Below are 57,671 nucleotides of genomic sequence, written 5' to 3'. Positions count from 1 at the left end.
CGTCATTTTGAAACACTCTATTATTTGTAAAAAACTTATTTTATTTTTATATTATTGATTAATCGAGTCAGGTTCTTTCAATATTATTGAAAGGTTGTATTCCTTTATTTTTTCTGTATGCACATGAATATTAATCAAGAACAACTCATGATTTTTAAAACAGTCATGGAAACAGGATCATTTTCCGCTGCAGCTCGGCAACTCGGCAAAGTACCTTCGGCGGTCAGCATGTCCATTGCGAATTTCGAAATTGATCTCAACCTTAAACTGTTTGAGCGGGTTGGTCGTGAACCTATGCCCACAGCTCAAGCGCTAAACCTGTATGAAAAAACTGAACAATTATTGATAGAAATCAATCAGTGGAAACAGCATGCAATTGCACTGAGTCATGGTTTAGAGTCTTCACTGAATATCGTGGTGGTATCAGAGCTACTACATACGCAGTGGACCGACTATATCTCTTTGCTAGAAACTCATTTTCCATCTTTGCAAATCAATATTTTTTCTGCGCCTCAAGAAGATGCTCAAAAGATGTTATTACAGGGTCAAGCGCAGCTTGCTCTAATGTTTGAACGTGAACAGCTTGAGAGTTATGAACAATTTGTCGAATTGAAGCGTGAAGCATTGGTTCCTGTTGCTGCGACAAAACATGCCCTGTCGAAATTTAAGCAAGTCAGTTTTGAGCAAATTTTGCAAAATCGGCAAATCGTGGTCGCAAGTCGTGATAAAAGCATTAAACCAGAATTGTTATTTTCCAAACACAGTTGGCGTACAGATAACCACCACTCTGCTTGTTCGATGATTATTCAAGGTTTGGGCTGGGGTGTGCTTCCATTAGAGATGTTTAATGAAAATCCGACGCTCAAAGATCAACTCAAAATCTTAAGCTTTCAAGATTTCACACCTAAATTTGAATATTTCGTCGACTTGGTCTGGAACCGTGAAAAACCACTGGGCTCGGCTGCTCATTTTTTGATTAATCACATCCGAAATTCACGAAAAACTACGATTTAGACTGCCTAATTGGGCGTTTTTTGGTTGGGTTCTAAACAGATTGTGTTATAAAAGTATGTACACCAAGAACATTAAGAACTAGATTTCAAATGACTCAAAATGCGTTAAACCAATTAAAAAGCCTAACAACGATTGTTGCTGACAGCAGTGATTTAGCTGCGATTAATACATTCCGTCCATTGGATGCGACCACAAATCCATCTTTAATTACAGCAGCGGCAAATCAACCTGAAAATAAAGAACTGATTGAAAGTGCTTTTGAACAAGCGCGTAAAGAAGGTTATCAAAACGATGAGCTGGTTGAGCGCACCATCGATATTCTTACGGTCAAATTTGGTGTAGAAATCTTAAAATTGATCGAAGGACGTGTATCTACAGAAGTCGATGCAGCCTTGTCTTATGATACTGATGCCACCATTGCAAAAGCTAAAGAGTTACTGGCTTTATATGCACAGTATGGTATCGATCAAAATCGTATCTTAATTAAAATTGCCTCAACATGGGAAGGCATTCAAGCCGCTAAAGCCCTTGAAGCCGAAGGCATTCATTGTAATCTGACTTTATTGTTTGGCTTACATCAAGCTCAAGCCTGTGCAGATGCTCAAGTCACGCTGATTTCGCCATTTGTCGGCCGTATTTTAGATTGGTACAAAAAAGCTGAAAATGTGGATAGCTACCCGATTGAGAAAGATCCAGGCGTTTTATCAGTTAAGCAGATTTACCACTACTACAAACAACATGACATCAAAACTGAAATTATGGGTGCTAGCTTCCGTAGTATCGATCAAGTGCTTGGCTTAGCAGGTTGTGATTTATTGACGGTTTCACCGAATTTATTGGCAGAACTGGAAAAAGATCAGCGTACCGTTGAAGTGCAACTATCTAATCATCATGCGCATGCACACTGTCAACACGACGTACAAGTGCTCGACAAGCAAACTTTCAAAGCTGAAGTTGAAAAAGACTTAATGTCTTTCCAACTATTACAAGGCGGTATTGATGGTTTTATTAAAGCCCGTGAGCAATTAAGTAGCTTACTGCGTCAAACTTTTGGCTTAGATGCTGAAATAAAAGCATAAATTAGAAATTTTCAGTTTCATCTAGAACCGAAGTTGTATACTACAGCTTCGGTTTTTATTAGAGTGTCTTCAGTGTTTGGAATCACAGACTTAACGACCTTTATTATTGGTACGATATTAATTGTGATTTTACCCGGGCCAAATTCACTTTATGTCATGTCTGTTGCTTCTCGCTATGGCATTAAGGTCGGCTATTTAAGCGCTTTTGGCGTTTATACTGGCGATTTGATCTTAATCTTACTCACTGCTCTCGGTGCTGCATCCTTACTTCACGCCTTCCCTTGGTTATTCTTATTATTAAAAATTGTCGGTGCGCTGTATTTAAGTTATTTAGGTATCAAACTTTTCAAGGCTGCCTACCAAACATGGAATGCCGTTCAAACGCCAGAACAACTCGACACTAAACAACTGAGTTTGAATGAATTGAAACCGTTTAAGACTGCATTAACCATCAGTATTTTAAACCCGAAAGCCATTCTTTTTTACTTATCGTTCTTTGTACAATTCGTCGATCCTGCATATCCATATCCAGCGATTACATTCACCGCACTCGCGATCGTGCTGCAAATTATCAGTATGAGCTATTTAACGATTTTGATCTTTTCGGGTGCAAAACTGGCCACCTATTTTAGCCATCGTTATAAATTTACGGCATGCTGTGTGGCTGCAGTTGGTCTTCTATTTTGTGGATTTGGGCTAAAGCTTGCGACTTCTACCATGTAAACGACATGGGCAAAGTATTTCTGTTTTTTTACTTAAAAATCTATATGCCTTTAAACTTTTGAATGGATGAAACATCCACAATGTTTGTTGTCGATTCGTTCTATTAAAGTGCCGTTTGTTAATAACTGATGTTACGCACGTAAAAGTAATTTCGCATTTTTAAAATGCTTTTTAAGTCTATTCGACGGAGTCTTACATCTAGGATTTAAATAAAGGGATTCGCCTTCGGCTGGAGGTACTTTTGTTTCGGCAAAAGTACCCAAAACCATTGCCATCCGCAAAACTCCTTCACTAGCGTCTAATTATTCAAAAGTATCGCAAAAACATTTTTGAATAGAAGTAGTCCTGTCTCAAACACTTGCGGATGACGTTGCCGCGTATCTTTCTTTTATTTGAATCAAATGGCTCTTCTGATGTTACTGCGTAACATCAGTGAATAAATAAAGAATTTCCATAATATCTCGATGAGCACTTTTACTGTACAGGACTTGAGCGTATCATCCTGAAAAATGTCATCTTAAATCTGCGCCAACAATACTCATAGCTCGATCATTATGCAAAAACTACTCCAAGACTTTTCCATTCCAGCTGCTTTTGCAGGTTTTATTACGTTCTTAGTCGGGATCAGTGTCTCGGCTGTTTTGGTGATCCAATCTGCACAACTGCTCGGTGCCAACACTGCAGAAATAACCTCTTGGTTTTGGGCTCTAGGTTTGGGTATCGGCTTAAGCGGGCTGATTCTGTCTTGGAAATTTAAATATCCCGTTGCGACTTCATGGTCCACTGCAGGACTGGCACTGATTTTAGCGACTGCAAATGGTTACAGCATGAATGCCGCCCTAGGTGCTTTCTTGGTCTGTGGCTTATTGACAGCAATACTTGGATTTTTAGGCATTTTTGAAAAAATATTGCGCTATATCCCGCAATGTCTAACTAGTGCAATGTTGGCGGGTGTACTCCTTAAATTTGGTATTGAGCTATTTGTCAGTTTACAAAATGAATGGGCATTCGTTCTTGGTTTACTCGCGGCTTACGTCCTCAGTAAACGACTGTTACCACGTTATAGCATTGTCATTACGGTGATCATTGGCATCATGCTTTGTCCATTATTACTTGGCTTTCAATTACCGGCGCTTAATTTAGAACTCGCACAGCCGGTTTGGGTCACACCTGAATTTTCGATCTCAGCAATACTGGGTTTGGCGTTACCACTCTTTGTAATCAATATGGCCTCTCAGTATTTACCGGGTTTAGCCATGATTAAAAGTTATGGTTATCAACCCCACGTCAATCAACTGATTGGTTGGACTGGTACAGTCCAAACGCTACTCGCGCCATTTGGATGTTTTAGTGTCAATATTGCTGCGATTAGTGCAGCCATCAGTCTAGATGACCAAGCCCACCCCGATGAGAAAAAGCGCTATATCGCAGGTATGACTTGTGGCTTCTTTTATATTTTGATGGGCCTGTTTGCAGCCACTTTGGTGAGTTTCTTAACTGCTTTTCCATTGGTATTTATTACCGCTTTAGCAGGAATTGCCCTACTAGGCACCATTGGACACAACATCGTCATTGCTTTCCAAGAAGCGAGTGAACGTGACGCTGCTCTACTCACCTTCTTATTTAGTGCATCGGGCGTACAATTTTTTGGTATTGGTTCCGCGTTTTGGGGGTTGGTCTTTGGTTTAGTCGTACATGCTATTTTCAAATATAAGAGAAATTAAGCCCTCAGTTAAATAATTTGCTTCAAATAAAAGAATGATACGCGGTAACGTCATCCGCAAGTGTTTGAGATAGGACTATTTCTAATCAAAAATGTTTTTGCGATACTTTGAATAATTAGACACTAGTGAACAAGTTTTGCGGTGAGGAGCAATGCTCCGCAAGATGGCTTCCTTACGAAGCACGCTTCTCATTTTGCCAAATGAGAAACAACATTTCAAGAGTACCTCCAGCCGAAGGTTAATCCCTTTATTCAATCCCTAGATGTAAGCCTCTGTCGAATAGACTTAAAAATCATTTTAAAAATGCGTAATTACTTTTACGTATGTAAAATCAGTTATTTAATCTATTTCGCTCGATACGTTCTAGCGATCAGTTCTTGTTTTAATAATTGGGTTTCGATTTCGTCTTCCACTTCTGTAAAAGCGGTGAGCCAAATACCATCGGCTGCATAACGAACAATTTTGAGTTCTATATCTGAATCGGTCTGATGATGTCGCTCTAAACGTGAGTTCATCCATTCAATCCAATATTCATTAAAAGTTTTATCGGTCAGCATGGTCATCGAAATCGCGGACCATGACTGTTGCAAACCCATGATTTGTTTTTCTAAGGTAATTTCAATATAGGCTCGGGTAAAACGACCGTATGGCTCAGGGTCTTCGTCAATCAATCGGTCAACAACCTCGTCTAATTGAGCTAAAAGCATGACGATCATGGACTCTAAGAGCTTTTGCTTATTTGAGAAATGATGAAATACACCACCTTTTGTGACCCCAACTAAATCCGCAACGGCTTGAATCGACACCCCGTTGACACCTTTATCTGCAGCAAGACGGATTGCATGCTGCAAAATACTTTGGCGTATCAGTTGAGGTTCTTTCTTGCGCTGATGCGGATTATCCATACTAGTGTCCAGCAGAAGTTGAAAACAGGTTGATCACGACCACACCTGAAACAATCAGGCCTATCCCTAACATGGCTGGGAGGTCTAAACTTTGACGAAAGATAAAGTAGCCAATTAGTGCAGTTAAAACAATACCAACACCCGCCCAAATGGCATAAGCAATACCAAGTGGTATGACTTTAATCACCTGAGACAATAAATAAAATGCTAAACAGAATAAAACTGCGACAGCCAATGAAGGCGCAAGTTTGGTAAACCCTTCTGACTTCACCAAAAATGTCGAACCAATTACTTCTGAGATAATCGCCAATGACAGTAAGCCATAGGCCAATGTTACCGAATTCATTAATCATTCCAAAACAAACATACCAACTGGTAGGTATGCTATTAAGTTAAAGATTATTCTGCAAGCCATTTAAGTCTGTTTTTAATTTTTGACGGTCTGTGTGTGTTGTTGCAAAAATTCTAAAGTCCGATCAAAGGTCTGCTGACTGGCCTTTTTACTCATCATAAATTGATATTCATGTACCAAAAATTCTTTCGAATCTGGATAAAATACCGCTGTCACAGGTACATTATTTGCCTTCAATTTTTCTACATAAGGCTCAGATTGCGTTTTGGTTAAAAAATCTTTATTACCACCACTGATAAATACAGGCGGATAATTTGAATTAATATTTGAGGCCGTTGAAATACGCGTTAAAAACTCGGCATCATCTTTTTTGTCTCCGGTATACGCCTGAACCAAGTTATAGACGCCCCACTCGATCAATCCAATCTCGTCGGGTGCTGTATTTACAAAGCTGTTTAAATCATAAATACCACAATGTAAAATCAGCCCTTTAAGCTGTGAAGGCTTTAATACTGGCTGAATCTTTGACGCTTTCGCAAAATCTGGATTCGTAACCAAGGCGGCATAATGACTGGCCATATTTGCACCTGCAGAATCCCCTGTCAAATACATATTTTGCGAATCAATGCCATATTGTGCTGCATGTAGATTCAAAAACGTCAGTGCTGCATCTATTTGGTTGAGCTGTGTGGGATAAATGGCGTCAGGTGCAAACTGATATTGAACAGAAACCACATTATAGCCTTGGGCTGCGAGCCGTTTAAAATATCCCCCTGCATGTTCTTTTGAGCCAGAGACCCAACCGCCCCCGTGGATCCAAACAATTGTTGGTCTGGGTGCAATAACTGTAATTGTTTCAGGTTGATAGATATCCAAGCTTAAATTTGGATTTTGTAGATATTGAATATTTGACTGCACAATAACATTGTCAGGTGCATGTAGGTTGATAAAGGTCTTTTGGACTTGTGTCGATAAGTTAAATGCACCTGCAATCACTTTGGTACTGCTTTGCGTGTTTTGACAACCAGACAAATGCAACACTGAACACATGCTGAGTACAACCAACCCTACTTTATATGACATATCTAACTATCCAATCGCATCAATTCTGTTATAAATCTTAGATTTAAAACTGTATATAGTTTAGGCTTATTTTTATAAAGTTCAAATTGATCTTTTAGGCTAAAAACCCGAGAAAATTAGTCGATTTTATTTTAATATTTTTGAGCAAAGTCCGAGTTTTCCACTCAGATTTATTTGACGACTTATCGACATTAATTTATGTAATTTTATGAATTTACAATATTTTTTAGATTAATAAATTGAACCATGCACGACAATGTGTTATCAATAATCTATAGGGTTTAAAAGCAAAATTACAGGAGATTGTTCCATGTCATATCAAAACATTTTAGTACCTGTCGATGGTTCAGAAATCTCGTTTTCTGCAGTTAAAAAAGCTGCAATTATTGCCAAGGCGTTTAACAGCCAACTCACTTTAATCAGCCTTGTTGCTGAAGACCCATTTACCGATGCAGACTTCTATTATTCTTCATCAATCATGAAAGAATATTTCGTACAAGCTTATGCAAATGCTGAATCTGCTTTGAAAGAAGCTGTGCAAATTACAACTGAAGTGGGTGTAGAAGCACAAAGTAAAATCATTAAAGGCCAAGTTTCTGCTGAAGGTGTGGTAGAAGCAGCCAATGAAGTCAAAGCCGATTTGATTGTGATGGGTTCACATGGTCGCAAAGGCTTTAAGAAAATGCTGCTCGGCAGCTTCGCACAAGATGTACTCAGTAATACTGAATTACCCGTGTTGGTTGTAAAAGCTTAAGATGACCAAGCCCACATGATGTGGGCTTTTTTGTATTCAGCACACCCTTCACCAAAAAGCTTACCCTTTTGTCTAATTCATACAATATCGTGAATAGAGCAAGATTAGATTGATAACATTTAAAATATTAAGGAAGCAGATATGAGTCAATATCAACAAATTTTAGTCCCTGTGGATGAATCTCCAATTTCATATTCTGCTGTTGAACATGCGCTCAGCTTGGCTAAAAGTCAAAATGCACAAGTGACCATTGTCAGTGTTGTTGCTGTTGATCCATTTGTTGGTGTCGATTTCTATGCTGTTGCACCTGCAATCACTGAATATTTTATGCAAGCTGAAAAAAGTGCTCAGCTGCGTTTAGAAGATATTAAACAAACCTTTGTACGCGATGGTATCGAGGTTAAAACCCGTTTGATTCATGGTGTATCGCCAACTGAAGGGATTTTACAAGTGGCTGATGAAATCTCTGCGGATTTAATCATCATGGGTTCACATGGACGCACAGGTTTGAAAAAAGCCATGCTAGGCAGCGTGGCACAAAATATTTTAACGCAGTGCCCAATTCCTGTTTTGATCATCAAGCAATAAACTAAGATTCAAAAAAAAGCCCTTCATTGAGGGCTTTTCTTCTTTTAGATCAATTAAACACGTTATTTAAATACACAATTCGTTCTGTAGTTTTCTGATTAAAACATTTGGTATATTGCAACTCTTGATTTTGCGTATTCATCGCATCATCCCAGTATTGCGAATGCTTTTGATAAGTCTCTTTTTCACTTTCATTTAATGAATAAACACTTTTTTGTGCAAGCACTTTACAGTCGATATCACGCTTTTCAAACCAGTCTGCTTGATCTTGCTGTAACTGCGCCTTTTGTTCATCACTAAAATGATCCCAAGTCTGATTGAGACGATCCACCACTTTGGCATTATCCTGATCTAGCTCTTTCTTACGAATATCCATCGCCTTTTGTGCAAGGCTCATTTGTTGAGATTGGCTCTCCATCCCTTGCTGATAGGATTCTTCATCTCGCTTATTTTGAGCACTATATGCCGCATATAACACCGCATGACGTGTCACTGTTACAACGCTATCAATTACGTCATTTTGACTCGGGACACTTAAACTTAAACCATCTTTGTCGGTTTTAGTGATGCTATAGCTAAAGTTCCCTTTAAGCTGATCATTGTCCATGCTTAAGCCTGACTCCCCATCTTCGAGTGAATCATTCAAAGTATAATTACCACGTTCTTCACAGCCTTCATCACATGGTCGTTCAGCAAAGGCGTTTTCAGCACGCTTTTGTAATCCTTTCGGGAAAACCACCAACAATTGACTGCTACATTCCAATGTTTTGGCTTTATTAGGGTCTTCAGTTAAAGTCGTGACATTTTGAATGTTAAATTTTAGATTTTTTACAATCAGATCCATGAGTTGCTGATCGGCTTCATAATCTGACTGACGTATTTCTTTGTTTAATTCTTTGAGATATTCTTTTTTTAAATGATCTTGCAATTGGTCAATATTGGCTTGTGCAGTACAACTCCAATCTTCCAAAGCAGGCGCTTCCGTTTTGGCTTCTGTATCTTTTTTATTTTTAAAATTATCACAGCCGGATATTAATGCCGCAGACAACATGAGGCTCGTGATGACTATTTTTTTCATTGTATAAGTACCATTATGATTTTATTCTTCGGGCGTATTTTACTCAAAATTACAGCGCTTTGACGAGAAAAATCCCCGCATGTGCAGGGATTTTTTATATATCATCTCATTTAGTACGGTTTTAATTGGCCTTTTCAGTCACGCCTTCATTGGTAACATCTCGTACTTTGCCATTCTCGGTATTTAAAACTTCAAACTCAATACGTCGGTTTTTGAATTGACCTTCTTTGGTGCTGTTTTCTGCTACCGGTTTTTCTTGACCATAACCCACCGCTTGAAGCTGTGCAGGATCAACGCCTTTCGACACCAAATAATCCACCACAGCTTGTGCACGCTCTTGCGATAAAGCTTTATTCGCTTCCGCATTACCCACAGCGTCGGTATGACCTTGTACAGTCAGATGTACCTGTGTTGCGCGCTGCATTAACGCTGCCGCTTGATCCAAAATCGATTTATTCACGTCAGGAATATCAGATGAACCTGTCGCAAAATTAATAATTTGTAAGTTCAGCGCAGTCGCAACATCTAGAGCACGAACTTGTTCAGGGTTAATACTCGCTAATGCTTTTTGTGCATCAGTAATACTGTTATCTACTGCAGTTTGTTCGCTCACGCCTTCTTGAACCAATACCGTCATATTTTTTGCTAAAGGCTTAATTTGATTGGCAAGGCTTTGAGCATCCGCAGGATTTTGCGACAAAATCGATAACTGATTTTCTGTCCAGGTTAAAGTGGTATTTGGCACACCTTTAAGTTTTTGCAGAACCGTTGGAATGGTATCTTGATCAATAAATTGAGTATGGTAACTGGCATCAGATGAAGCACCACAACCCGTATTAAAGTTAAAGATCTGTTTGACTTGTTGCTGCAAAATTTCAAGATAATTTGAATCACCAGTTTGAATTTGACAGTTGGTTAACTGCCCATCTGTACCGGTGCTAAATTGCAAATGTGCTGGCTGAGATGCAGCAGGCTGTGCAACCGTTGTTGCAGAGGTGGTTGGTTCTTCTTTATTAGTACAAGACTTAAACCAAAATGCGATCAGACCCAATAATATAAGCAGCGCAATAATTGGTAATAACCAATTCGAGCGTTTTTCTTCAACGATAACAGGTGTTGGTTCAACAACAGGCGCTTGGTGTAATGTACGGCCAGCTGCAGTGTTTACCCCTAAACCTGCGAGTAAAGGCACTGCCCATTGTGGTAGTGCCGCCAAAATGCTATCTACATGATTATCAAGTAAATGCGTGATTGCGACAGGATCAGATGAACCCGCTTCATTTTCAAGCACCCCTATGGTTGGGGCGATCGAATGATTCAAGGTCTGCTCTATTTCTGACGCTGGAGCAGCACCGCCACCAAGATGTTGCAGAAATTGATCTTTTAATGTGGGATTCGCCGAGAAAATATCACTAATTCGTGGATTTAACTGTTTTTGAAAGGCATCAATAAATTCAGGTTTGGATCGAAAAATATTTAACAGGAATGGAATAAACTGGCTAATGGCTGAATTTTTTTCAGTTAAATATTGTGTATCACCGTCCAGCACAATCGAGGAGACGTGCTGCTTAATCAGCGCTAATAAATCTATACTCATATTTGTACTCCATGCAGTTGTCATTATTTTCATATGTACTTCAGTTTATATGCTTATTTTTTGATCAAATGTAATAATTTGTTCGGACTTGTCAACGCTTTAATTTCTTCTTTTATTTTCAATCTTCACTAAAAAAGCCAGCCGAAGCTGACTTTTTAATGTCTAATCAAAATTCTGAGAATCAACAAATTTCCATGTTGAGCGTGCGCTTAAACGGCATAAAAAGCGTGAACTACTTTACCTTTTACCGTTTGCTGAATTAATGGTGTGTTCTTACCATTTGAGACAATCGTGTCTTTATTAATAGTCCACTCAAGTTCTGGATCGACAAGCACCCAACCCGCTTCATCTGTCCAACGTTGTTGCATATTGGCTACTTTAGCAGGTGCGAGTGTGACTTTCTCAACCCATTCCAGTGGGCTTAATAGACCTTCTTGAATCAGTTGAATACCAAAAGGTACAAAGGTATCAAATGCGGTAAAACCGGGCTGTGTTTCAGCAAAAGGCGCCATTTTCGCAGAGCTGCTCAGTGGCTCATGATGCGTACAAATCGCGTCAATTACACCGTCTTTCACTGCTTGGCGGAGCAAGTCTTTATCTTGTTCTGAACGCAGTGGCGGACGCACATGCGCAAGTGAATTAAAGCCATCAATCAACTGATCCGTTAAATGCAATTGGTGCATGGCTACATCGCAAGTCACCGGCAAGCCTTTCGCTTTGGCATGTTTAATCAATTCAACAGATGCACCTGATGACAACAGACCAAAGTGCGCACGCACTTTAGTGGCTTCAATCATCAGTAAATATTTTGCAATGGCTACGGTTTCCGCTAATGCAGGGATCATCGGTAAACCTTGACGAGATGCGACAAAACCTTCATGCACACAGCCATCTTTGGCAATCTGCGGCTCTTCGGCATAGAACACAACGGTCATGTTCAGACCCGCAGCATATTCCAAGGTGCGAATCACTACATCATCGTCCATAAATGGCGCATTGGCATTCGATACCGCAGTACAGCCACCTTTTTTCAAACCTGCCATATTCGCCGGCTGCTTGCCTAACAAACCTTGAGTTTGCGCACCAATCACCTGCAGATAAATGCCGCCGTCCAGCATGGCTTTTTCCACCAGGCCATGAATCAATGCGCCATTGTCCTGCACAATCGGTTTAGAGTCTGGCGGGGTAAACACATGCAAAATACCATTCGCACGCGCAGCCTTACCTTCTGACTTTAAAGTGCCATGCTGCTGCTGACCCGGCTCACGCAAACGCGCGCAAAGGTCAACCATACTTGGCATTAGCCATTTGCCTTGTCCATCAATGGTTTCAGCGGCATTGCTTTCGGCAACCAATCGGCCATTTTCAATATAAACCGTCTGTACGCTGTCAGTTTGATTGATTGGATCTAAGACACGTACATTTTCAACTTTAACAATACTCATGACTATCCCTTAAACCGCAATCGCTTCAATTAAACCTTTTTCTTGCAACTGACCTTGCATTGCCAAAGCCAGTACCGCCATACGCACCGCAATACCATTGGTCACCTGATGTAAAATCACTGACTGAGTGCCATCGGCAATACTCGAGTCAATTTCAACACCACGGTTCATTGGTCCCGGATGCATCACAATGCAGTCAGGTTTTGCCAAAGCCAAGCGCTCTTTATTCAAACCGTACATTTTGTAGAATTCAGCTTGAGATGACAGCGCAGGAGAATCAATACGTTCATTTTGAATACGCAAAGTAATAATCACGTCGCAGTCTTGAATGCCGGCTTCCATGTTGTTGAACAGACGAATGCCTTCGCCATAATCATCAAAACCGTACGGCAGCAAAGTATTTGGCGCAATGACACGAATATCTTTACAGCCCAATGTTTGCAATGCAGCGACATCTGAACGTGCAACACGTGAATGCTTAATATCGCCAATGATGGCAATGGAAATGTCTTCAAAATTCTTTTTGGTTTCACGGCGAATCGTCAGCATATCCAGCATGGCTTGCGTTGGATGCGCATGACGGCCATCGCCTGCATTGATGATTGCCACATGCGGACAAACATCTTTGGCAATAAAGTGCGGCGCGCCTGACGATGAATGACGAACCACAAAAATGTCGGTCGCCATCGCTTCTAAATTCCACAAGGTATCACGCAGTGTCTCGCCTTTTGATGTACTTGAACGTGCAATATCAATGTTCAATACGTTTGCAGACAGACGTTTTGCTGCCGCTTCAAAAGTGGTTCGGGTACGTGTTGAATTTTCAAAAAACAGGTTCATCACCGTACGACCTTCTAAAAGGTTATTGGTAATCAGCTGATTTTGGTCATTAAAAAAGGACTGTGCAGTGTCCAATATTTTTGTGAGAGTTTCTTTAGAAAGGCCTTCGATGGTGAGGAAATGTTTTAAGTTACCATCTTGGTTGAGTTGAATCTGGCTCGGTGTATGCAATGCCGCCAAGTGCATGAGAGATTCCTTATCGTTAAGTTAACGCATTATACAGAGAATCTTGGCAAATGGCAGTTGAAGTTTTCAACGTTCAATGCAAACTCATGATGTTATTCAAAATGAATTTTCAAATTCCTATCTATCATTTCAATTAGATAAATTAAACGTTTTAATTTAAACTTCACCTTTCCCCTTTCAAAAAGCCTTCAAACAGGACTTCTATCTGTCCTTATTTTTGATTGAATTGAATACTTTCAAACAGATAAAGTTCAGCTATGAACAACCGCCTTCTGCACAGTTCAACAGCTCTTGAAACATGGAAAGATGGTTGATACTTCAGGCGGTGTGCAGCAGGAAATTTATGCTGCTGCTCACAGCGGGATTGAATTAACGCAATGCGCCAATATAACGATGTGCAACCTGTGCTTTACAGATGTCTTCCGCAGTCGGTTCGCTCATTAATATTTCTGCCGTTTCAGGCTGTACTGAACTGTCCGTCAGTTCCTCTGCTTCAGAAACGGCAGCTTCATGCAAATTCAACTCGCTGTAAAGCCGCGCAACCAAACGAGATAATTCAGGATCGGCCGTTTCCAAAGCCAAGTTAGAAACAAAGCGTGCGTATTCGACATTCTCAACCACATATAATGCGTCAATAACCCGACCTGACACACGACGTAAGCGCGCATAGATTAAAGTTGCAATTGAAAATGCGTTTGATTGACTATTGATTGCCAGCCCTGTCATAAATACCCCTAATGATATCAATATTATAAAGATCGAATTTTGATCAGGGTTATAGCAATTTTTGTACCATTAAGTGATATTTCTCACAATGTACACAGAATAAATTTGATAAAGTCATTCAAATCTACCGATATTTCTCCCGTTTCAGCGCAATATCGTCCGCCCAAATCCACGAAAATACGTTAAAATATGCGATTGCTCTTTTGCCTTTGGAAATTTACATGAATTCGAAACCGCGTCTTTCTACATATTGGGTTACCTGTGCAGATGGACTGGAAACCTTACTCCGCGAGGAAATTGAAGGTTTAGGTGTTCAAAATATTGAACAGTTCCCGGGTCGTCTTGTATTCAAAGGCACACTTGAAGATGCATATCGTATTTGCATGTGGTCACGTTTGGCTTCTCGTGTACTCACCCCGATTCATACACATGAATTAGAGTTCACGCATGATGCACGTGATGTAGCGGAAGAGCTCTATGAAGGTGCAATAAACTTTGATTGGTCACTTATTTTTGCACCACAAAGTACATTTGCCGTGCGTTTACACATCGAACGTGACATTAAAGTCAATTCTCAGTTCGCAACTTTACGTGTTAAAGATGGTGTGGTCGATTCCTTTATGGAAGCTGTGGGCAAACGTCCTAGCATTGACATTAAGCAACCTGAAATTACGTTGTATGTATTAGCTGGCAAAACTGAACATACTTATTGCTTAGATTTATCAGGTGATTCTCTGCATAAACGCGGCTACCGTCGCTACATGACAGATGCGCCGATTAAAGAAAATCTAGCGGCTGCTATCTTACAGAAAGCAAAACTTAAACAACATCAACCCAATATTATCTTGGACCCAATGTGTGGTTCAGGGACCTTTATCATTGAATCTTTAATGATTTTGACTGACCGCGCACCAGGCCTTGTTCGTCGTTTTGGTTTTAATGGTTGGAATGGTCATGACCATGAACTTTGGATGTCAATCAAAGGCGAAGCGGCTGAGCGTCATAAAGCTGCACTTGAAAATCCTCTCCCACAATTCTATGCATTTGATGCAGACTGGGAAGCGGTAAAAGCGACCAAACAAAATATTATTGCTGCAGGTTTCGAATCTGTACTTGATCAAATTAAGATTGAAGAACGTACACTTGCAGACTGGCCAGATTTCCAAGCAACAGGTAAGAAAAGCTTTGTTGTCACTAACCCGCCATACGGCGAGCGTTTAGGTGATAAAGCCTCTAACCGCGCACTGTATTTAGGTTTATCGGCACTATTACAAAAGAACTTCCCGAATCAGCCTGCTGCGATTATTGCAGCACAAGTTGAACAGGCCGATGTTCTTGCCTTCAATGATCCGCAAATTTTACGTTTGATGAATGGTAAGCTGCCGATTTACGTCCGTTTTGGTACTGTCAAACCTGCGGCAGTTCAAAAGCCTTTCCTCGAGCATTGGGAACCGCAACAATTTGAAAAAATTGAAGGTGCAGAAGACTTTACTAACCGTCTGCAAAAAAACATGCAGAATCTTAAAAAATGGGCAGTCAAAGAAAATATTTTCTGCCTACGTTTATATGATGCCGATTTGCCTGACTTTAATGTCGCGGTAGATTTGTATGGTGATCGTTTACACGTACAAGAATATGCACCACCGAAAAAAATTGACCCTGAAAAAGCCAAAAAACGCTTTAACTTAGCACTTCAAGCGATTCGTGCAGTGACAGGCTTAGGTCGTGATGCGATTTTCATTAAAACACGTGCCCGCCAAGAAGGTAAAAATCAGTACACCAAACAAAGTACCGCGTCTAAACGTTTTATCGTTCAAGAAGGCAAAGCAAAGATTTTGGTGAACCTAACAGACTACCTCGATACAGGTTTGTTCCTTGACCATCGTCAAATGCGTCTACGTATTGCCAAAGAAGCCAAAGGTAAACACTTCCTGAACTTATATAGCTATACCTCTACAGCGAGCTTACATGCAGCGCTTGGCGGTGCAGCAAGTACGACCAGTGTCGATTTGTCAAATACCTACCTAAACTGGTCTAAAGAGAACTTTGTACTGAATGGTTTGACAGTAGATCATGCAGATGAACAACATCAGTTCTTCTCTAGCGACTGTTTTGAATGGTTGAAAGAAGGTCACGAGCAATATGACCTGATCTTTATTGACCCACCAACATTCTCTAACTCTAAAAAGTTCTATGGTACGTTTGATGTCCAACGCGACCATATGTCTTTGCTTAAACGTGCCATGAACCGTTTAACCACTGACGGAACGCTTTACTTCTCAAACAACTACCGTGGTTTTGAGATGGACGATGTGATCATGGCAATGTTTGACGTTGAAGAAATCAGCAATGAAACCATTGGCCTAGACTTTAAACGTAATACCAAAATTCACCGTGCATGGAAAATCACTCATCCACAAATCTAAGGTTTGACTTTAGAAATTCCTGATCTATGAAATGAAGCACGTCAGTGCTTCATTTCAACCACGACTCCATCTGGATACGTTACTCGAATATTTTCATGTCGCTCTTGCAGCACAATACGGTTAATCGGTGCAACTTCAGGAGATTGTATTAACCCGACCTGATCCGCTGCCCTTTTCTTTTGAAGCAAATAATCACTCATGGTTGAGCCTTCAAGCTGGGTCTCCTGAATGATCTTATTATTACGATTAGATTTATGATTTGAATTGTTCTGCTGCTCTTCTTTGGGTTTAGCTGCTTCACTCTCAATAATATCTAAGGTTTCTTCACTAAATTGTTTTTTACCTTGCGTTTCATTCGACAAACGTTGATCTGAAATTGAAGTACCCGCAAAAACTGTAGACTGAACAGCGATCAGAAAAATGCTACTAATAAGACTGTGTTTTACCCAAGAACATTTAGGCATGGATGAATGAACAAGTTTCCGTCTAAAAAAATAATCGTGTGACATGGTGTCTTTCCTATTGTTGTTTTCATTGGCTAGTTGCCCATTGACGCTAGCAACTTTTCAACTGTTCAACAATGGCTAGGCCGCTGTGTTCCGATAAACTGAAAATCATAATTCTGTAGCCAAAAATACAAAACCGCCAATCTATGACGGTTTTATATTTTTTAAACTTAACTACTCACTATTGGTTGCTTATTTCTTTTGTATGGCTTGACCAAAAAGCTTTTGACCGAACTTATATTGCATACTCATGACCATGTTATTGCCATCGCGCTTGCCTTGCCCTGATGTTTCAAAACCTGCAAACATGGCTTCAGCTTCCTGTCCAGACAAACTTTTGCCCTGTAATTGTAAAAAGTTATTCATGATTGCAGTCATCATATTTTTATCAAAACTTAAGTCTGCTTGAAAATCCAGTAAGCTCGGTACCATTTTAATAAAAGACTCCATTGAAGCATGGTGTCCCGGCATAACTTTCCCCACGACATTTGCAGAGGCTTTACCTCCACCAATACTGATCGAGTTATCTTTAGACTCAAAATCAAAACCTTGACTTGCGATTGCTAAGAAAGCTTGAGTCATTTCTTCACTTGATTCACTCACTGCATCGCATGAATTTTCCACCTGATGCAAAAGTTCACTAAATGCACGGACTTTATCCAGATTGACTTTATGCAATGCCAAATTTAGTGCGAAATCTTTGGTGACCGGTGAACCTGGGAAATCCATCTCATCAGCTTTTAAGTAGCCTTCAAAGTCCACATCATGTTTATTTAGTTCGGTCTCCCAACGCAGTTGCATACCACGCATGCCGCCTGAGAACTTTTGATCTAAACGTTTGATAGAACCCGCTTGAATTTCAACAAAACCATTTTCAAGATTTTTCTGATTTAGACCTTGATTGGTCTTCATCGAAAAATTTTGCACCATGGTTTGCATTGGACCTTCACTCAACCGAACCACAGGTAAATGGATTGAAAGCTCAGATACCTTAGTGACTTGCCCCGGTAAACTACTGATCCGAATTTGCAATTGGCTGGCATCAGCTTGTACCGTTGCACCCTGTGCAGTCGTTTTAAATGCAGGAATCTGTAAATCTGTTTTACTTTGACCAATCCAATTGACCAAAGTTTTTGCCGTTAAGTCCGTGCCAAAAAGCTTGGCATATTCGGACGTACTTTGTTGTTGAACAATCTTAAAATTCGAGTTGATATTATAGCCTTTCAACCCACGTTGAATCTGATCGGTACCCTTCAACACGATCACTTCTTTGGGTTTACACGGGTCTGTTTTCAGGGTTAATACCCAATCGACCGTTCCACCCATCAAACCCATTTGATAATTGCTGTACTTCACATCAACATCTTGTACAGCTGCTGACCAATTATTCTGTGTATAAAATTGGGCAAGAGATTTATCTGCATATAAATTTCCTCCCACCACAGCTGCTGAAAGCACCGCTAAACTGCCAATTCCCCACATCAATTTTGACATGTCTTTCTCATTCTGATTATTCTTTGCGCAGTATACTGAAGAACTCAGTTACATAAGTACACAATTAGAATGATTTTAAATGATTGATTTGGTAGTTTTAATTGATTTTTTGATGACTATCACTTCAACTATATACGCCCAGCTTCAAAATGACTTATACGTTTACGATCAAAAGCTGCATATGGATTGCCTTTAAAACTATGAAAATAGTGCTTGGCTTTTAACACGTGAGAGGTGGTATTTTTCATCCATCCTATACGCGGGTCCTTCTCTGCCAAAGTGATGCAATAGGTTTCTTTGCCACGTCGCTTGGTCTGTTGCTTGGCATGAAAAACCAAACTTGCAAATACATCCAGATGTTCAGGATGACATAGTGGACTATGCAGCATTAAATAATCGAAAGTTCCCTGAATTTTTGGCAGTGATAATACACCACGCACACTGGCATAGGCATTATAAAAAGGCTTCATCAACTTTAATGACCTTGAATAATCGATCACTCGAGTTTGTTTAAAACTTTTTTGATTCCATAAGCCATAAAGTCCAACCAACTGATTGTGCTGATCGTAAATCAAATAGAAGTCATCTAGATTTAAGCATGCCCAAAATGGATTTTGACCATCAACCAACGCATTAAAATCATAGCTAGGTAAAAAATTATAATGGTCTTTCATTTTTAAAATGAAATCATTTGCTTCATCTACACGTTCAGCAGTCAGGGTTTTAAATTGATATTGATTGAAAGTTTTTGGTTTCACTGCCTGTGAAACGGTAAAGGTTCGAATTTCATCATAAAAATATGGCAGCGGAAATCCAGATCTTTCATGATGTAAAATACTGGCAGCGACAATATTGTCGTTTAAAACCACACTTTCAAAAATCGTATCTTGGGGGATTTCATCATGGAGATAGTCCATCAATAAGCGCATGACTTTAGCACCACGATACGCTGGATTCATTCTTAAATCGGCGACATAACGCATTAGGTCAGGCTGACCATTGATATAACAATAACGCCATCCCAAATTCATCATCGCAATCACAATAGATGGATCTTCCACAGGGACAACCACTTTTAAATCTGGACGATTATACTGTGCGTGGCTGGCATCAAAATAACTGGGGTGACGCGCATAAGATAATGTGATGCCATTGCTTGGCATAGTCTCTGCACTAATTTTCATTAGTTGCTCATCATCTTCGACAGTCGCATTTCGAACCGCAAACTTAGTCTCATTCTTTGAATGATATAACGCCGTTTCGTCGAACGGTGCATCTAACACATCGATATCCATCTCAATACTCAATTATTTTTGTTTTCATTTTCTTAAGCGGCTCAGGCTTAATATTCCCTTCAATCATGCCATTGTTCATGGCTAGTGTTTTGTAGTAGTCCCAAGCATCTTGTACATGTACCACTTCAGGTTCATCCAACTGCCCTAGATCGCGTGCCAATTCATAATGAAAATTATGTTTAAGCAAACGGTCTAGTGCTTGAGCGGATGGTTGTTTATCTACATTGCCTTCACTGAGTAAAATATAGTGTGGTTTTTTAACCGAACATTGTTCAATACCCAAGATACTAATCGGCAAATAATCCGCTTGTTTAAACTCTGCAAGGACTTTAACTGCTGCATTGTGGTCGAGCTTTTCTCCGACCAAATCAACCGTCATTTTTCGACCTAAAAATTCGAAACATGGCACTTGCTGATAAAAGTCGGTGACTTCTAATTCATCATCAATCACATAACGAATTAATCCTGAACCTGTAGTAATCACAGGACTAACGATATCGCCTATTTTCAGTTGCCAAGATGGCACCACTTTTTGGCTGTCTTGCAAAATAAATTCATAAAAATGTGACTGATAACTTAAGGTAAAACGGTTTGCAAATGGAATCGTCACTACGCCTTCAGTTGCCCATAAACCTTTACCCTCAAATGCCACCCCTGCAATTCGTTGCTGTAGCTGTACTGCCCATTGCTCTGCGCTCGCTGTATCCCAACTCGAAACCAGACTGAGTTTAGGCCACAGTTTTTTCCACGCCGTTGCTTGGGTTAAATCCAAGTCTTGTAAGCGATAGCATTGTTGACAAGATTTCGGAACTTGCAGAAAACTCAAACCATCACGTTGCCATTGTCCAGTTTTTAAGACCTGTACAATTTCAGCTTGATGTTCTTGAATAATATCCAGCAATTGCAATGCAAATGTAGGACTCCATACCGAAATCATGCCTAAATGCTTATCTGCAACGAGATACACCGCGGTTGCAAACATGGCATCTTCGGCTGAATTTGCCATCGCAATTTCAGTCGGTACCGATTGAGTAATTTTACTCAACACTCGCTTCGACAGATTAAGCAGCGCACTGTCATCATTTAAATTACTATTTTCTAAAAGCTTTCGCTGGCTTTCAGGCAACCATGAAACCGACCAATAATGCGTTGAATTTTTAAGTTGTGGGTGTGCCCGATATAAATTAGTCAGCCATAAACCAATAGCCTCATCCAGTTCATCTAAAAAAGCCTGAGTATAGGGAATGAATTTAATTGCTTCACTCGACCCACTGGTCGGTTGAAACCGTACAATTTTTTCAGGCCCCAAACTATTTTTGCCACTTTGTCTGGATTGTTCAATTTGGCTTTTCCAATTGCTATAACGAGAAAGCGGATACTTTTTGGCAAATTGCTCATAGCTTAAATTTTGCGAAATGTGCTGCTTTAAAAAATGGCTTAATTTTTTACGTTGCACATTTTCTAGCTGATTTGCCTGCTGTGTATAGCGTTGAAACGCTTTGCGGCAGGCAATATTCAAAACTTGATGTGCAGTGGTGAGAAGCAATCCCATTAGGCCACCTTCGAGTCAGAACCTGTCGCAATATGTAATGTACGTGACTTATAACGTAACTTGCTATCATGTTTGCTCACACTGGTGGTCTTGGTTAAGAATCGATTCACATAACGGTATAAATCGCTCCAGCGTAATTCACCAATGCACGGAAGTTCTGTTCCATCGACCCAAGTTGGGTTCTTATCTTCAAAGAAAGCTATCTTGGTATTATTTTCGCGCATTTCATGGGTGATGGGCGCAACATCTGCTTTGAGTGGCTGGTAGTCTTCGCCAAAATTTAGCAAACCTGTTTCATGGTTATAGTATTCTGAGAAATATTCTTTACAGTACGATTCGACAAAGTCTTTGAGATGAGCATTTTTCTCACCATAGTGTGGATAGTAGCTGTAGTAGTTATTGGCTAAAAGCAGATAAGTTTTAAAGCCTTTAGAGATTAGAATCCAATATACAGGTGTTCTTGGATGACGGAATTTAAAACTAATAATATAACGGAACATTGCTCGGGTTAATGCACGATTCCCCCAGTACTCTTTCTCAATAATCGTATCACCACTGAAAAAAGCATGTCGGGCTTTACCATCAACAACAAAGTCACGCTCCATAACCGTCGAGAATCCGACAATTTGATTATTTTTCGGTTCAATAATAAAAAAAACACCGGTTTTTTCTAAGAAGTCGCGTTCAAAAATTTCATAACGGGTATTGGCATAATACTTTTGGTAAATACCATACATGCGTTTGAGTTCTTGAACAGTGATGTCACCAGTACGTTTATATAAACTATAAGGTTCTTTTTTGATCTGCCTAAGCAGTTTAAATTCCATCATAATCATAATTCCCTGTTGCCATTCATTCATGATGAACGAGCGATATTGTTTTTGTTTTACAGAACACAGTCATCTCGTTGGATGTGTGCGGACGTCATATTAGTGGGTGAAAATGATGAAATACAATCAACTTTACGTATTTAAACGAAAATTACGACAAGCGTAAAATAAAAAAAACCCGGCCTAAACCGGGTTTCTGTTTTTACAACTGGATGTAGCAGATTTGTGCTTTTTAGTTAAGTTTCATCTTGTCAAAACTTAGGTGATCTCCTTCCGCTTGAACGACAATCGTATCGCCCGGTTGGAATGCACCTGACAAGATTTTCTGTGCTAGTGTATTTTCAACTTGTTGTTGGATAGCACGTTTCAGAGGACGTGCACCATACACAGGGTCAAAACCAGCATCAATAAGCAATTCAAAGGCACTATCTTCAACTGCCAAGCTCATGTCTTTGTCTGCCAAACGTGAACGTAAGCGATCCAACTGAATATCTGCAATGCCGCGAATTTGCGCTTTTTGTAAAGAGTGGAAAACCACCAACTCATCAATTCGGTTCACAAATTCTGGACGGAAATGTTCCGAGACAGCAGCCATGACCACAGCACGAACTTCGTCTTTCGACGGGTTTTCACCTAATTCACGAACATCGGTTGAACCTAAGTTCGAGGTCATCACAATCACGGTGTTTTTGAAATCAATCACACGACCTTGTGAGTCTGTTAGTCGACCATCATCCAACACTTGAAGCAAGATGTTAAAGACGTCTGGATGTGCTTTTTCAACCTCATCAAACAACACCACACTATAAGGTTTACGACGTACAGCCTCGGTTAATACACCGCCTTCTTCATAACCCACATAGCCCGGAGGCGCACCTACCAAACGGCTCACCGAATGCTTTTCCATAAACTCTGACATGTCGATACGAATAATCGCATCATCACTGTCAAATAAGAAATTACCTAGCGCTTTGGTTAACTCAGTTTTACCTACACCTGTAGGCCCAAGGAATAAGAATGAACCACTTGGGCGGTTTGGATCGGATAATCCTGCACGAGAACGACGCACCGCATTCGACACTGCTACGACAGCTTCATCTTGACCCACTACACGGTTATGTAAGAACTCTTCCATATGTAAGAGTTTTTCACGTTCACCTTGCAACATTTTCGCAACAGGAATACCTGTAGCCGCACTTACCACTTCAGCGATTTCATTTTCAGTGACTTTGGTACGAATCAGTTTCGGCTCTTCATTCACCTCCGCAATTTCTTCTTCATTCAAGCGTTTTTGCAACTCAGGAATGACTCCATATTGCAAACGGCTCGCTTCTGCTAAATCACCTTCACGTTGTGCTTTTTCAAAGGCAGTACGTGCTTTATCTAACTCAATTTGAGCTTGATTCGTTCCGTCAACCAGACGTTTTTCCGCAATCCACACTTCTTCCAAATCGCTATATTCTTTTTGAACTTCAGCAATTTGTTTCTCCAAATGCTCAACTTCAGCCTTCGACACTGAATCCGCATCTTTTTTTACGGCTTCAAGTTGCATTTTTAACTGAATTAAACGGCGATCTAAACGGTCAAGTGGCTCAGGTTTTGAGTCAATTTCCATTTTGATTCGTGATGCTGCTTCATCAATCAAATCGATGGCTTTGTCCGGCAATTGACGGTCTGTGATGTAACGATGCGACATTTTTGCCGCAGCAATAATCGCAGAGTCTAAAATTTGCACGCCATGGTGAGTAGCATATTTGTCTTTTAGACCACGTAAAATCGCAATGGTATCTTCCACACTCGGTTCATCAACGATCACTTTTTGGAAACGACGCTCTAATGCTGCATCTTTCTCGATATATTGACGATATTCATCCAGAGTAGTTGCACCTACACAGCGTAGCTCACCACGCGCTAATGCAGGTTTAAGCATATTCCCTGCATCCATTGCACCATCACCTTTACCTGCGCCAACAAGCGTATGTAATTCGTCAATGAAAAGAATAATCTCGCCATCATATTTGGCTAAATCTTTTAGAACGGCTTTAAGTCGCTCTTCGAATTCACCACGGTATTTTGCACCTGCAAGCAATGAACCTAGGTCGAGTGAAAGTACACGTTTACCTTTCAGACTTTCAGGGACTTCACCATTGACAATACGCTGTGCCAAACCTTCTACAATCGCAGTTTTACCCACACCCGGCTCACCAATCAGTACGGGGTTGTTTTTGCTACGGCGTGATAAAACCTGAATGGTACGGCGAATCTCTTCGTCACGACCAATGACCGGATCTAGCTTACCTTCTAATGCACGTGCATTGAGGTCTAAAGTATATTTGTTGAGTGAATCACGTTGATCTTCGTGGTTATTACTCATGACTTGTTCACCGCCTCGTATTTGTTCAATCGCTTTGCGTAATTTATCTGTCGTTACGCCTACACTATTTAATAAGGTTTTGGTTTTACCCGTTTCGGCCAATCCGAGAATCACCCAATCTGTAGAAAGAAACTCATCACCAGCTTTTTGAGCAAAACTGTCGGCTAAATTTAGCGCTTTGACTGCTTCAGGGTTTAGATTGATGTCCCCTGTAGGCGTCGCAATGGTGGCAGTATCCTGTAGGGCTTGCTGAAGCTTGGTTTTTAACTCAGGAAGATTAGCACCTGCCTGTTGTATCAAGCTTTGGTTCGAAGGCTCTTCAAGCAATGTCGAAAGAATATGGATTCCTTCAATGGCTGTATGGTCTTTCCCCATTGCTAAAGATTGGGCATCGGATAATGCTTGCTGCAAACGGTTTGTGAATTTTTCGAATCGCATTCTTGTTATTCCTCACAACAAATTCTGTACTTGAAGCATATATGGGAGTCATATTTAAAATTTCAAATACATTTTTTAAATATTTTTCAATGAGTTAATTTTAAGATATAGATAAATCTCAATTATAATATTGGTATAAATAGAATACTTTTCAAGTCATTTATTGAAGAATTTAGTACTTTATTATGTTATTTAAATACACATGTATTTATAGGCAATTTTCTTGTCAACTCAACTGACTTTCTGACAATAAAATTCAATGATTTTCCACTAGCTTATATCACGTAAATGTCAAAAAAGCCCACATTTACATGCAGGCTTTTGCTTAATCCACTAAAAAGTTCAGCTTAAGGTGCAGGATTTGGCTGTTGGCGATGAATAGCTTCAATCCCTTTTAAAATGTCTTCTGATAAATTCACCTCAAAAGCATCAATATTTTCTTTCAACTGATCTAGATTCGTCGCACCAATAATTGTACTGGTGACAAAAAATTGCTGCTTAATAAATGCTAGTGCTAACTGTGTCAACGTTAAACCATGCTGTTCAGCCAATTGTGCATATTGTTCTGTTGCCCATTCACTCTCCGCATTTGAATAGCGGCTGAAGCGTGAAAATAGTGTCACTCGAGCATTGGCAGGACGTGTACCATGACGGAATTTACCTGTTAGATAACCAAATGCTAAAGGTGAATATGCCAATAAGCCCACGCCTTCGTAGTGTGCAATTTCGGATAAACCTATTTCATAAGTACGGTTCAACAAACTATACGGATTTTGCACACTGACAATTTTTTCTAAACCATGCTTTTCTGCAAGTTGCAGGAATTTTAAAGTTCCCCATGGCGTTTCATTAGATAGACCAATTGAGCGAATTCGGCCTTTTTTCACTTCCTGACTTAAAGCAACCAACGTTTCTTCTAAATTGGTAATAGTTTGCGTACTGTTCGCTTCGGCATTGCCATAACCCAATTTACCAAAAAAGTTGGTAGGACGTTGCGGCCAATGTAACTGGTATAAGTCAAGATAATCCGTCTGTAATCGCTGAAGAGATTGATCTAGTGCAGACTCAATTTCTGAGGCAATAAATTTGGTTTGTCCATCTCGAATATGACTGCCACCTTGTGACGGACCTGCAATTTTTGAAGCTAAGATTAATTTATCGCGTCCACCGCGAGCTGCAATCCAGTTACCAATAATAGTTTCAGTGGAACCTTGGGTTTCAGGTTTCGGTGGGACAGGATACATTTCTGCAGTATCCCAAAAGTTAAGACCACGCTCTAAAGCATAATCCAATTGCTCGAAAGCTTCTGCTTGGGTGTTTTGTTCACCAAACGTCATGGTGCCTAAACAAATTTCTGGAACTAATATGCCTGTATGTGCCAATGGTTTAAATTGCATGCCGCAAATTCCCTCTTTATTTTAAATATCAATATATAAATCACGATGTAGCTTACCTAAGATATCGGCTTTGTTTAAATCATAATTTTCTGTTTATTTGTCAAAAAATGTGAGAAAGGTTGCTTCCGCTATAATAGTGAGAAATGAATAGACATAAAAAAAGCAAACCCCTGAGTTTGCTTTTTTTGATTTAGAAGAATGATTATTCTTCGTCGTCAAATTCGTCAGAAGCCAATTGGCTTTTATCTTCAAGCGATGCATCAAAAATTAGAATCGCTTTACCATCAGTTTCAATCATGCCTTGCTCTTCAAGTGTTTTTAGAACACGACCAACCATTTCACGGGAACAACCCACGATACGACCAATCTCTTGACGAGTAATACGAATCTGACGACCATTTGGCAAAATCATTGCTTCAGGTTGTGAAGATAAATCAATTAAGCAACGTGCAATACGACCTGACACGTCAATAAACGCAAGGTCAGTGACTTTCCGTGTCGTATTTTTAAGACGACGTACAAGCTGTGCAAATACCGCATAACTTAAGTCTGGGTATTGTTTGCTTAATTCATGAAAGTTTTCATAGGTAATCTCAGCAATTTCACATACATCACGCGTACGCACTTCTGCAGTACGCTGTGCATTTGCTTCGAATAGACCCATTTCCCCAAAAAAGTCACCCGCATTTAAGTACGCAACCACAATTTCACGCTCATCATCTTCGCGTAAAATGATAGATACTGAACCCTTAAGAATTAAATACAAAGATTTAGATTCTGAGCCCGCATCAACGATTGTTGTACGTTTTGGGTAACGATTGATATATGCACGTTTTAATAATGCCTTCACCGACTCAGGTAACTGCCCCGGAGATAGCGCATCTGTGCTAAGTTGTGAAAAGTTTGAAGTCATGCTAACAGTTTCCGAATATGGATAATTTATAGATCGCACAAGACCTAAAGTGAACTTGTCACACGTAAGAGTTGAAATTCCTTATCAACTCAATTTATGTTAGTGTACAGGTACTGCGTAAATTTATAGCTTTTTTTAGGGACTTGCAATGCAAACTAGTGTTCATTGGCTAGAGAATGTTGCTTTTGAAGCAAAAACTCAAAGTGGTCACACTGTTATGATGGATGGATCACAAGAATATGGCGGTGAAAACCGTGGTCCGCGCCCAATGGAACTGATTTTAACAGGACTTGGTGGTTGTGCATCTTTCGATATTGTGACGATTTTAAAGAAAGCACGCCAAGACATTACCGATGTTCGTTGTGAATTAAATGCAGAACGTGCCGACACTATTCCTGCTGTATTCACTAAAATTCATTTGCACTTTGTAGTCACTGGTCATGGCGTGAAGGAAAAACAAGTTGCAAAAGCGGTTGAACTTTCTGCTGAAAAATACTGTTCTGCGAGCAAAATGCTGATGGACGGTGGCGTTGAAATTACCCATGATTTTGAAATTTTAGAAACTGAAGATGCATAATTTATTTGTTCAATTAAGAGCCGCATAGAATGCGGCTTTTTTGTTTCAAATAATCCGCTATAGCACAAGCACACATTTTATAAAGCACTGCTATATAGTCATAAACGCAGAAATATGAGCCAAAGAAGTTTGGCTTAATCACTTAAACAATCAATATCCAAATTGATGTATTTGCACATAGATGCATTTACACCCAATTCCATCTCATGATGATTTTACGACTCAATCCATATGAATCTATTCAAGCCAAATACGATTGAAAACGATTGCGAAGAACACCTTACATATAAGTAGATTTGATTCAACTATAGTCTTCATAACACTTTAATTAGGGTGTGTTGACACTTTTAGCTTAAAAAAATAGCGAAGTAGTAAAATCAAATCGCCAAACCCAATTTTACTATTCGCTATGCCTCGTACCATGCTGACAGATCAACACTGGCAAAAGTTGAAAGTTATTCTGCGTAATTTATCCATTCACCACAACTCAAATTTACGCAATTTTATTGAAGCTATTCTCTATAGAATTAGAACAGGCTGTCCGTGGCGAGATATTCCTTCTTGTTTTGGTCATTCAAACTCTATTTTCAAACGTTTTAATCGTTGGTCAGGCAGCGGTAAGTTACTTAGATTATTCAAATTACTAGCCTCATGCCCCGATATGGAGTGGATTTTTATTGATGGCTCTCATGTACGTGCTCATCAACATTCTGCCGGCATAGCGAATCAATCTATTTCTAAAAGTGTAGGAGGAAACTCCTCAAAAATACATTTGATTGTTGATGCACATGGCAATCCTATTGATTTCATGATTACCGATGGGACCACACATGATGTTAAAGTTGCACCTGATTTAATATCAACATTAGATTTAAAAGAGACAAAAGTGGTATGCGCAAATAAAGGCTATGATTCAGAATCACTGCGTGAACAGATCAGGAAAACAAGGACTAAAGCGAATATACCAAGGAAAATGAATAGCCAATCGAACAATGACCATATGGACTGGTATTTATATAAAATCAGGCATTTAGTTGAAAATATGTTTTGTAGATTAAAGCAATTTAGAGGAATAGCTACTCGATATGACAAGCTCAAAAGCAATTATCAAAGTTCTGTTGCTTTAGCCTGTATATTTTTATGGCTACCTTTATAGGGTTAATTATGAACAGTGAATGTCAACAGACCCTAATAATTTCAGATAAAAAAAAGCAGAATCATTTTGATTCTGCTTTTTGAATTTGGTAGGTTTAACCAGATTCGAACTGGTGACCTCTACGATGTCAACGTAGCGCTCTAACCAACTGAGCTATAAACCTAGAATGCGTAGAATCATATTCATTTTTATTTTTTATGACAAGCCCTTTTCTGACTTTTTTAAACTTTGCGTACAAGTTTTAAGCAAAGCCTTAAAATATTGAATATCATGAGAACTTAGCGCGGTACCTACATAAATTTCCTGCTCAAATAACGTAATAACTTGTTCAAATGCCGCCCTTTCCTGTTCAGGTATATTTTCAGCCAAACGTTGTAACCAATGCCTAAAACTTTCTGAAGCCACTTTTTGCTGGCTCAAGGGTAAATTCTTAGCAAACTTGGCAATTTCTCTTTCAAGAGAGCTTAGGCTTTTTCTTTTTTTCCACAAAATCCATATAAAATATAATGCTACAATGCCACCAATACTCAAAATAAGAATTAAAACACCTGCATAAGCAGAATTTGTACCGAGCTTTTTAAACCATTGGTGCTGTGATTCTGCATTGTAACCCACTACTTTACTCTGCCATTGGTAACTCGCATAATCACTCCATACACGGACTTTTTTCAACATCGAAAATTGTTGATAGGCCCAAGTCGACTGCTGTCTCCCAAAAATTGTCCGATCTTGTTCCATATAATCCTGCATCCCACCATCGATACGCTGAGGTGCGATCATGGCTGTAGGATCAATTCGACGCCAATGTTGATTGACATAAACCTCTGTCCACGCATGTGCATCGAGCTGACGAACCTCCCAACTTTTTCCATCTGGTGCTAATTGACCACCTTGATATCCCACAACAATACGCGATGGAACACCCACATAGCGCATCAACATTGCAAAACTCGATGCAAAATGTTCGCAAAACCCCTTTCTTGATCCAAATAAAAAATCATCTATCCGATTTTGCCCCAATACACCTGGGCTTAAGGTATATGCAAAGCGATTTTGTTTATACCATTGCAAAACTTCGGCAATATAACGCTCAGGATTTTGACGACTTCGCTGCCATAAAGTTTGGGCCAATTGTTGTGATTGAACATCCAAGTTTTCAACATAGCGAGTGTTTAATTTTTCAAGTAAAGCTACATTTTTTATTTGAGGAGGTTCTGCACTTCCTAACCATTTCAGTTGAATCGGCTCTGTACGTGCTGTTAATCGGTAGGGTGTAATTCGACCATCTTGACCTAATGCAAAACGTGCTTCATTGGGAACGGATTGCTCCAACGACATAATCCACATCACACTTGGGTCGGCAGCCAAATATTGATAATTCAATGTCCGCTTGGGTTTTAAATCAGCTGGATTCAGCTGTATAACGTTCTGGTTAAAAAAATGACTAGTCCATTTAGAACCATCATATTCATCTAATGCCATCGCCCGCCAATACAGCTCTGTACGTGTTGGCAAGGCTTGAATATCACCAATTATACGAAAAGCCAAACTACTCGACTGTGATAACTCAGCAATATCGCCCGGAGACATGCTGTCACTGATTCCCGTTGTGGCTTTATTTTCAGGAATAGGAATATGCCATAGCGGCGGCAGGCGTGGAAAAAAGAGAAACAGCAAGATAAAGAATGGAACAGCTAAGCCAATAAATTTACCCACATGCCCAATATCTTGTTTAATCGCCTGTATTTCACCGCCTGAGTTTTGGCTAAAACCAACGGTCTGTAAACGATATAATCCAATAAAGCAGCTCAACAACGCCAATAAAATAACCAATGCCATGGCAAAAGACTGGCTAAACAAAAAGCTACTGGCAATCACAAACATCGCAAAGTTAAATAAAATAATTACATCACGACGTGTTTTTGTTTCTAAAGATTTAGCAAATAAAAATGTACTGAGTACTGCAACCCCTGCATCAACACCAATAAAGGTTTTATGGCTTATATAAATGCTAAATAATGCTGTCAATGTCAGCACATAGGTTAAAATTTTAGAAAATGGTTTTTTACTGGCGCGGGTATTGAGTAATAAAATAAGCCAAATAACTAAAAATACCAATGATGTCGCCACAGGGATATAAAGCATTTGTGCAATGAGCACCAATGCTAAAGTGAGTAATATTGAGCGGCGTATGGTATTTTCAATCATCTCTTAAGCCTGCGCCAATAACCGTTTTGCTTCGGAATAATGCAGTTTTCCAGTACCTGATGCTAACTCAGCATTAGGTAAATACAGTACATATTGATCGTGATTTTTTTCAGCCTGCTCGACCAAACCCATCATGAGGCTAAGTTTTTCTTCATGACTTTGAGCTGGCATATGGTGATAATGAATCTCCAATTTCTTTAGATCTTCATATTGCTCAAAAACTTTGACATACAAGCCTTGTCCTCGTGCTGCTTGTTTCCATGACACCGCATGAAGTGAATCCCCCGTCTGAAAACTCCGTAATTCGCGAAATTCATCAAGATCAGGTTCAAAATTTTGCTGTTGTTGCTTATTTTCCACGGAATGCCAACTGGCTTGTGGCGCAACCCACGCGGGGTGTTGTGCATACAAATACGTCCAGGCCCGAACTAAACCAAAAGGATAAACACTATAAATGTGTATTGGCGGAATCTGAAAAACACCGCGTTGGCTGGTTGTAAAATTTAATTGAAAGCATTGCTGTTGCGTATTGAACAGTAATTTATGTAGCTGATTTTCTGTTTTAATCCACAAATATCGCGCCTGTTCAACCTCTTGTTTAAAATAAATTTCGACCGAAAGTAATTCCCCAGCTTGCGGGATATCAACAACATTTATTTGAATCTGCAACGCATGAAGCTGTTTAAAAGTAATATAGAAACTAATACACAATACGGCGCTAATTAAAAAGCAAAAGCCTAAAATCAAGTTATTTGCATAATTCACACCTGCAATAAAGGTGATGAAAATTAACACCAAATACAAGTAGCCTTGCTGATAGATAAAGATCAAGACATCTTTTTGAGTCAGCTGTTTATGCTGATCGATTTTAAATCGACGTTCAATCCATTGCTGCCACATCGAAGCCAAGGTTTAACTCCTTTATTGAATTGAAACTTGTTCTAAAAGCTTAGAGGCTTCAAGATCTGACAATCCAATTCGATGAGATACCACAGCTGTAAACACCGCTTGTACATCGTCAGGATTCACATAATTTCGCTGCTCAATCAGCGCATAGGCTTGCGCAGCTTTCTTTAAGGCTAAAACACCACGCGTAGAAAGACCATGTCTCCCTTTACGTGTTTCAGCAGCAAGATCCAAAATGTAATCCATCAAACGATCACTCAGATGTATCTGCTCGACAAAGCCTTGTAGTTGTAAAATTTCTGATTCATTAAAGATATGTGCTAATGCCGCAATCAGATCATGGCGTGAAGTTTGTTGAAGCAATAATTTCTCTGCCTGACGCGATGGATAACCTAAAGACAAGCGCATTAAAAAACGGTCCAACTGGGACTCAGGTAGCGCATACGTACCGCTTTGAAATAAGGGGTTTTGTGTCGCAATCACCCAAAACGGTTGAGGCAAAGCATAACGCACACCATCAACCGTCACGTAGCCCTCTTCCATCGCTTCCAATAAGGCACTTTGGGTCTTTGGACTACAACGGTTGATTTCATCTGCCAATAATATTTGGGTAAATATCGGCCCAGATTTAAACTCAAAATGATGTTCTTTTTGATTAAACATATTTACTCCAATCACATCACTGGCCAGCATGTCATTGGTAAATTGAATCCGTTGAAATTTTAACCCCGCCAAATGTGACAAGGCGCTAGATAATGTCGTTTTCCCTAAACCAGGTAAGTCTTCAAATAGCACATGCCCGCCTGCCAATAGACAAGCTAAAGCCAATTTGGTTTGCTGATTTTTATCCAAAATAATTTGGTTAATTTGTTCGAGGAATGTATTTATTTTCGGGTAAAAAGGCGCAAGGCTCTGCTCACTTAAAAGCGTTGATGTATTATTTTGTTGGCTTTTCTCTGATCCCCAAAACACCTTTTATTCCCCAATAAAAAAGTTAAATGAATGACTAACATACAGGGTTTTATTTAAAAATACAGTGTTTATCTCCAAGCCATACCCAGTTCAATACTTTAAATACATACGCTTGATATTTATTGAGTATACAAAAGCGTTGGTTTCGCTTCGACTGATCACAAATCAGTAATAAAAAAAGCGTCCCGAAGAACGCTTTTTTTATTGGATTTTTAGCACAAGTCAAAGCATTAGCAAGGACACTTCTTCATGTCACCACCAGCTGATGGATAACGTGCATCTACACAGTGACGATAAAATGTTTTTGCATCCATCGCTTCCAAATCAGGATGATGTTTTGCCATATGTTCCAAATAGTTTTGGTAATCTGGCACACCCACCATCAGGCGGAAGCTTTGCTGTAAACGTTGCCACAACGTCGCAATACGTGACCAATTTTTCGGGTTCAGAATTAGATCCTTCTGCGACATAATGGTCATTTTAATGATTTTATAAATCACCGTTTTTCCACTTTTTGCAAACTTCAGGTTCATTCATATTCCCCTATTAATGTGCTGAATTTGACGGATTAATTTCAGCTGGGTCACGGTAAATTGCTTCTGCTTCATTCACCGATGGATTTGGATTTGCCAAGGCACGACGCACCACACCAATCGCTGCAAATAACATCACAAATGCCACGATCATAAAGAATGCACAAAGACCGGCATTGATTTGATTCGACAATGCAACCGTATGCATTTCTGCCATGGTTTTCGCAGGTGCCAACAATTCATTTTTCGCAATGGCTGCATTAAAACGATCTGCCTGAGCCAAGAAACCAATCTTTGGATTTTCGTGGAAAATCTTCTGCCAACCAGCGGTCATTGAAGTAATAAACAAGAATAATGTTGGGATAATTGTCACCCAAACATACTTTTGTTTTTTCATCTTGAATAAAATCACTGTACCCAAGATCAATGCCATCGCAGCAAGAATTTGGTTACCAATACCAAATAGCGGCCATAAACTATTAATACCGCCGAGTGGATCAACCACGCCTTGGTAAACGAAGAAGCCCCAACCTGCAACAGCCACCGCTGTACCTAACAGATTTCCGAAGAAGTTATGTGAGTTTTTAACAGCAGGAATTACGATACCCACAGTATCTTGCACCATGAAACGACATGCACGTGTACCCGCATCAACTGCCGTTAAAATGAAGAGTGCTTCGAATAAAATCGCAAAGTGATACCAGAACGCCATCATTGAACGGTTATTAAAAATTTCCGTAATGATATGCGCCATACCAATCGCAAATGTTGGCGCCCCCCCTGTACGAGACAGAATCGAGTTTTCACCCACTTCTTGTGCAAGTAAGGTCAATGCTTCAGGTGTTACCACGAAGCCTAATGTACGAACTGCTTCTGCAGCGGACTCAACCGTTGTACCAATCACAGCTGCTGGCGCATTAATCGCAAAATACACACCAGGCTCAAGAATCGTTGCACAGACCAAAGCCATGATCGCAACAAAAGATTCCATCAACATGCCGCCATAACCGATCATGCGAATATCTTTTTCATTATTCACAAGCTTCGGTGTCGTTCCTGAAGAAACGAGCGCATGGAAACCTGAAATCGCACCACAGGCAATGGTAATAAATAAGAATGGGAACATTGAACCAGCAAATACAGGACCTGTACCATCAATAAAATGCGTTACCGCTGGCATTTTCATTTCAGGTAAAGCAAACATGATCCCGATTGCTAAACCTGCAATAACACCAATTTTCAAGAAGGTCGATAGGTAATCACGTGGTGCAAGCAATAACCATACGGGTAACACAGATGCTACGAAACCATAACCGATCAGCCACCAAGTCAGTTCAGTACCTGAAAGTGTAAAGAATGGCCCCCAATAAGGATGCTGTGCAATGTCGCCACCATAGATAATCCCTGCCATCATCAGCACAAAACCAATGATTGAAACTTCTGCAATTTTACCCGGACGGATAAAGCGCATATAGATACCCATGAAAATCGCAATCGGTACAGTGGCCGCGATACTGAAAACACCCCACGGACTGTTGGTCAACGCTTTTACAACTACCAATGCCAGCACCGCTAGAATGATGATCATCACGCCAAGTGCGCCAAGCATCACGATGATTCCGGCAAATGAGCCAAGTTCTTGTTTTGCCATTTCACCGAGTGAACGACCATCACGACGCGTCGAGATGAATAAGACTAAAAAGTCTTGAACCGCACCGGCGAGAACAACACCCACCAAGAGCCAAATTGTTCCCGGCAAATAACCCATTTGCGCAGCAAGGATTGGTCCGACTAAAGGACCTGCACCTGCAATCGCAGCAAAGTGGTGACCAAATAGAACGCTTTTATTGGTCGGCACATAATCCAAACCGTCAGCTAAGCGATGGGCAGGCGTTAAACGTCGCTCATTCAGTTCAAAGACTTTATTGGCAATAAATAAACTATAAAAACGATATGCAATGCTATACACACAGATTGCTGCAAGGATCAGCCAAACTGCATTGACATGCTCGCCTCGACTGAGTGCTAGTATACCGAATGAAACGGCACCTAGAATGGCTACAAACAGCCAGATAATCTTTGAAGCCATTCCTGACTTCGGTTGAATGGTTTCCATCTCAATCCCTCATAAATGTTGAAATAAATCAGCTTGATTTTTCTTGTTCGAGGTACTGCTGTTTCTTCCCTTGAAACTCTACTCCTGTTATGGGCTTTTTCATCTAATACTTTGGCATAAAAATTTAAACCAATAGGTATAAAAAAAGGGATGAATCACTTCATCCCTTTCGATAATAGTCTATTTTTAAACCATTATGCACGTTCTAAATAGTCACCAGTACGGGTGTCTACACGAACGCTTTCTTCTTGCTGTACGAATAATGGAACACGTACAACTGCACCAGTTTCAAGCTTAGCAGGTTTACCGCCACCGCCTGAAGTATCACCACGTACACCTGGATCAGTTTCAACGATTTTTAATACAACGAAGTTGGGCGCGCTCACAGTTAAAGGAACACCATTCCATAACATGATTGTGCAAAGTTCGTTAGAGTCATCTTTCAACCATTTAGCCGCGTCGCCCATAGCAACTTTATCAGCAGCGATTTGTTCGAAAGATTCTGGGTCCATGAAGTTCCACATTTCGCCATCGTTATACAAGTAGTTCATTTCAACTTCTTGGATGTCAGCAGCTTCTAGTGAATCACCAGATTTGAAAGTTTTTTCTAAAACTTTACCAGTTTTAAGGTTACGTAATTTTACGCGGTTAAAAGCTTGGCCTTTACCTGGTTTTACGTATTCGTTTTCCATGATTGAACATGGGTTACCGTCAAGCATGACCTTAAGGCCTGACTTGAAATCATTCGTAGAATAATAGGCCATGACTGGCTCACTCCAAACTTACTAACTTTAATCTATAGATGCTATGGGCTGTAACATGTCATTTAGCAAGTACTGACTGTAACATTGGCTGCCACATGCACATTAATGTGATATTGCGTATTCTAAATGACCAATGCACCATGTCGCAACGAAAAAATCCCCATTAAAGGGGTCAAGCTGCTTAACTTACACTCAGACATTAAAGAACTTTGTTTATACAATGCCCACAAACAGGTAAAATTGCTGTTTACTGAAACTTAATAAATGTTTCGTAGGCTTCATCCGTTCTAAGCTTTATCGGAATTTTTTCAGCTTAAACATCAAAGTTCGACGCATTAATTTCAGCAATATTCCCTACTCACCTTTCTGCATTTTTTAAACAATCGGCATGATAAACTATTTATTTCAAGAGCAAAACTGGCAAACCCAATTGAGTGATTTGATAACAAATCCTCAAGAATTACTCGATGTATTAGAACTTTCGCATGATCAGTTATTATCGGGTGCTCAGTTTGCAGCAGATGAGTTTCGCCTACGCGCGCCGCGCGCTTTTGTTGAAAAAATGCAAAAAGGTAATCCGCTCGATCCGCTTTTACTCCAAGTCCTACCGCATCATTTGGAACTTGAAGAACACACTGGTTTTGTCACTGACCCATTAGGTGAAGAACAAGCCAACCAACAGCCTGGTGTATTACATAAGTACAAGTCTCGTTTTTTACTGACTTTAACCGGTGCCTGCGCGGTCCATTGCCGTTATTGTTTCCGCCGGCATTTTCCCTACCAAGAAAACCTGCCTAAAAATGACGATTGGGCAAACATTAAACAATATATTGAACAACAACCCGATATTAATGAAGTGATTTTAAGTGGTGGAGACCCGCTCACACTATCAAATCGTAAACTTCAAGTGTGGATTGAACGTTTATCGACTTTGCCACAAATTAAATTTTTGAGAATTCATTCACGAGTTCCTATCGTAATCCCCAACCGTGTCGATGAAGAGCTGGTTTCTATTTTAAAAAACAGTAGGCTACGCATTATTCTAGTGGTACACTCAAATCATCCATCAGAGCTAGATGACTTCACGTGCAGCCAGCTTCAACAGCTTGTCAAACAAGGAATCACCGTGCTGAACCAAGCAGTCTTATTAAAAGGGGTTAATGATTCTGCAGATGTATTGGTCGATTTAAGTTACCGCTTATTCGACGCAGGTGTAATGCCATATTATTTACATGTTCTGGATAAAGTAAAAGGTGCTCATCATTTTGATACACCAGCTCAGGATATTGATTTAATTTATAAAAAAGTTTTAGAGAACCTACCAGGTTATTTGGTTCCTAAACTTGTACGGGAAATAGCGGGCGAAAAAAACAAGACACCGCTTTTTGGGGCTTCAACTTTTTGAGTTAAATAATAAAGATGACCACGCATACTTCAGATACGTTTTACAATCCGACTGAATTAAAGCTGGATAAATTAAGCTTTTGTCCGACCAATGCTAAAGGTCTGCAAGAGTGGTTAAACGGTATTTCAATTTTACAATTGGGTACCTCATCTAAAGCTTTATTCAATGCCTTACTTGAAATCTCCGAGCTGAAATGCCAAGAGATGTTACGTTTTGATTTGGTTCAAATTTTACATCCGACTATGGAAAGTGTGCTCACAAGCTTAGAAAAACACTTTACCAATCAAAGCCTCATTACCACGGATCGTAATGACCAAATCATTGAATTGGCGATGCTTTTACGCAGTCACTTTGCCAAAATCTATATTGATATTGCCAAACGATGTAATCAGCAGCTTAATCAACAAAAGTTTTCGATTTTTTCATTCGGTCATAAAAAAAGCTTACAAACCGCTCGAATTGCATCAATCTACTATGCGTTGCAACAACTGACACTGTTGTTGTATCAACAACATATGTTGTATGCCACACCGACTGCAGGTCAATGGATTGCGGCACATCAACTGATTGAATGTGCCATTGAACACAATTTCTATCAAAGTAATGTCAATCAGTTACTGGGTACTCAACATCAAATTGCAAATATTGCTCAAGCTTATGCACAATTAATCTTATTAGATATTTTCAATAATCATCAGATTCGCCCTGCTGAAATCCAAGGTTTGTATTTATGTAGCTTTGACTGGGCAAAATTGGTTCAAATCCTACCGAAAGAAACCATGCTTTCACGCTATGTTGTAGACACGAAAAAAGATCACCCACCGATTTATAACTCGAAACAAGATCGGTCTTATCAAGCCAATGTATACATTTCAACGCAAAACTTGCTCGATCATTTGACCGAAACGCAAACTAGAAATGCCAATTATTTATCTAAAAATGAAAAGTTATTTTTAACTCCAGCGCTATATTTCCATATTCATAATATTTTGACCAACAACACTGAACGCCGTCATGAACGTTATGAATATTCTGCGCAAATTAATATTTGCTTTAGCTTAATGGTGGCGCATTTCTATCTCTCTAAAGGTAAAAACTTCCACGAAACTTTAGATTTGGAAGGCAATTATCAATTCCACAATGAAGCCTCTTTTGTCAATTCGCATGATTCAAATATGCCAACAGGCATGACTAATGCGAAAGCGCTAGATCGTGAAGCAAAACAAATTCATACTGCTGACGTATTAGATATTAGTGTGAATGGTTATCGCATTAAATGGACTGGCCCTACCCCTGCTAATTTAAAAACCGGCGAATTTATTTTGATCCAAGAAAATGCTCAAAGCCAATGGCGTGGCGGTGTTGTTCGTTGGATCAAACAATCGACTGAAAAAAGTTTGGAATTGGGTCTCGAAGTACTGGCTCAAGATTTGTATCCATGTTCAGCCCATATTCGTACCGACCGCAATACAACAAATCATCAACCTGCTTTATTGGTACAGACCACACAACTTGATCAAGTGTCTACGACCTTAATTTTACCTGGGGCAAATCTCTTCCGAGAGAAACAAACGATCCACCTTCGCTTAGGCAAAGAAGACATCAAAGTCTATCTCACCAAAGCGCAGTTGGTGACACAAAGCTTTATTCGCTTTGAATATGAATTATTGAATGAAGAGCAAGAAAATGTCGTTAAAGACTATATTGCGAAACAGAGCAATGAGATCAAAAATAACGACTTATGGGAAGCATTAAAGTGAGAAATCCATTACTATCCAAAAAACTAAAACGTACGGAAACTCGATTACTCATTATTGATGATAATCAAATACGTTTTAACCAGATACGTGATTTATTGACAGACAGCGAACATCAAGTTCATGCCATATTACTTGATGATTTACAAAATTTCGAAAAACAGCTGAATCTCAATTGGGACTTGATCATTTTTGGACGTGCTTATGATTTAAAATATGAACAAGCTTTAAGTTTAGTTCAACTATCGAGCCAACCGAATTTACCGATTATTTTACTTAAACCCGAAGACTATCAAGCAGAACAATATGCAAGTTTAGTCAAAAAAGGGATTTATGACATTGTCGATATTGCTGAACCTGAGAGTTTCTATTTTGGTTTAATCCGTGCTTTATCCTTTAGTCGCCTACAACAATCGCAGCAACATTTAATGGAAGAGCTCGAAACAGCTCAAATCCAAACCCAGTCTTTAGTTGAAGATAGTCGTAAAGCGGTTGCCGTGATTCAAGAAGGTATTCATATTCAAGCCAATGCTGAATATCTCACTTTATTTGGTCTAAAAAATGAAGATGATGTAATTGGTCTGCCCCTGCTCGATCTATTACAACCTTCTGACCTCAACGACTTTAAACAACGCTTTAAAAAAATTAGCCAAGGGCAGCTCGATTTAGGACGTTTTGATCTCGTTTCACAAAATATCGCAGTGGCTGGGCAAAACCCACTAAAACTCGACTTTATTGCCGCGGCTGAAGAAGATGCTTTACAGCTCGCAATTGAAATTGGCAGTCAAAGCAGCAATGCTGTAAGCACCGCGCCAGTTGAAGCCAGCCCACAAAAACCAAAAGCTTTTCAACAACTCAACCGTACCATCGGCCAACAACCTGCCAATGTAAATGCATTAGTGCTATTTACGTTGGCTTCTTGCTCAGATGCGATTTTTCAAAAAGATTGGAATACCTATAAGAGCTATTTCACCAATATTAAAGACTTCTTGAAAGATCAGACTCATGCTCCATTATTTAGTTTAGATAATGGTGCAATCGTTGCCTTATTCCAAGCGGATAATCAGCTCAAACTTGATTCTAAGTTGATTGGTCTTAACACCCTGAGCAAACCTCAATTGCTCAGTGTAAACAATGAAACTTATCCATTAAATTTACGCATAGGATACAGTGTTTTAGACAGCGATATTCGTGATGAAGCACATTTTGAAACCTTTGTTGCAAAAGCCTTTAATACTGCGCTACCAACCAACCAACAAGCACCTGAAATCGATTTAACGATTCCATTAGAAATTGATATTCCAAGTTTGGATTTTGGTACACCAGAAGCGCAAATTGCACCGATTGTCGTTAGTGATGAAGCTCCTGTTATTAAGGCCCTTCGCAACTGCTTAGAACGCGGTGAAATTCATCTTAAATATCAACAACTGTATGATAAAGAAGATTCTCATCTTTATACTTATGAAGTAACCAGCGGCTTTATTTTTGAAAATAAATGGAAAGATATCGCCCAACTGCGTGAGTTAGCTGAAGACTCAGAGCTATCCATTAAGTTGGATCGTTGGATCTTGGTTGAATCGTGTAAACAGCTACACAACTTCATCACTCAGTTCCCTGAAGCTAAATTAATCGTTAACCTGAACAAAGAAGTGCTATATAGCGACCGCACCTTCCCTGAGTTTATTTCGAAACTGATTACCATCATTCGTAGTAAATTGAAAAATCCACTTATTTTACAATTTGCCGAAGAAGACATTCAGCTCAATATCGATGCCGCTCAAAAAGCATTTGTTGAACTTCGTAAAAATGGTGCCGAACTGGCTTTACGTAATTTTGGTCATTCGATGTTTAGTGAATCATTATTACGCCAAATGGATGTTCACTGCTTAACATTAGATTCAAGTTTGACCAAAATGCTTGCAAACGATAAGTCGTGCCAAGAGCTCCAAGAAAAAATTACCACTTATCATGAAATCAAAACTGTTGAAATCATGTTACGTGAATTAAATGACATGACACTGTTTGCCAATGCTTGGAATGTCGAAGCTCGCTTTATTCAAGGTGATTATTTCCAGAAGAAACTCGACCATCTCATCGATGTTCAGGACCAATAAGGTTCTGAACATTGCCGATTTAAGGTTTATCTTTTTTATCGGCACAAAAAAACGGGCATAAAGCCCGTTTTTCGTTTTGGATATTAACGTTTGATAGAACGTGACATACCAGCAAAACGTTGTTTGAATTTGTCGATACGACCGCCAGTGTCAACGCTTTTCTGTTTACCAGTGTAGAATGGGTGGCAAGCAGAACATACGTCTAGGTAAATAGTTTCTTTACCAAGAGCTGAACGAGTTTCAATTACGTTACCGCATGAACATGTAGCAACTAAAGTTTCATATTTTGGGTGAATATCGGCGCGCATCGTCGATTACTCCTAAGATTTAAGAAGGTTTAGCTGTCATCGCAATTGATCACTCTTGCATCACTACAAGGAAGGCTTAAAAAAGCAGACCAACACCATAACAGACCATTCTTTTGGCCCACCGAGACGGATACCGCCAGAGCTAAGCACAACAAGTTGGGGCAAATTATAGCTGATTTTTTATTGTTAATAAATAGATATTCAAGGCTGAATCACTCTACTCTTTAGGTTGAGCTTGCTCTAAATATTTCTGATATTGTAATTCGACTGTACGCTGAAATTGCGCTTGATCAAAATGTTTTAATTTTTCAATAAATGCAGGACAAAACGTCGCTGCATTTACTGGCTGTAATGATTTGCTCATGCCCTCTAACATGCCTTGAAGCTGCTGTTTAAATTGTGCATCGACTGGCAAATCAACATCTTTTGCTTTTAATGGCTCTACACCATTAAAACGGACAGCCTGAACCGCAGCAATTAATTTTAGCTTGGCAGCTTGATAAGCCTGATCTAATTCCGTATTCATCTGTGGTTGTCGATCACGACAAAAATCCAACATGGGCTGCAGGCTGATGAGCGGCATTTTTTCAATGACATCACGGTTACTATTTACGGATAAATCCTCTTGGGCATGAACGACTGTGTTCAAACCCAAGAATAAAATGAAGAAGCCTCTTTTAATTTTCATGATTTTTTTTCATCTATATAAGGTATTTTAAAAGGACGTACTCATCTCGCCCTATTCTTGCCCACGGCTTTGTTTTGCCCAAAGGTTGGCAATCACACCACAGACCATCAACTGAATTTGGTGAAAGATCATAATCGGTAAAACTATCATCCCCATCGGCTGCCCAATAAATAAAATTTGTGCCATGGGCACGCCGCTCGCCAAGGTTTTTTTAGAACCACAAAAGAAAATCGTCTTTTGATCAGCTCGGCTAAAGCCCAACCAACGTGGTACATATAGCGCCAATAACATAATGATCGTTAACAGGACTGAGCACGCCACAATCAATAGGAATAAGGTCATACCACTCACTTGATGCCATAGCCCTGCCACCACTGCACTACTGAATGCACCATAGACCACCATCAAAATTGAGCCCTGATCAAATACCTTGACGATTTTTGGCATTTTCTTCATATAAGGAAACACCCAAGGACGGAGGAGCTGCCCTAAAATGAAGGGAATGAGTAATAACAGCGTAATTTGAATAATAGATGCTGTCGGATCGTAGTTATGTTGTGACTGACCAAGAATAAAATAGGCCACCATCACTGGGGTAATAAACATCCCAATAATATTTGAAAATGATGCACTACAGACTGCGCCAGCAACATTACCCTGTGCTACCGAAGTAAATGCAATAGAAGACTGTACTGTCGAAGGTAAAAAGCACATAAACAAAAAACCCCAATACAACTCTTGCCCTAACATCGGCACGAGGATTGGTTTCGCCATTAAACCCAATAATGGAAATAATGCAAAGGTAAAAGCAAAAACTAAAGCATGTAACTTCCAATGCATTATGCCTTCAACCACAGCCTCACGAGATAACTTTGCACCATGGAGAAAAAATAAAATGGCAATTGCAGCCGTGGTAATATAGCCAAAGATTTCTGCAGCTTGACCACTAACAGGCAAAAAAGTCGCAAGTATGACCATTACAAAAAGTAGAATGGTAAAACGATCCAAAGCCAACATTTTCAGCATAACAACATCCTGTACAAATTTCCCTTTAAAGCTCATCGGCAAAAAAAATGCCCAATAAGCTAAATTTACCATTGAGTAAATTTCATCTTACTGGGCCATGTAAATAAAGCCAGCTTTTCTCCGATATATTCATTATTTTAAACGTTGATAGTGAGCTCAACTCAAAAATATTTATAATAAGAATATTCAGCATTACATATGACTTTATATTAATGATTGCAGATTAATTATTTCGTGCATTTGAGTCTTGTTGGATCAACTCAATTTTATAGCCATCTGGATCTTCAACAAAGGCAATGACGGTCACACCACCTTTCATTGGTCCTGCTTCACGTACCACGTTTCCGCCACGTGCTTTAATTTCTTCACAAGCCTTGTAGGCATCATCTACTGCAATAGCAATATGGCCATAAGCATTACCCAATTCATAACTCTCCGTATCCCAGTTATGCGTTAACTCAAGTACAGTATGATTTTCTTCATCACCATAGCCCACAAATGCCAAAGTAAAACGACCTTCTTCATAATCACGCTTACGAAGCAAAGTCATACCGAGTACTTCAGTATAGAACGCCAATGAACGCTCTAAATTGCCTACACGTAACATGGTATGCAGCATGCGCATAATCGAGTTTCCTAAATCTATCATTATGTCTGAATACTATAGGGATTTAACATGCAAAGTTCAATTTAAGTCTAGAACGCATATACCCGCTTATTTCAAATATCCTTGTCCAAAACCGTAGACCTGCTTAGGCTATTTAGTAGCTTAGAATAAAAAAGCCCACTCAAACTGAATAGGCTTTTTCAAGTTAAATTGAATTATGAATTGGATTTCTGTTCATGTTCTCTCAATAGTTTGGCGACCCAAACCACTAAAATTAAAATCGGAATACCAATTAAAGTCGTCATCAAGAAAAAGTTTGGATAACCGATATTGGTCACAATCGTACCTGAGTAACCGCCTAAAATTTTAGGGGTTAAAGTCATTAATGAACTAAAGATGGCATATTGAACCGCTGTGAAAGAAACACTGGTCAAGCTCGATAAAAATGCAATAAATGCCGCGCCTGCAAGACCTGACGCCAAGTTATCGACAATGATCGCGAAATATAGCCACAGCGAACTATAAGGCTTAATGACCTTACCTTTGATGTCCACATTTTGTTCAGCACTAGCCAAATTAATCGGTTGAATATCAACACCAAGCACACCCGCCATATTGGCCGCTGTATTCACTTGATATGTTAAATCGACACTCTTTTTCACTACATCATTTTCTAGCAGTTGAGCCGTTAATGTTTTTTGCTTTGCTGTTTCGAGCGCTTGCCCTGGAATTGCAGCACTAAAAACACCAGTTTTATCAAGCTTCGCGTCGAATGGTTTAGCATCCAAAATAATTTGAATTTTTTGATTTTCTTTTAACTCGCCTGCCAAGTATTGTCCACGGACCACGATACTATTTGCAGTCTCTTGAGCTGAAATCGTGTTATCTGAAGTCACTGGCAGCAACATCATTGCTGAGTTTTCAAAAGCATTATTCAGATACGGCAAACTCACCTGTACTGGATGTTGATTCTTAGACTGATAATCCGCACTGACCTGAATATTTTGATCAGCCGCCAAGACTGCTTTTGGAATTTGAACTGCCCAAGCTCCCGTGTCATCCGGCGTCGCTGTATATTGCTGCCCTGCTACATTTACAGTGACATCGCTTAATGGCTGACCTGATTTGACCAGACCGATAAAAATCAAGTTTGTTGAACTTGCTAAAATCGCACCAACAAACATCAATTTCATAATGTTCATGCGCTGCGCTAGCAAACCGCCAAGGAAGCCACCAACCAAGCTAAATATCACACCATAGACTTTTACAGCTTCGGCAATCTGCTCTTTGGTGAAGTTTAAATCTTGATAAAACACATTAGAAATGACGCCGGCGATAATATCGGAAATACGGTAAAAACCAATAAGTAACAACAACACTAAAGCCAGTTTTAGACCATAACGCTTAAAGAAATCTGCAACTGGATTAACCCAAGTTTCAAATGCCATCTGCTTATTTACAGCACCCGATTTCACTAAAACAGAACCGACACCAAAAGCAACCACAGCTGAACCAATAAAGCGTACAGCCTCTAAACAGAACAAGGCGAATGAGTCTGAAATTTGCCACTGCTCTTTCAAGCTTTCAACCGCTACACCTGAATAGATATAACTCAAGACAAAGGCAACCACCGCAGCAAAGAATACAGCGACTAAACGATAATAGTCGGTCCGTTTATAATGCTTTTGTACACGGTCAACTTGCGGCTCACGTATCGATAAAGTTGTGATAATACCGATAACCATCACAGCAGCCATTGCAAGGTAAGTATATTTCCAAGCTTCATAAATATAGTTACCTTTGGCCGTGCCTAAATATGCAGCCAAAAATAACGCCCCTGCACCTGCCACGATCATGCCGATACGATAACCTGCATTATAGGTCGAAGCTAAAACGGTCTGCATTTCAGTTTCTGCCAACTCAATACGATACGCATCAATCACAATGTCTTGCGTTGCGGCAGAAAAACCAAGTAATACGGCTCCAGCAGCCATTTGGTAAATATAGCTTTGCCCTAAAGCTGGGTCTGAAAATGCCATGATACAAATTGCACAGATAATGAGAACCTGAGCGATCAACAACCATGCACGGCGCCGTCCGAGTTGTTTAGTTAAAAATGGCACAGGCAACTCATCAATTAATGGCGCCCAAACAAACTTAAATGAGTAGCCAAGCGCTGCCCAACTAAAAAAAGTCACTGCACTTTTATCAATTCCTGCTTCACCTAACCAAAGCGATAAACTGGAAAAGATCAGTAAAATTGGGATACCGGCCGAAAAGCCAAGAAAAAGCATAATCAGCGCACGTCGGTCTAAAAATGCAGTAAAAGCAGATTTCCATCCTGAAGCTTGTGTTGTCATGACTCAGTTATTTTTGTCAAAATCGAATGTTGCTATTCAAGCGCTTAATGACAACGGTTTCAACAACATTTATGAAATCATTGTTTTATTTTATCGATATTTCGCATGCTGTTGCTTGATCTTTGGCATTAAACCTGTATACCTTAATTACATATCTCTATTCTTTAGTTTTTTGGATTCAACAGTGACCCAGCGACTTGAACAAATTCACTCTTCTTTATCAACTACCATTAATGAAGCCAACACAAAAAACTTAGCAGAAACAGTAACGACACTAAAGAGCGCTTTTGATCAACCCGAAATACAGAATACTTTAACTAAAACCCAGTTGCAGCCACTTCAGCTGACGCATACACCTGAGCTAAAAAAAATACCAACGTCTACCAAGCGGATCAAACCACTTAATGACTTTTTAGGACAAGATCGTGCCCGAGCTTCGGTCGAGGCTGGCATTGCATTACCCTATTCAGGCTATAACATTTTTGCTGTAGGTACCGCAGGCTTAGGTAAGCGCACCATGATTAAGCGCTTATTACAACAACACGCTAAAAATATGCCAACGCCTTCAGACTGGGTCTATGTCAATAATTTTAAGTTTCCGCGTGAACCGATTGCGCTAAAACTTCCTTCTGGTCAAGCGACAAAATTCCAAGCGTTATTACATCAAAGTTGGCAAACTATATTAAAACAGCTTGAACGTCGCTTCACCGCAGAAACCTATCACAATCGCATTGAAATGATTCGCCAACATGCTGGTGATGAACAACATCTTGCTTTAGTTGAATTAACCCGAGAAGGTGAAGAGCTCGATCTTAAACTGATTTCTCAGGATGATGATCATTGTTTCGTTCCGATGCATTTGGTCGATAACAAATACCAAGAAATGTCGAAAGAAGACATCAATGCTTTAAGCAGCAAACAACGTGCTGAAATTGCGTCAAACGTCCGTTATATGGATAAAAAACTTGAACGCCTTGGTCTACATCTTGGTGATCTTGAAGATGACGCACGCGATAAAGTTCAGGTTTTAAACCGTGAAATTGCTAAACAAGTTGTAATGCCGCGTATTGATCTAATTCAAAATAAATTCAGCATGGTTGAAGGCTTGGAAGATTATCTGAAGCAATATGCAGATGACATCATTCAAAATGTTGAGTTTGTGCTTGAGCAAGAAGAAGATGACTTTACACCTGGCCTATTTAACCGCGTGCCATCTCGCTACCAAGCTAACATTATCGCCACACACAAACCAAATGCTGGTGCGCCCGTTATTTTTGAAGATTTCCCAACCCATTACAATTTGCTAGGTCATGTCGAACAACTGACCCAAAATGGCACCATCACCACAGACTTTACATTAATCCGTCCTGGTGCACTGCATAAGGCCAATGGTGGATTCCTTATCTTGGAAGCTGAACAACTTTTAGAGCAGCCTTATGCATGGCAAGGTCTAAAACGTGCATTAAAGTCAGGACATTTAAAGCTGTCTTCACTTGAACATATGCTTACATTGACAGGCAGTATTTCGATTGAGCCTGAAGCTATTGATTTAAATATCAAAGTGATCCTGCTTGCTGAACCTGATATTTATTACGATATTTTAGAACTCGAACCAGAACTGGGCAGTGTCTTTAAAATTCGTGCCGATTTTACCGATACATTACAACGTAATGACATTAATGAGCAGGCATATATGCAGCTGATTGCTGACTATGTGCAAACAGACAAACTTCTGCCATTTGACCGTACAGCACTTGCTGCACTGTTAACTGATTCAAGTCGTCAAGCTGAAGATCAAAGCTCTTTGTCATTACATGCCCTCACCTTAGGTGATTTGATTCGTGAAGCACATCATCATGCAGCACTTGCTGGCGATAAAATGGTGACAGAAACACATATCAACACCGCTCTTGATCATCGTAAATACCGTCTAGGCTACTTACGTGAATTATATTGGCAAGATCTCACTCGCGGTACACAGTTAATCGAAACCAAAGGTCATCGATTCGGGCAGATTAACGCCCTCTCTGTGATTCAATATGCTGATGTTGAATTTGGTTTACCGTCACGTTTAACGGCTTCGGTTTATCAAGGCGGCGGCGATATTTTAGATATCGAGCGTAGTGTAGAACTCGGTGGTTCTTTACATGCCAAAGGCGTCCTGCTGATGTCGAGTTTCTTAAAGGCACACTTTGGTCGTGAACAAATTTTACATTTTTCTGCTGCCCTTGCCTTTGAGCAAAGCTATGGCCAAGTAGATGGCGACAGCGCAACTGTTGCAGAGCTTTCAGCTCTTATTTCCGCTATTAGCCAATTACCGATCGATCAATCATGGGCAATCACCGGTTCAATGAACCAATTGGGTCAAGTTCAACCGATTGGGGGGGTAAATGCCAAGATTGAAGGCTTCTATGATGCATGTAAATTACAAGGGTTAACAGGCAAGCAAGGTGTGATTATTCCACGCCAAAATATGCAGCACTTGATGTTACGCAAAGATGTGATTGAAGCTGTGCAACAAGGTCAATTCCATATTCACGCCATAGATACCATTGACCAAGCATTAGAAATTTTGATGGCGCGTCCAGTAGGCACTCTTGATAAAAAAGGTCGTTATAGCAAAGGCTCAATCTACGCTGCTGTCATGGAGCAACTTGAATACTGGCAAGCGATTGAAGATGGTGCTGAGTTTGAGGAAGAAGAGCCAAAGAAAAAGAAAAAAAAGAAGAAGTCAAAAAAGGACAAAGATAAAAAGGCAAAGAAGTCTGAAGCTCAAGACAGTACTGCTGAAAATGAGCAAGTCATTGAGGAAAGTCCGACTGAAGACAATCCGTCATAAATCTTCGATGAGTTTATTCATTTGTTGATTTTTCCACCACTCATTGTGCTTTAAATGCCTATGAGGATGGTGGAAAACGCATAAACTCCGATTTTTTTGATAATTAAGTCATAAAAAAAGCGCCTTAAAGGCGCTATTTTTATCTGTATCCAATGATTAAAATCATCAAATACATATCCAATTAAGCTTCCGGAGCTGGGCTATATTGTTCAACTAAAGGTTGTAATTCACCTTTTTGGAACATATCAAGCATAATGTCGCTACCACCGATCAACTCACCATTGATCCATAATTGTGGGAAAGTCGGCCAGTTTGCAATTTGTGGAAGAGTTGCGCGAATATCTTGATTTTCAAGAATATTTACATAAGCAAACGGACGACCAATTTGACTGAGCGCTTCTACTGCACGCGCAGAGAAACCACACTGTGGAAACTGTGGAGTGCCTTTCATGTAAAGTAGAACTGCGTGTTTAGCAATTTGGTCACGAATTAACGCTTCTGTATCGCGTGCTTGTTCAGTCATTGATATATCCTCAATAAATCTGCTTCGCATTATACCCAAAACTGAGTAAAACAATATGACTAAAGCAATATTTCACGTTTTATTTACATTTCAGCTTTTCAAGTGAGTCATATTTTGCTTATATAGACCTCTTGATGCTCATATATATATGGCGTCTCCTCTATATTATTTCAATCACCTGACAAATTAGAGTTAGTCATGAATAACATTACCCTTGCCCCAGTACAAACTGATCAACCATCGCACTTGATGCCAGTCTTTGGCCGCCAACCGATCAGCTTTGTCCGAGGTCAAGGTGCTCACCTGTATACTGCAGATGGCACAGAATACTTAGACGCACTGACAGGGATCGCTGTTTGTGGTTTAGGTCACTCACATCCTGCAATTACAGCAGCAATTGCTGAACAGGCAGCGACCCTCATTCACACCAGTAACTTATTTGAAGTGCCTTGGCAAACGGCTGCTGCGCAAAAATTAGCAGAAGTTGCGGGTATGGAAGAGGTTTTCTTCTCAAATAGTGGTGCAGAATCAAATGAAGGTGCAATCAAAATTGCACGTAAATTTGGTCATATGCAAGGTGTCGCAACACCAAAAATTATCGTTGCTGATCATTCTTTCCATGGTCGTACCATGGCAACCTTATCTGCAACAGGTAACAAAAAAGTTCAAGAAGGCTTTGGCCCATTGGTTGAAGGTTTTATCCGTGTACCTTTCGGTGATATCGAAGCGATTGAGGAAGCGGCGATTCACCACCCTGACATCGTAGCGATTTTGGTTGAGCCGATCCAAGGTGAAGGTGGTGTAAATACTGCACCTCAGGGTTTTAGCTACCTAGAAGAAATTCGTCAAATCTGTAATCAGCACAACTGGTTAATGATGCTTGATGAAGTGCAAACAGGTAATGGTCGTACAGGTAAATACTTTGCGTATCAACACACTAATATTGTTCCTGATGTGCTAACTACAGCTAAAGGTCTGGGTAATGGCTTCCCTATCGGCGCAGTCATGACTCAAGGTCGTGGTGTTGGCGTTTTAACAGCGGGTAACCACGGTTCAACTTATAGCGGTACAGCATTAGGTTCACGTGTGGTTTATACCGTGATTGATACCATTCAAAAAGAAAACCTTGTTGAAAATGCTGCAAATATGGGTGCGTATCTTGTTGAGCAATTCACAGAGCAACTTGCAGAGCAAAACGTGACTGTTCGTGGTTTTGGTTTAATGGTCGGCATTGAATTACCTAAAGCATGTGGCGAACTTGTGAATATTGCACGTGATGAGCATCACTTGATTATTAACGTAACAGCAGGCTCTGTGATTCGTTTATTACCTACGCTGAACATCAATAAAAAACAAGCGGATATCTTGATTGAACGCATTGTTAAAATGGTGAAAAACTTTCTAGCGTAATATGTGCCGAAAGTAAAAAAAGCCGCTAATTGCGGCTTTTTTTATATCTTCTTCAAATTTTTTTGTTTTTATGAGGCTTCTTGGTATACACGTCCGCCTGGTAATTGACTGAAATACAATTTTAATGCATCTAGGCAACGATGAATTTTAGTAGGCTGTTGATCACGTTTAGACATCACCGCATATAGAGTAAATGATGGTAAACGCCATTCTGGTAAAACTTCAACAAGAGAACCGTTTAATAAGTCTTTTTGCGTATCTAGATATAATATTCTTGCAATGCCATGTCCTTGTTGACACATTGCTTTTGCAGCAAATACATTATTTGTTGTAAATCGGGAGTGCACATCCAATGCAACCTGCTCTTTAGTCACTGCATTTTCAAATGCAAAATGCTGAAAGTTTTTAACCAAATTTATTTGAACCATATCATGATTTTGTAAATCTTCTGGTCGTGTAATTAAACTGGTTTGGTTGATATAGCTTGGTGCTGCAACGAGAACTTGTTCAACATGTGCCAATGGCACCACATGAAACTGTTGATCATCAATTTTTGAACTCATTCGTAACGCAATATCAATGCGGCCATCAATTAAGTCGATATATTGATTATCTGCTTCTAGATGAACGGATAAACCGCGATGTGCCGACATCCAATGTGACAATGCAGGAATCACATGATTCGCACAAATTTCTGGTGTCGATGCAATACGTAATTCACCGACTAAGTCGTCACGAAGTTCATTGATACGAATTTTGCCGCGCTCTGCGGCAGATAGCATCTCTTGGCAACTATGAAAAAAAGCTTGTCCAGCTTCTGTCAAACTTAACTTACGTGTTGAACGATGTAAAAGAATGACTTCCATATCCTGCTCTAGTGAGCGGATTTGCTGACTCACGGCACTCGTGGTAATACCTAACTCACGAGCAGCACCGCTAAACGAATTTTTTTCCACAACGCAAGCAAAGACACCCATTGCTCGAAGTTGATCTAACATAAATTTCCCTCATAAACTTATGAGAAGCTTCATCTTTCGATAAAAGCAACTCATTGTATTATACGGGGATATTTTGCTTTTGCATTATATATTTAATTATTTGGTAAAACTGAAGTTGGATTGATTGGTTTACCATCTAAACGCACTTGGAACTCAAGCATCGTGCGGTTGGTACCCGATGAACCCATCTCACCAATTTGCTGCCCTGCTTTCACAGTATCGCCACTTTTGACATTCATTTTACTGTTATGTGCATATGCAGTGATATAGCCATTAATATGCTTCACCAAAATTAAATTGCCGTACTCTTTAAGACCATCGGCTGCATAGACCACTTGACCATCAGCTGCTGCAAAAATAGGATCACCTGTATTACCTACGTAACGTGTTCCTTTCACATTCGATGCTAAGTTATAGCCTTGTAATACCGTAGGACGCGATACTGGACTCACCCAACGTAAACTTGAAGAACTGACCACAGGCGTTGGAACTGTAGTTCGAGTCACTGTCGATGGTGTGGTTGAAGCTTGAGTCACGGGCGCTGTTTGCGTTGGCATTGCAATCGTTTGGCGTTGAATTGGTGCCGCTTGAGTCATGGCTTGTGTAGACGTCGTACGACGAGAGCCACTATTTTTAAGGCGAATGGATTGTCCAACATAGATGCGATAAGGCTGGGCAATATCGTTCATTTCTGCGATGCTGACATAGCTCAAACCATAGCGAGCGGCAATGCCACTTAAAGTATCTCCCGAACGAACTGTATAATAATCCGGAGCAGTCGCATAACGGGTCGCATTATTAATTTGTGGTTTTGACGCACAGCCAGTCATGACCAAAGTTGTAACCACAGCAGCAGATAAAACAAGGGTCTTAAATAATGCTGCAGGAGCGGTAATAACGCGATATTGTGACACCAGGGACATCATCTTCCTCACTAATAATTCAAATATAGTCATTATGAATGGGCTAAGATTAGCAAAAATCCACTCTAAAAAAGTTGCGGCATAACCATTTTCACAAAGTTATAACACTAATACTTAAATTTTAGATAACTCTGCGTGTAAGTTATTCAAAATCTCATAGTTTGTAGCATCCATTTGTATAGGCGTTACACTGACATAACCATTTGCCACGGCAAAGAAATCTGACTCGATATCGGTTAAGCCTTTTTTAGGCTCTGCCACAGCCTCACCTGCCAAGCCAATCCAATAGACTTGACGACCACGCGGGTCTACATGACTGGTAATCGGTTTGGACTGTAAACGTCGCCCTTGATAGGTCACTTTAGTGCCTTGAAGTTCAGCGACATCTGGAATATTGATATTAAAAATATGTCGTGCAGGTAGCGCAGGTAAGCCATTGGCAATAAAGTCATGCACCCATTGTGCAGCTACGGCATAATCTTCAGGGTTGTTATAACTACGCACATTCGGCCCAGCCAAAGACACGGCTAGCGCAGGTTGTTTCATTAGACGACCTTCAAATGCGGCACCGACCGTCCCTGAATACAGCACATCATCACCCAGATTTGCGCCGCTATTGATCCCACTCACCACCAAATCAAATTCAAAATCGAACAGACCATTCATTGATAAATACACACAGTCCGCAGGTGTGCCATTTACCGCCCACATATTTGGTGCAATTTCGACAGGTCGTAATGGTCGATCTAAAGTCAGTGCACTTGAAAAACCACTGCGTTCACTTTCAGGTGCAACAATCACCACACGACCGAGAGGACGCAATGCATGTGCTAAAGCTTGGATACCGGGAGCAAAAACGCCATCATCATTGGCAATTAATATATTCACAACTAAATTTCCATTACTAAAAAATTAAAAATGACTCGCAAGAACATTTTATTGAAATATATGAATAATTATATATATTTACATTTCAACATCCAGCATAAATGTGTGTGTACAAAATGAATAAAACCGTAGCACTTCGTGGTTTATTGGGCTTTGCTCTAGCAGCTTGCATGACTCAAACTGTGGTCGCAGACAATGACTTCACTCAAGAAGAAGCCAATACCATCGTAAAAGAAGACATTGCATCTGCACAAGTCATGTTAGAAGTATGCCCTGCGATTATTGGTCAAAATGCAAAATTTGATGCCAACATTCAAGCACTCACTAAAACATATCTTGCTGATTATTCTGATAAATCAATGACTTTAGAAAAACTACAGTCTGACAGCGAATATAAATCAGTTCTTGAAGAAGCACGTCAAGCTGCTAAAGAAACTGATAAAGCTGAACAAAAATCAGTTTGTGATGACGTTTTAAATTATGAAGGTTAATTGATCATTCAGATTTGGACGCCCTCTCAATAGGTTAGTCCTAATTGCATCAAACCTGCCAAAAAAAGGATGAAGCCTTATAGCCTCATCCTTTTTTCTTTCACAATGTATTGATTTCTAAACAGCTTCAATACAATTTTCTACTGATCTCTACCCAAAATATGATTAAGCTTGGCTAATAAATTTTAGCTATTTGATATCTTTTAGGTTATTTAACAGGTTATTTAAATGAAAAACTCCTTTGTAAAATCTCTTTGTGCCCTTAGCCTTTCTGCTTTTGCTTTCACTACCATGTCTGCACATGCCGCAGATGAAAAAATTGAAGTCACCCCTACACCTCAAGTGACTAGTCAAGAACTTGCAGCTATCTATGTACTATCTGAAGTCTGCCCAAAATTGGTGAATGACAAAGATCAACCAAAGTTTGAAGCGGGTTATGCAAAATTAGCTAAAGAATATATGCCGAATGAAAAGAACCCAGTAAATGCTTTACAGCAACTCAGCAAACAAAAAAGTTTTAAAGACGCTTTAAAAGAAGCGCAGTCTGATGCAAAGAAAGCTGGCGATAAGAAAAATGGTGCGATTTGCAAAGAATTGACTGCTTACAGCAAATAATACCAATTGGTTACAATACTTTTAAAATAAGCCTTTCTCACCCGTAGAAGTCAGCCTAGCTTTGTCCTAAAATGCTAGGCTCTTTGTGCTTATACCTAAGTTATTGGAACCACCCAGAATGACCCGAAAAACCGCCCTTGCCGCATTACTACTTGCACCTAGTTTTTCATTCGCGGCAACTGTCCTTTCTGCACCACCTGAATTAAATAATAAATCTTATGTGCTGATGGACTATGAGACAGGGCAAATCCTTGCTTCTAAAAATGAAAACGAAAAATTAGCTCCTGCTTCAATGACAAAAATGATGACTAGTTACATCATTGAACAAAAGTTGTTAAGCGGTGAACTAACTGAAAATGAAAAAGTACGTATGAATGAGTCGGCTTGGTGTCGCGGCAGTAGCACTGAGTCATGTATGTACGTTCCGCTCAACGGTACTGCAACTGCATTAGAAATGTTACGTGGCATTATCATTCAGTCGGGTAACGACGCTTCTAAAGCTATGGCAGAACATATTGCTGGCAATGAAGGCACCTTTGCCCACATGATGAACCAAGAAGCGAAACGTATTGGCATGGTGAATACTCAATTCATCAATGCGACAGGTATGCCAGCTGAAGGTCATTTCTCGACTGCCAAAGATATGGCGACTCTAGCGCAACATATCATTCATGACAGTTCAAAATACTATCCGATCTATTCTGAAAAAGAATTTACGTTCAATGGCATTAAGCAAGGCAACCGTAATGCCCTGCTTTATACTGACCCAAGTGTAGATGGTTTAAAAACTGGTCATACTGAAGAAGCTGGCTACTGCTTAACGACTTCAGCTAAACGTGGTCCTTTACGTTTAATTTCAGTGATCTTTGGTGCGCCAAGCATGAACGAGCGTGCATCTCAAACACGTGAAATTTTAGCTTGGGGTTATGCAAACTTTGAAACTGTAAAAGTTCAACCTGCTAAACAAGTGCTTGCAAAAGCAAAAGTTTGGTACGGTAAAGACAATGAAGTTCAAGTAGGTCTAGCTGAAAACTTTAACGTGACGATGCCTAAAGGCGAAGCGAACGCCATTAAAACTCAATTGGTTGTTCAACCAAAATTAACTGCTCCTTTAAAACAAGGTCAAGTGGTCGGTAAATACGTTGCAACGCTTAATGGCAAAGTCATTGCTGAAAAACCACTTGTAGCTCTACAAAATGTTGAAGAAGCTGGTTTCTTTGCAAAAATGATTGATCACATCAAACAATTCTTTAGCAACTTATTCTAAGTTTGATGAAAACTCGATATTAAGACTAAAGTGAAAGCATCTAGATTTCGGTCTAGGTGCTTTTTTATTTTATACTGCCTAAAAACCTGTAGATGACTTTCCTATGAGCCAAAACATTCGCCCTTATTTAGACACTGTTCCACGTATTGCTGACTCTTGCTATATCGATGAAATGTCAGTGGTGATTGGCGATGTTGTATTGGCTGAAAATGTCTCTGTTTGGCCATTTGCTGTGATTCGTGGTGATGTAAACCATATTCGTATTGGTAAAAACTCTAATGTGCAAGACCACTCAATGTTGCATGTGAGTCATAAAAAAGCCGATAAGCCTGAGGGTTCTCCACTGATTATTGGTGAAGATGTCACAATTGGTCATCATGTAAAATTGCATGGCTGTAGTATTGGTAATCGTGTTTTGGTGGGTATAGGTACGATTATTTTAGATGATGTAATTGTTGAAGATGATGTGATGATTGGTGCTGGTTCACTGGTTCCACCTAATAAGGTTCTAGAAAGTGGTTATTTATATGTGGGCAGTCCCGTTAAGAAAGTTCGACCTTTAACAGATAAAGAAAAAGCGTTCTTGCCTTATTCAGCGCAGAATTATGTGAAGGTGTCGGGGAATTATAAATAAAATAGATTTTATTTAGGTTAATTTTATATTAAAGCATTATTTCAATGCTAAAAATTTATTTATTGTTTTGCACCTAAAATGCATATATTAGAATAAATATAAAATTAGATAGTATTGCCTTAGTTACATTTTCAAATTTTATTAGATCTCTTTCATAAATCAAAAAACGATCTTCTTTTTGGTTAATATTTGCACTCCGGATTTCTTAGCATTCGTGCATAATCTGCGGATGAAATACATCGATTCAAACAAGCTTTCTGATCCTCA

The 57,671-nt window shown here is 39.7% G+C and carries 50 protein-coding genes and 1 tRNA gene (1 of these 51 running past the window's edge); 18 read left to right on the top strand and 33 right to left on the bottom strand.

The window, feature by feature from the left end; genetic code table 11:
* Positions 1 to 6, bottom strand: the start of a protein-coding gene (gene aceI / locus FTU79_RS13190; RefSeq protein ID WP_168377760.1) for a chlorhexidine efflux PACE transporter AceI. It extends 420 nt beyond the left edge of the window; the window shows 6 of its 426 coding nt (coding positions 1-6); its start codon is at positions 4 to 6; its stop codon lies off the left edge, out of view.
* Between the two features lie 117 nt (positions 7 to 123).
* Here aceI and FTU79_RS13185 point away from each other — a divergent pair, with 117 nt between their 5' ends.
* From FTU79_RS13185 to FTU79_RS13170, 4 genes are all read left to right on the top strand, one after another.
* Positions 124 to 1,014, top strand: coding sequence for a LysR family transcriptional regulator (locus tag FTU79_RS13185; RefSeq protein WP_180050598.1), 891 nt, complete (start codon positions 124 to 126; stop codon positions 1,012 to 1,014).
* An 89-nt stretch (positions 1,015 to 1,103) separates the two neighbouring features.
* Positions 1,104 to 2,093, top strand: a complete 990-nt coding sequence (gene tal / locus FTU79_RS13180) for a transaldolase (protein WP_078191801.1) — start codon at positions 1,104 to 1,106, stop codon at positions 2,091 to 2,093.
* 72 nt (positions 2,094 to 2,165) lie between these two features.
* Entirely contained in the window at positions 2,166 to 2,816 is a 651-nt protein-coding gene (gene leuE, locus FTU79_RS13175; RefSeq protein ID WP_180050595.1) for a leucine efflux protein LeuE, read from the top strand.
* Positions 2,817 to 3,370: 554 nt separating this feature from the next.
* Entirely contained in the window at positions 3,371 to 4,540 is a 1,170-nt protein-coding gene (locus FTU79_RS13170) for a benzoate/H(+) symporter BenE family transporter (RefSeq protein WP_180050592.1), read from the top strand.
* Between the two features lie 344 nt (positions 4,541 to 4,884).
* Here FTU79_RS13170 and FTU79_RS13165 read toward each other — a convergent pair whose 3' ends face one another.
* The 3 genes from FTU79_RS13165 to FTU79_RS13155 all read right to left on the bottom strand — a co-directional run bounded on the left by FTU79_RS13165 (position 4,885) and on the right by FTU79_RS13155 (position 6,880).
* Positions 4,885 to 5,445, bottom strand: a complete 561-nt coding sequence (locus tag FTU79_RS13165) for a TetR/AcrR family transcriptional regulator (RefSeq protein WP_180007888.1) — start codon at positions 5,443 to 5,445, stop codon at positions 4,885 to 4,887.
* 1 nt (position 5,446) lies between these two features.
* A complete protein-coding gene (locus FTU79_RS13160; RefSeq protein WP_078188613.1) occupies positions 5,447 to 5,791 on the bottom strand; it encodes an SMR family transporter in 345 nt (114 codons plus the stop codon).
* Positions 5,792 to 5,872: 81 nt separating this feature from the next.
* The gene (locus FTU79_RS13155) at positions 5,873 to 6,880 is read right to left on the bottom strand and encodes an alpha/beta hydrolase (RefSeq protein ID WP_180007887.1); all 1,008 of its coding nucleotides are present in this window, start codon (positions 6,878 to 6,880) and stop codon (positions 5,873 to 5,875) included.
* Between the two features lie 310 nt (positions 6,881 to 7,190).
* On the opposite strand from FTU79_RS13155, the gene FTU79_RS13150 reads away from it, so the two are divergent.
* On the top strand, positions 7,191 to 7,634 hold the full coding sequence (locus FTU79_RS13150) for a universal stress protein (RefSeq protein ID WP_078191806.1): 444 nt from the start codon (positions 7,191 to 7,193) through the stop codon (positions 7,632 to 7,634).
* A gap of 141 nt (positions 7,635 to 7,775) precedes the next feature.
* Positions 7,776 to 8,222, top strand: a complete 447-nt coding sequence (locus tag FTU79_RS13145) for a universal stress protein (protein WP_078188616.1) — start codon at positions 7,776 to 7,778, stop codon at positions 8,220 to 8,222.
* Between the two features lie 49 nt (positions 8,223 to 8,271).
* On the opposite strand, the gene FTU79_RS13140 is transcribed toward FTU79_RS13145, so the two are convergent.
* The 5 genes from FTU79_RS13140 to FTU79_RS13120 form a co-directional block, all read right to left on the bottom strand.
* The gene (locus FTU79_RS13140; protein WP_180050589.1) at positions 8,272 to 9,300 is read right to left on the bottom strand and encodes a DUF1311 domain-containing protein; all 1,029 of its coding nucleotides are present in this window, start codon (positions 9,298 to 9,300) and stop codon (positions 8,272 to 8,274) included.
* A 121-nt stretch (positions 9,301 to 9,421) separates the two neighbouring features.
* A complete protein-coding gene (locus FTU79_RS13135; protein WP_180050587.1) occupies positions 9,422 to 10,897 on the bottom strand; it encodes an OmpA family protein in 1,476 nt (491 codons plus the stop codon).
* Between the two features lie 209 nt (positions 10,898 to 11,106).
* The gene (locus FTU79_RS13130; protein ID WP_180050583.1) at positions 11,107 to 12,342 is read right to left on the bottom strand and encodes a dihydroorotase; all 1,236 of its coding nucleotides are present in this window, start codon (positions 12,340 to 12,342) and stop codon (positions 11,107 to 11,109) included.
* Positions 12,343 to 12,351: 9 nt separating this feature from the next.
* Complete coding sequence (locus FTU79_RS13125; protein ID WP_180023479.1) at positions 12,352 to 13,368, bottom strand: aspartate carbamoyltransferase catalytic subunit; 1,017 nt, start codon at positions 13,366 to 13,368, stop codon at positions 12,352 to 12,354.
* Between the two features lie 369 nt (positions 13,369 to 13,737).
* The gene (locus FTU79_RS13120) at positions 13,738 to 14,094 is read right to left on the bottom strand and encodes a hypothetical protein (protein ID WP_180026441.1); all 357 of its coding nucleotides are present in this window, start codon (positions 14,092 to 14,094) and stop codon (positions 13,738 to 13,740) included.
* 221 nt (positions 14,095 to 14,315) lie between these two features.
* Here FTU79_RS13120 and rlmKL point away from each other — a divergent pair, with 221 nt between their 5' ends.
* The gene (rlmKL, locus tag FTU79_RS13115) at positions 14,316 to 16,520 is read left to right on the top strand and encodes a bifunctional 23S rRNA (guanine(2069)-N(7))-methyltransferase RlmK/23S rRNA (guanine(2445)-N(2))-methyltransferase RlmL (RefSeq protein ID WP_180050580.1); all 2,205 of its coding nucleotides are present in this window, start codon (positions 14,316 to 14,318) and stop codon (positions 16,518 to 16,520) included.
* A 41-nt stretch (positions 16,521 to 16,561) separates the two neighbouring features.
* Here the strand turns inward: rlmKL and FTU79_RS13110 are convergent, their stop codons facing one another.
* The 8 genes from FTU79_RS13110 to crp all read right to left on the bottom strand — a co-directional run bounded on the left by FTU79_RS13110 (position 16,562) and on the right by crp (position 27,319).
* Positions 16,562 to 17,029, bottom strand: a complete 468-nt coding sequence (locus FTU79_RS13110) for a hypothetical protein (RefSeq protein ID WP_180050577.1) — start codon at positions 17,027 to 17,029, stop codon at positions 16,562 to 16,564.
* A 189-nt stretch (positions 17,030 to 17,218) separates the two neighbouring features.
* Positions 17,219 to 18,520: a DUF945 family protein gene (locus tag FTU79_RS13105; RefSeq protein WP_180050574.1), complete on the bottom strand. Its 1,302-nt coding sequence runs from the start codon at positions 18,518 to 18,520 to the stop codon at positions 17,219 to 17,221.
* A 128-nt stretch (positions 18,521 to 18,648) separates the two neighbouring features.
* Complete coding sequence (locus FTU79_RS13100) at positions 18,649 to 19,815, bottom strand: GNAT family N-acetyltransferase (RefSeq protein ID WP_180050571.1); 1,167 nt, start codon at positions 19,813 to 19,815, stop codon at positions 18,649 to 18,651.
* A 1-nt stretch (position 19,816) separates the two neighbouring features.
* Positions 19,817 to 21,367: a GH3 auxin-responsive promoter family protein gene (locus tag FTU79_RS13095; protein WP_180050567.1), complete on the bottom strand. Its 1,551-nt coding sequence runs from the start codon at positions 21,365 to 21,367 to the stop codon at positions 19,817 to 19,819.
* Positions 21,367 to 22,203: a hypothetical protein gene (locus FTU79_RS13090; RefSeq protein WP_306669886.1), complete on the bottom strand. Its 837-nt coding sequence runs from the start codon at positions 22,201 to 22,203 to the stop codon at positions 21,367 to 21,369. The genes FTU79_RS13095 and FTU79_RS13090 overlap by 1 nt, the downstream gene beginning before the upstream one ends.
* 226 nt (positions 22,204 to 22,429) lie before the next feature.
* A complete protein-coding gene (clpB, locus tag FTU79_RS13085) occupies positions 22,430 to 25,009 on the bottom strand; it encodes an ATP-dependent chaperone ClpB (protein WP_180050562.1) in 2,580 nt (859 codons plus the stop codon).
* 347 nt (positions 25,010 to 25,356) lie between these two features.
* Positions 25,357 to 26,406: an NADP(H)-dependent aldo-keto reductase gene (locus tag FTU79_RS13080; protein WP_180050559.1), complete on the bottom strand. Its 1,050-nt coding sequence runs from the start codon at positions 26,404 to 26,406 to the stop codon at positions 25,357 to 25,359.
* A 202-nt stretch (positions 26,407 to 26,608) separates the two neighbouring features.
* On the bottom strand, positions 26,609 to 27,319 hold the full coding sequence (gene crp, locus FTU79_RS13075) for a cAMP-activated global transcriptional regulator CRP (protein ID WP_168377778.1): 711 nt from the start codon (positions 27,317 to 27,319) through the stop codon (positions 26,609 to 26,611).
* Between the two features lie 148 nt (positions 27,320 to 27,467).
* Here crp and FTU79_RS13070 point away from each other — a divergent pair, with 148 nt between their 5' ends.
* Both FTU79_RS13070 and FTU79_RS13065 read left to right on the top strand, forming a co-directional pair.
* Complete coding sequence (locus FTU79_RS13070) at positions 27,468 to 27,896, top strand: OsmC family protein (protein ID WP_078191820.1); 429 nt, start codon at positions 27,468 to 27,470, stop codon at positions 27,894 to 27,896.
* 409 nt (positions 27,897 to 28,305) lie between these two features.
* Positions 28,306 to 29,052 carry an IS5 family transposase gene (locus tag FTU79_RS13065; RefSeq protein ID WP_180050556.1) on the top strand — a complete coding sequence of 249 codons (747 nt, stop codon included), beginning with the start codon at positions 28,306 to 28,308 and terminating at the stop codon, positions 29,050 to 29,052.
* An 86-nt stretch (positions 29,053 to 29,138) separates the two neighbouring features.
* Here FTU79_RS13065 and FTU79_RS13060 read toward each other — a convergent pair.
* The 7 genes from FTU79_RS13060 to efp all read right to left on the bottom strand — a co-directional run bounded on the left by FTU79_RS13060 (position 29,139) and on the right by efp (position 36,551).
* A tRNA-Val gene (locus FTU79_RS13060) sits at positions 29,139 to 29,215 on the bottom strand.
* A 32-nt stretch (positions 29,216 to 29,247) separates the two neighbouring features.
* Entirely contained in the window at positions 29,248 to 31,260 is a 2,013-nt protein-coding gene (locus tag FTU79_RS13055) for a DUF3488 and transglutaminase-like domain-containing protein (protein ID WP_180050554.1), read from the bottom strand.
* 3 nt (positions 31,261 to 31,263) lie between these two features.
* Positions 31,264 to 32,169 (bottom strand): DUF58 domain-containing protein, encoded by a 906-nt coding sequence (locus FTU79_RS13050; RefSeq protein ID WP_180050551.1) that lies wholly within the window; start codon positions 32,167 to 32,169, stop codon positions 31,264 to 31,266.
* Between the two features lie 12 nt (positions 32,170 to 32,181).
* A complete protein-coding gene (locus tag FTU79_RS13045; protein ID WP_180026449.1) occupies positions 32,182 to 33,138 on the bottom strand; it encodes a MoxR family ATPase in 957 nt (318 codons plus the stop codon).
* 230 nt (positions 33,139 to 33,368) lie between these two features.
* Positions 33,369 to 33,671 carry a YbdD/YjiX family protein gene (locus tag FTU79_RS13040; protein ID WP_078190160.1) on the bottom strand — a complete coding sequence of 101 codons (303 nt, stop codon included), beginning with the start codon at positions 33,669 to 33,671 and terminating at the stop codon, positions 33,369 to 33,371.
* A gap of 13 nt (positions 33,672 to 33,684) precedes the next feature.
* Entirely contained in the window at positions 33,685 to 35,787 is a 2,103-nt protein-coding gene (locus tag FTU79_RS13035; RefSeq protein WP_180026451.1) for a carbon starvation CstA family protein, read from the bottom strand.
* A 194-nt stretch (positions 35,788 to 35,981) separates the two neighbouring features.
* Entirely contained in the window at positions 35,982 to 36,551 is a 570-nt protein-coding gene (gene efp, locus FTU79_RS13030; protein ID WP_067762759.1) for an elongation factor P, read from the bottom strand.
* A 388-nt stretch (positions 36,552 to 36,939) separates the two neighbouring features.
* Between efp and epmB the strand changes: the two genes are divergently transcribed.
* The 3 genes from epmB to FTU79_RS13015 are packed head-to-tail and all read left to right on the top strand — an operon-like array spanning position 36,940 to position 41,827.
* Positions 36,940 to 37,956, top strand: a complete 1,017-nt coding sequence (gene epmB / locus FTU79_RS13025) for an EF-P beta-lysylation protein EpmB (protein ID WP_180050548.1) — start codon at positions 36,940 to 36,942, stop codon at positions 37,954 to 37,956.
* 14 nt (positions 37,957 to 37,970) lie between these two features.
* Positions 37,971 to 39,716 (top strand): GTPase, encoded by a 1,746-nt coding sequence (locus FTU79_RS13020; protein ID WP_180050545.1) that lies wholly within the window; start codon positions 37,971 to 37,973, stop codon positions 39,714 to 39,716.
* Positions 39,698 to 41,827, top strand: a complete 2,130-nt coding sequence (locus FTU79_RS13015) for an EAL domain-containing protein (RefSeq protein ID WP_180050542.1) — start codon at positions 39,698 to 39,700, stop codon at positions 41,825 to 41,827. Before FTU79_RS13020 ends, FTU79_RS13015 begins: the two co-directional genes overlap by 19 nt.
* A gap of 83 nt (positions 41,828 to 41,910) precedes the next feature.
* Here the strand turns inward: FTU79_RS13015 and rpmE are convergent, their stop codons facing one another.
* The 5 genes from rpmE to FTU79_RS12990 form a co-directional block, all read right to left on the bottom strand.
* On the bottom strand, positions 41,911 to 42,135 hold the full coding sequence (gene rpmE / locus FTU79_RS13010; RefSeq protein ID WP_078190165.1) for a 50S ribosomal protein L31: 225 nt from the start codon (positions 42,133 to 42,135) through the stop codon (positions 41,911 to 41,913).
* Between the two features lie 217 nt (positions 42,136 to 42,352).
* Positions 42,353 to 42,823: a hypothetical protein gene (locus FTU79_RS13005; protein WP_180050539.1), complete on the bottom strand. Its 471-nt coding sequence runs from the start codon at positions 42,821 to 42,823 to the stop codon at positions 42,353 to 42,355.
* A gap of 51 nt (positions 42,824 to 42,874) precedes the next feature.
* Positions 42,875 to 43,849, bottom strand: coding sequence for a bile acid:sodium symporter family protein (locus tag FTU79_RS13000; protein WP_078190167.1), 975 nt, complete (start codon positions 43,847 to 43,849; stop codon positions 42,875 to 42,877).
* A 223-nt stretch (positions 43,850 to 44,072) separates the two neighbouring features.
* Positions 44,073 to 44,474, bottom strand: coding sequence for a lactoylglutathione lyase (gene gloA / locus FTU79_RS12995; protein WP_078191833.1), 402 nt, complete (start codon positions 44,472 to 44,474; stop codon positions 44,073 to 44,075).
* A gap of 197 nt (positions 44,475 to 44,671) precedes the next feature.
* Positions 44,672 to 46,816, bottom strand: coding sequence for an MFS transporter (locus tag FTU79_RS12990; protein ID WP_180050537.1), 2,145 nt, complete (start codon positions 46,814 to 46,816; stop codon positions 44,672 to 44,674).
* A 184-nt stretch (positions 46,817 to 47,000) separates the two neighbouring features.
* Here FTU79_RS12990 and FTU79_RS12985 point away from each other — a divergent pair, with 184 nt between their 5' ends.
* The gene (locus FTU79_RS12985) at positions 47,001 to 49,655 is read left to right on the top strand and encodes an ATP-binding protein (RefSeq protein ID WP_180050534.1); all 2,655 of its coding nucleotides are present in this window, start codon (positions 47,001 to 47,003) and stop codon (positions 49,653 to 49,655) included.
* A 181-nt stretch (positions 49,656 to 49,836) separates the two neighbouring features.
* Here FTU79_RS12985 and grxD read toward each other — a convergent pair whose 3' ends face one another.
* Positions 49,837 to 50,178: a Grx4 family monothiol glutaredoxin gene (gene grxD / locus FTU79_RS12980; protein ID WP_067762767.1), complete on the bottom strand. Its 342-nt coding sequence runs from the start codon at positions 50,176 to 50,178 to the stop codon at positions 49,837 to 49,839.
* Positions 50,179 to 50,376: 198 nt separating this feature from the next.
* On the opposite strand from grxD, the gene FTU79_RS12975 reads away from it, so the two are divergent.
* Positions 50,377 to 51,588, top strand: a complete 1,212-nt coding sequence (locus FTU79_RS12975; protein WP_180050531.1) for an aspartate aminotransferase family protein — start codon at positions 50,377 to 50,379, stop codon at positions 51,586 to 51,588.
* 68 nt (positions 51,589 to 51,656) lie between these two features.
* On the opposite strand, the gene FTU79_RS12970 is transcribed toward FTU79_RS12975, so the two are convergent.
* The 3 genes from FTU79_RS12970 to surE all read right to left on the bottom strand — a co-directional run bounded on the left by FTU79_RS12970 (position 51,657) and on the right by surE (position 54,397).
* The gene (locus FTU79_RS12970; RefSeq protein WP_180004878.1) at positions 51,657 to 52,586 is read right to left on the bottom strand and encodes a LysR family transcriptional regulator; all 930 of its coding nucleotides are present in this window, start codon (positions 52,584 to 52,586) and stop codon (positions 51,657 to 51,659) included.
* A gap of 92 nt (positions 52,587 to 52,678) precedes the next feature.
* Positions 52,679 to 53,509 carry a peptidoglycan DD-metalloendopeptidase family protein gene (locus FTU79_RS12965; RefSeq protein WP_180050620.1) on the bottom strand — a complete coding sequence of 277 codons (831 nt, stop codon included), beginning with the start codon at positions 53,507 to 53,509 and terminating at the stop codon, positions 52,679 to 52,681.
* A gap of 114 nt (positions 53,510 to 53,623) precedes the next feature.
* Positions 53,624 to 54,397 (bottom strand): 5'/3'-nucleotidase SurE, encoded by a 774-nt coding sequence (surE, locus tag FTU79_RS12960; RefSeq protein WP_111884223.1) that lies wholly within the window; start codon positions 54,395 to 54,397, stop codon positions 53,624 to 53,626.
* Between the two features lie 116 nt (positions 54,398 to 54,513).
* On the opposite strand from surE, the gene FTU79_RS12955 reads away from it, so the two are divergent.
* The 4 genes from FTU79_RS12955 (at position 54,514) to FTU79_RS12940 (ending at position 57,404) form a co-directional block, all read left to right on the top strand.
* Positions 54,514 to 54,888: an MCR_0457 family protein gene (locus FTU79_RS12955; protein ID WP_168377836.1), complete on the top strand. Its 375-nt coding sequence runs from the start codon at positions 54,514 to 54,516 to the stop codon at positions 54,886 to 54,888.
* 228 nt (positions 54,889 to 55,116) lie between these two features.
* Positions 55,117 to 55,503: an MCR_0457 family protein gene (locus tag FTU79_RS12950; RefSeq protein WP_111884221.1), complete on the top strand. Its 387-nt coding sequence runs from the start codon at positions 55,117 to 55,119 to the stop codon at positions 55,501 to 55,503.
* A gap of 118 nt (positions 55,504 to 55,621) precedes the next feature.
* Positions 55,622 to 56,770, top strand: coding sequence for a D-alanyl-D-alanine carboxypeptidase PBP5/6 (gene dacC / locus FTU79_RS12945; RefSeq protein ID WP_078191838.1), 1,149 nt, complete (start codon positions 55,622 to 55,624; stop codon positions 56,768 to 56,770).
* A 103-nt stretch (positions 56,771 to 56,873) separates the two neighbouring features.
* Complete coding sequence (locus tag FTU79_RS12940; RefSeq protein ID WP_180050528.1) at positions 56,874 to 57,404, top strand: gamma carbonic anhydrase family protein; 531 nt, start codon at positions 56,874 to 56,876, stop codon at positions 57,402 to 57,404.
* Positions 57,405 to 57,671 lie beyond the last annotated feature (267 nt).

It is taken from the genome of Acinetobacter sp. YH12144 (genome assembly GCF_013418345.1).
Taxonomy (GTDB): Bacteria; Pseudomonadota; Gammaproteobacteria; order Pseudomonadales; family Moraxellaceae; genus Acinetobacter; species Acinetobacter amyesii.
The sequence above is the reverse complement of the archived record's forward strand: the minus strand, read 5'-3'. Positions and strand labels throughout refer to the sequence as shown.

Bases quoted from the DNA above. Each gene is read 5' to 3' on its own strand.
- FTU79_RS13080 (WP_180050559.1), bottom strand. From the start codon at position 26,406: ATGCAATTTAAACCATTGGCACATACAGGCATATTAGTTCCAGAAATT.
- FTU79_RS13015 (WP_180050542.1), top strand. From the start codon at position 39,698: ATGGGAAGCATTAAAGTGAGAAATCCATTACTATCCAAAAAACTAAAA.
- FTU79_RS13040 (WP_078190160.1), bottom strand. From the start codon at position 33,671: ATGAACCTGAAGTTTGCAAAAAGTGGAAAAACGGTGATTTATAAAATC.
- FTU79_RS13055 (WP_180050554.1), bottom strand. From the start codon at position 31,260: ATGATTGAAAATACCATACGCCGCTCAATATTACTCACTTTAGCATTG.
- FTU79_RS13140 (WP_180050589.1), bottom strand. From the start codon at position 9,300: ATGAAAAAAATAGTCATCACGAGCCTCATGTTGTCTGCGGCATTAATA.
- FTU79_RS13110 (WP_180050577.1), bottom strand. From the start codon at position 17,029: ATGTCACACGATTATTTTTTTAGACGGAAACTTGTTCATTCATCCATG.
- FTU79_RS12955 (WP_168377836.1), top strand. From the start codon at position 54,514: ATGAATAAAACCGTAGCACTTCGTGGTTTATTGGGCTTTGCTCTAGCA.
- crp (WP_168377778.1), bottom strand. From the start codon at position 27,319: ATGACTTCAAACTTTTCACAACTTAGCACAGATGCGCTATCTCCGGGG.
- FTU79_RS13070 (WP_078191820.1), top strand. From the start codon at position 27,468: ATGCAAACTAGTGTTCATTGGCTAGAGAATGTTGCTTTTGAAGCAAAA.
- FTU79_RS13125 (WP_180023479.1), bottom strand. From the start codon at position 13,368: ATGCACTTGGCGGCATTGCATACACCGAGCCAGATTCAACTCAACCAA.
- dacC (WP_078191838.1), top strand. From the start codon at position 55,622: ATGACCCGAAAAACCGCCCTTGCCGCATTACTACTTGCACCTAGTTTT.
- FTU79_RS13150 (WP_078191806.1), top strand. From the start codon at position 7,191: ATGTCATATCAAAACATTTTAGTACCTGTCGATGGTTCAGAAATCTCG.
- FTU79_RS13065 (WP_180050556.1), top strand. From the start codon at position 28,306: ATGCCTCGTACCATGCTGACAGATCAACACTGGCAAAAGTTGAAAGTT.
- FTU79_RS13105 (WP_180050574.1), bottom strand. From the start codon at position 18,520: ATGTCAAAATTGATGTGGGGAATTGGCAGTTTAGCGGTGCTTTCAGCA.
- FTU79_RS13130 (WP_180050583.1), bottom strand. From the start codon at position 12,342: ATGAGTATTGTTAAAGTTGAAAATGTACGTGTCTTAGATCCAATCAAT.
- FTU79_RS12950 (WP_111884221.1), top strand. From the start codon at position 55,117: ATGAAAAACTCCTTTGTAAAATCTCTTTGTGCCCTTAGCCTTTCTGCT.
- efp (WP_067762759.1), bottom strand. From the start codon at position 36,551: ATGGCCTATTATTCTACGAATGATTTCAAGTCAGGCCTTAAGGTCATG.
- FTU79_RS13185 (WP_180050598.1), top strand. From the start codon at position 124: ATGAATATTAATCAAGAACAACTCATGATTTTTAAAACAGTCATGGAA.
- FTU79_RS12940 (WP_180050528.1), top strand. From the start codon at position 56,874: ATGAGCCAAAACATTCGCCCTTATTTAGACACTGTTCCACGTATTGCT.
- FTU79_RS13145 (WP_078188616.1), top strand. From the start codon at position 7,776: ATGAGTCAATATCAACAAATTTTAGTCCCTGTGGATGAATCTCCAATT.
- FTU79_RS13035 (WP_180026451.1), bottom strand. From the start codon at position 35,787: ATGGAAACCATTCAACCGAAGTCAGGAATGGCTTCAAAGATTATCTGG.
- clpB (WP_180050562.1), bottom strand. From the start codon at position 25,009: ATGCGATTCGAAAAATTCACAAACCGTTTGCAGCAAGCATTATCCGAT.
- FTU79_RS13120 (WP_180026441.1), bottom strand. From the start codon at position 14,094: ATGACAGGGCTGGCAATCAATAGTCAATCAAACGCATTTTCAATTGCA.
- FTU79_RS13170 (WP_180050592.1), top strand. From the start codon at position 3,371: ATGCAAAAACTACTCCAAGACTTTTCCATTCCAGCTGCTTTTGCAGGT.
- grxD (WP_067762767.1), bottom strand. From the start codon at position 50,178: ATGACTGAACAAGCACGCGATACAGAAGCGTTAATTCGTGACCAAATT.
- FTU79_RS12975 (WP_180050531.1), top strand. From the start codon at position 50,377: ATGAATAACATTACCCTTGCCCCAGTACAAACTGATCAACCATCGCAC.
- gloA (WP_078191833.1), bottom strand. From the start codon at position 44,474: ATGCGCATGCTGCATACCATGTTACGTGTAGGCAATTTAGAGCGTTCA.
- FTU79_RS13000 (WP_078190167.1), bottom strand. From the start codon at position 43,849: ATGCTGAAAATGTTGGCTTTGGATCGTTTTACCATTCTACTTTTTGTA.
- rlmKL (WP_180050580.1), top strand. From the start codon at position 14,316: ATGAATTCGAAACCGCGTCTTTCTACATATTGGGTTACCTGTGCAGAT.
- FTU79_RS13160 (WP_078188613.1), bottom strand. From the start codon at position 5,791: ATGAATTCGGTAACATTGGCCTATGGCTTACTGTCATTGGCGATTATC.
- FTU79_RS13090 (WP_306669886.1), bottom strand. From the start codon at position 22,203: ATGATTATGATGGAATTTAAACTGCTTAGGCAGATCAAAAAAGAACCT.
- FTU79_RS13095 (WP_180050567.1), bottom strand. From the start codon at position 21,367: ATGGGATTGCTTCTCACCACTGCACATCAAGTTTTGAATATTGCCTGC.
- tal (WP_078191801.1), top strand. From the start codon at position 1,104: ATGACTCAAAATGCGTTAAACCAATTAAAAAGCCTAACAACGATTGTT.
- FTU79_RS13100 (WP_180050571.1), bottom strand. From the start codon at position 19,815: ATGGATATCGATGTGTTAGATGCACCGTTCGACGAAACGGCGTTATAT.
- FTU79_RS12965 (WP_180050620.1), bottom strand. From the start codon at position 53,509: ATGTCCCTGGTGTCACAATATCGCGTTATTACCGCTCCTGCAGCATTA.
- epmB (WP_180050548.1), top strand. From the start codon at position 36,940: ATGATAAACTATTTATTTCAAGAGCAAAACTGGCAAACCCAATTGAGT.
- FTU79_RS13005 (WP_180050539.1), bottom strand. From the start codon at position 42,823: ATGAAAATTAAAAGAGGCTTCTTCATTTTATTCTTGGGTTTGAACACA.
- FTU79_RS13165 (WP_180007888.1), bottom strand. From the start codon at position 5,445: ATGGATAATCCGCATCAGCGCAAGAAAGAACCTCAACTGATACGCCAA.
- FTU79_RS13135 (WP_180050587.1), bottom strand. From the start codon at position 10,897: ATGAGTATAGATTTATTAGCGCTGATTAAGCAGCACGTCTCCTCGATT.
- FTU79_RS13020 (WP_180050545.1), top strand. From the start codon at position 37,971: ATGACCACGCATACTTCAGATACGTTTTACAATCCGACTGAATTAAAG.
- FTU79_RS13155 (WP_180007887.1), bottom strand. From the start codon at position 6,880: ATGTCATATAAAGTAGGGTTGGTTGTACTCAGCATGTGTTCAGTGTTG.
- FTU79_RS12990 (WP_180050537.1), bottom strand. From the start codon at position 46,816: ATGACAACACAAGCTTCAGGATGGAAATCTGCTTTTACTGCATTTTTA.
- rpmE (WP_078190165.1), bottom strand. From the start codon at position 42,135: ATGCGCGCCGATATTCACCCAAAATATGAAACTTTAGTTGCTACATGT.
- FTU79_RS12970 (WP_180004878.1), bottom strand. From the start codon at position 52,586: ATGTTAGATCAACTTCGAGCAATGGGTGTCTTTGCTTGCGTTGTGGAA.